The organism is Litoribacter ruber (assembly GCF_018500185.1).
Classification (GTDB): domain Bacteria; phylum Bacteroidota; class Bacteroidia; order Cytophagales; family Cyclobacteriaceae; genus Litoribacter; species Litoribacter ruber.
The window spans coordinates 1-43,782 of the sequence record NZ_JAHBGI010000016.1; the positions used below are offsets into that span (position 1 = coordinate 1).

General features: G+C 41.8%; 29 protein-coding genes and 1 pseudogene. 19 read left to right on the forward strand and 11 right to left on the reverse strand.

What is annotated here, in order from left to right; all coding sequences use genetic code 11:
- Positions 1-518: 518 nt before the first annotated feature.
- From KIH41_RS16395 to KIH41_RS16415, 5 genes are all read left to right on the forward strand, one after another.
- The gene (locus tag KIH41_RS16395) at positions 519-1,241 is read left to right on the forward strand and encodes a fibronectin type III domain-containing protein (protein ID WP_214163078.1); all 723 of its coding nucleotides are present in this window, start codon (positions 519-521) and stop codon (positions 1,239-1,241) included.
- 41 nt (positions 1,242-1,282) lie between these two features.
- Positions 1,283-5,461 (forward strand): T9SS type A sorting domain-containing protein, encoded by a 4,179-nt coding sequence (locus tag KIH41_RS16400; RefSeq protein WP_214163079.1) that lies wholly within the window; start codon positions 1,283-1,285, stop codon positions 5,459-5,461.
- Positions 5,462-5,721: 260 nt separating this feature from the next.
- Positions 5,722-6,261, forward strand: coding sequence for a hypothetical protein (locus tag KIH41_RS16405; RefSeq protein WP_214163080.1), 540 nt, complete (start codon positions 5,722-5,724; stop codon positions 6,259-6,261).
- 8 nt (positions 6,262-6,269) lie between these two features.
- Positions 6,270-7,895 (forward strand): hypothetical protein, encoded by a 1,626-nt coding sequence (locus tag KIH41_RS16410; protein ID WP_214163081.1) that lies wholly within the window; start codon positions 6,270-6,272, stop codon positions 7,893-7,895.
- Positions 7,896-8,291: 396 nt separating this feature from the next.
- Positions 8,292-8,801, forward strand: coding sequence for an MFS transporter (locus KIH41_RS16415; RefSeq protein ID WP_317194967.1), 510 nt, complete (start codon positions 8,292-8,294; stop codon positions 8,799-8,801).
- Positions 8,802-9,205: 404 nt separating this feature from the next.
- Here the strand turns inward: KIH41_RS16415 and agaR are convergent, their stop codons facing one another.
- The 7 genes from agaR to KIH41_RS16450 all read right to left on the reverse strand — a co-directional run bounded on the left by agaR (position 9,206) and on the right by KIH41_RS16450 (position 16,415).
- On the reverse strand, positions 9,206-9,964 hold the full coding sequence (agaR, locus tag KIH41_RS16420) for a transcriptional repressor AgaR (RefSeq protein WP_214163083.1): 759 nt from the start codon (positions 9,962-9,964) through the stop codon (positions 9,206-9,208).
- A gap of 122 nt (positions 9,965-10,086) precedes the next feature.
- A complete protein-coding gene (locus tag KIH41_RS16425) occupies positions 10,087-11,493 on the reverse strand; it encodes a Gfo/Idh/MocA family protein (RefSeq protein WP_214163084.1) in 1,407 nt (468 codons plus the stop codon).
- Positions 11,494-11,538: 45 nt separating this feature from the next.
- A complete protein-coding gene (locus KIH41_RS16430; protein ID WP_214163085.1) occupies positions 11,539-12,534 on the reverse strand; it encodes an amidohydrolase family protein in 996 nt (331 codons plus the stop codon).
- A gap of 1 nt (position 12,535) precedes the next feature.
- Positions 12,536-13,357: a class II fructose-bisphosphate aldolase gene (locus KIH41_RS16435; protein WP_214163086.1), complete on the reverse strand. Its 822-nt coding sequence runs from the start codon at positions 13,355-13,357 to the stop codon at positions 12,536-12,538.
- A gap of 23 nt (positions 13,358-13,380) precedes the next feature.
- A complete protein-coding gene (locus tag KIH41_RS16440) occupies positions 13,381-14,328 on the reverse strand; it encodes a carbohydrate kinase family protein (protein WP_214163087.1) in 948 nt (315 codons plus the stop codon).
- Positions 14,318-15,262, reverse strand: a complete 945-nt coding sequence (locus KIH41_RS16445; RefSeq protein WP_246539192.1) for a 1-phosphofructokinase family hexose kinase — start codon at positions 15,260-15,262, stop codon at positions 14,318-14,320. The genes KIH41_RS16440 and KIH41_RS16445 overlap by 11 nt, the downstream gene beginning before the upstream one ends.
- Positions 15,246-16,415, reverse strand: a complete 1,170-nt coding sequence (locus KIH41_RS16450; RefSeq protein ID WP_214163088.1) for an SIS domain-containing protein — start codon at positions 16,413-16,415, stop codon at positions 15,246-15,248. Before KIH41_RS16450 ends, KIH41_RS16445 begins: the two co-directional genes overlap by 17 nt.
- Before the next feature lie 419 nt (positions 16,416-16,834).
- Between KIH41_RS16450 and KIH41_RS16455 the strand changes: the two genes are divergently transcribed.
- The 8 genes and pseudogenes from KIH41_RS16455 (at position 16,835) to KIH41_RS16495 (ending at position 28,765) form a co-directional block, all read left to right on the forward strand.
- Complete coding sequence (locus tag KIH41_RS16455; protein WP_214163089.1) at positions 16,835-19,756, forward strand: SusC/RagA family TonB-linked outer membrane protein; 2,922 nt, start codon at positions 16,835-16,837, stop codon at positions 19,754-19,756.
- 10 nt (positions 19,757-19,766) lie between these two features.
- Complete coding sequence (locus tag KIH41_RS16460) at positions 19,767-21,401, forward strand: RagB/SusD family nutrient uptake outer membrane protein (RefSeq protein WP_214163090.1); 1,635 nt, start codon at positions 19,767-19,769, stop codon at positions 21,399-21,401.
- Positions 21,402-21,458: 57 nt separating this feature from the next.
- Complete coding sequence (locus tag KIH41_RS16465) at positions 21,459-22,754, forward strand: DUF3472 domain-containing protein (protein WP_214163091.1); 1,296 nt, start codon at positions 21,459-21,461, stop codon at positions 22,752-22,754.
- An 11-nt stretch (positions 22,755-22,765) separates the two neighbouring features.
- On the forward strand, positions 22,766-24,565 hold the full coding sequence (locus KIH41_RS16470) for a sodium:solute symporter family protein (protein WP_214163092.1): 1,800 nt from the start codon (positions 22,766-22,768) through the stop codon (positions 24,563-24,565).
- A gap of 279 nt (positions 24,566-24,844) precedes the next feature.
- Positions 24,845-25,441 carry a DUF6624 domain-containing protein gene (locus tag KIH41_RS16475; protein ID WP_214163093.1) on the forward strand — a complete coding sequence of 199 codons (597 nt, stop codon included), beginning with the start codon at positions 24,845-24,847 and terminating at the stop codon, positions 25,439-25,441.
- Between the two features lie 20 nt (positions 25,442-25,461).
- The gene (locus tag KIH41_RS16480) at positions 25,462-25,944 is read left to right on the forward strand and encodes a GNAT family N-acetyltransferase (RefSeq protein ID WP_214163094.1); all 483 of its coding nucleotides are present in this window, start codon (positions 25,462-25,464) and stop codon (positions 25,942-25,944) included.
- Positions 25,945-27,395: 1,451 nt separating this feature from the next.
- Positions 27,396-28,469: pseudogene (locus tag KIH41_RS16485) on the forward strand (DUF4221 family protein).
- Between the two features lie 107 nt (positions 28,470-28,576).
- Positions 28,577-28,765: a hypothetical protein gene (locus tag KIH41_RS16495; RefSeq protein ID WP_214163097.1), complete on the forward strand. Its 189-nt coding sequence runs from the start codon at positions 28,577-28,579 to the stop codon at positions 28,763-28,765.
- Between the two features lie 257 nt (positions 28,766-29,022).
- On the opposite strand, the gene KIH41_RS16500 is transcribed toward KIH41_RS16495, so the two are convergent.
- The 4 genes from KIH41_RS16500 to KIH41_RS16515 all read right to left on the reverse strand — a co-directional run bounded on the left by KIH41_RS16500 (position 29,023) and on the right by KIH41_RS16515 (position 33,642).
- A complete protein-coding gene (locus tag KIH41_RS16500; RefSeq protein ID WP_214163098.1) occupies positions 29,023-29,628 on the reverse strand; it encodes a zeta toxin family protein in 606 nt (201 codons plus the stop codon).
- Positions 29,621-29,788, reverse strand: coding sequence for a hypothetical protein (locus KIH41_RS16505; protein ID WP_214163099.1), 168 nt, complete (start codon positions 29,786-29,788; stop codon positions 29,621-29,623). Before KIH41_RS16505 ends, KIH41_RS16500 begins: the two co-directional genes overlap by 8 nt.
- Before the next feature lie 175 nt (positions 29,789-29,963).
- Complete coding sequence (locus KIH41_RS16510) at positions 29,964-32,957, reverse strand: DEAD/DEAH box helicase (protein WP_214163100.1); 2,994 nt, start codon at positions 32,955-32,957, stop codon at positions 29,964-29,966.
- 91 nt (positions 32,958-33,048) lie between these two features.
- Positions 33,049-33,642, reverse strand: coding sequence for a CHAP domain-containing protein (locus tag KIH41_RS16515; RefSeq protein ID WP_214163101.1), 594 nt, complete (start codon positions 33,640-33,642; stop codon positions 33,049-33,051).
- 1,232 nt (positions 33,643-34,874) lie between these two features.
- Here KIH41_RS16515 and KIH41_RS16520 point away from each other — a divergent pair.
- The 6 genes from KIH41_RS16520 to KIH41_RS16545 all read left to right on the forward strand — a co-directional run.
- The gene (locus KIH41_RS16520; protein ID WP_214163102.1) at positions 34,875-35,891 is read left to right on the forward strand and encodes a LacI family DNA-binding transcriptional regulator; all 1,017 of its coding nucleotides are present in this window, start codon (positions 34,875-34,877) and stop codon (positions 35,889-35,891) included.
- A 257-nt stretch (positions 35,892-36,148) separates the two neighbouring features.
- Positions 36,149-39,193, forward strand: coding sequence for a SusC/RagA family TonB-linked outer membrane protein (locus KIH41_RS16525; protein ID WP_246539194.1), 3,045 nt, complete (start codon positions 36,149-36,151; stop codon positions 39,191-39,193).
- A gap of 25 nt (positions 39,194-39,218) precedes the next feature.
- The gene (locus tag KIH41_RS16530; protein WP_214163103.1) at positions 39,219-40,706 is read left to right on the forward strand and encodes a RagB/SusD family nutrient uptake outer membrane protein; all 1,488 of its coding nucleotides are present in this window, start codon (positions 39,219-39,221) and stop codon (positions 40,704-40,706) included.
- Positions 40,707-40,823: 117 nt separating this feature from the next.
- On the forward strand, positions 40,824-41,933 hold the full coding sequence (locus KIH41_RS16535; protein WP_246539195.1) for a glycoside hydrolase family 130 protein: 1,110 nt from the start codon (positions 40,824-40,826) through the stop codon (positions 41,931-41,933).
- 35 nt (positions 41,934-41,968) lie between these two features.
- On the forward strand, positions 41,969-42,934 hold the full coding sequence (locus KIH41_RS16540; protein ID WP_246539197.1) for an ROK family protein: 966 nt from the start codon (positions 41,969-41,971) through the stop codon (positions 42,932-42,934).
- A gap of 7 nt (positions 42,935-42,941) precedes the next feature.
- On the forward strand, positions 42,942-43,782 hold an 841-nt coding region (locus KIH41_RS16545; protein ID WP_214163104.1), incomplete at its 3' end, for an MFS transporter.

Below are 43,782 nucleotides of genomic sequence, written 5' to 3' on the forward strand. Positions count from 1 at the left end.
ATAGCTGCGCTATATTCCCTGAAGGACTGATTAATGGATTAGGGAGCGGAAGTACCTTACGTTAATCCATTGATCCATTCAACCCTTCGACCTATTTCATAGATCCCCGCAGGGATGATTGGGAAATAATCTTCTAACCTACGTAGTTTAGAAGGTTATTCGGCCTGCGGCCTGGTTTAGGGGTTTAGAAATCGCGAAGCGGCGAGGAGGATGAGGCGTGGGCTCACGCAAGCCCATAATGTTTATATATTGGCTCCACCAATTGTTTTTTTGAGCGTGGTCCTGAGTGAAGGCGATGGGAAGCCGAAGGGGGCGTCTTCCAAATACAATCTTCTTGAGTTAAAGCAATCGTTAATTTTTTAAATATATCGTTTAAAGACTGTAAAGGGTGATTATGTATAAAAATAAGTAAAAAATTACTTAAAAATTTGATATTAAGTAGTGTAAACGTAATTTAGCGGTAGTTATTGTTTGAAAATTCATATAGCTGCTTAAATTATTGTTTTTACTTGATAGATATGATTGATATTTTGAAATCTAAGAAGGGTGGTTTTATTTTTTTTCTGTCTCTTGCCCTGTGGTCCTGTAAAGAGGATTTTGAATTGCTTAGACCATCAGTTGAAACCCAAGAAGTAACTGATGTTACCCATGAGTCCGCGTTATCTGGTGTCATTATCCTGGATGATGGGGGAGACCCTATTCAGCAAAAGGGATTAGCCTGGGGAATAAGTTCTCCTCCTACCATTGAAGATAACCAAACCCTGTTGGAGGGCGATAACATGGAGGCTAGTCTTACGGGGCTTCAGCCTGGTACCCATTATTTTGTAAGGGCTTTTGCTAGAAACCGTGTGGACATCAGCTATGGTAGGGAGTATGAATTTAAAACTTCATCAACCTATCCTCGAGTAGCGTTACTTCAAATTGAAAACATAACGGTCAATTCGGCCAGGGTCAATGCCGAAATGGAAAGCTATGGAGGATCCGAAGTGGCAGAGAAAGGGTTTTGCTGGGGACGGAGTAGCGAGCCTACCCTAGAGGATGGGCATGTCATTTTTGCTGAAGGGGAAGAATTTAATCAGACCCTCTCAGGACTTGAGCCGGATACTCAGTACTTCGTCAGAGCTTTTGCCAGAAATGAAGTTGGCTTGTCATATAGCGAAGAATATGACTTTTATACTAAAGATAGGCTACCTGAAGCCCCGGCTCTGCCTGGCAAGACGGCGTTCCATTCAAAACGGTAAAGGGACTGATTGTAAACTAGATATTAAATGATTTTTGGAATATGATGAGATTTTTACTTTTCGCTGTAGTTATATTGATCAGTTTGCAGGCAGAAGCCCAACGGATTACCTCAAGGGGAGGGCCTGTTTATTATATTGATGATGAGAATCAACTTTGGGGATGGGGGGGTACAGGCTTGGCGAGTGGGAAAGGGGATGGGGATGTTCCTGAACTTTTAAATTTAGATATAGAAATAGAGAAGATTTATGCCAGCTCGGATGCCACCCTCGCCATTGATGTGAATGGTGATGTTTGGGGCTGGGGGACGAACTATTTTGGAAAATTGGGGATAGGTGAAGAAGCAACAGCTTCTACGCCGACCCAAGTAAAGTTTCCTGCAAAAATTAAGGAAATTAATTTTCTTCAAAATACAGCAATTGCTTTAACTATTGATGGAAAAATTTGGGGTTGGGGAAACAACCAAAATAATAGATTGAATTTGGGGGAAATCAGCATTCAAAGAACACCCGTGGAGATTTTTCCTGAAACAAGTTGGAAATCAGTTAAATTAAGTTCATCTGGCTTCGCTGGAGTTCGAGAAGATGGTACGTTGTGGGCTTTTAACCGGATTATTCAAGAAGACGGAGGGTGGGAACCAGGTCAATCATTAAAAGCTGTTAATCTTGAGAATGATTGGAAGGTGGCTTATGATTTAAGTGCCAGCCTTGCGATGAAAGAAGATGGCAGCATGTGGAGTTGGGATCGCTTAAGAACCGCTTTGGAGGGCTTAGATCCTATCTTACCAGAGAAAAAATTCAGTTCTTTCAACTATTCGGGTAGATACTCATTGATTGACGAGGAAGGAAATCTATTTCTATTTCAGGATGGGGAATGGATGCTTGCTAATGAAATGAAATGGAAAGAGGTAGAAACTGGAAGCGTCAATTTAGGGATAACAAACGATAATGAGGTGTATACTTGGGGTTGGAATCTGAATGGTAATCTTGGAATAGGCACTCATGGAAATAAAGCATTTCCTTTCAGGCTGGAGCTTCCCTTTCCAGTAAGCTCTTTTAGCTCAGGCCTAGATTCATTTATTGCATCTGGTGAAGGAGGTAATCAATATATTTGGGGATCTAGACACCCGGAAAGACATTTTTTACCTGACACCGTAGACTATAGGCTGCCTTTTCCAATAGAAAGAAAAGGACTTACCTCAATTCAAATCAATGACAGGAACGTGACGGGATTTGATACCGACGGTTTCTTGTATGGTTGGGGGAATTTTGTCAGCTGGGATGGCATACTTGGAGAAACCTTACTAGAGAAAACCCGTCTATCTGATTTTAATGACTGGAAAGAATTTAGTTATACAATGGGTCATAGCTTATTTTTAAGAGAAAATGGTGATATATATATCTTAGGCGATTTTTATCCATACGAAAATAATGTGCCATGGAATCTGAGGCTCTTGAAAGAGGATTCTGATTGGTATAAAGTAAGCGTAGCAAACAATTACAGCATTCTTGTAAAAAGAAATGGAGAAGTGTGGGTGGCAGGCCAAAATACATTTGGAAATTTGGGCACAGGGGATAATATTACCAGGGCAGAGTTTGTGTTGATAGACAGTTCGGGTGTGTTTGCTGATATTAGAGAGATAAGAAGCTCAGGTGTACAGACTCTCGTTATCTTAAATGACGGGACCTTATGGCGTTGGGGCCAAAATATTGATAAGCATATGGCCAATACTGAGGAAATAAGACTGACTCCTTTTCAGGTTGGAACTGATAATGATTGGAAAGAAGCTGCGCCTGGACGATATGGAGCTCTTTATATTAAAGAGGATGGGACCCTTTGGGCATCTGGGGAGAATGTTTTTCATTTAGACCATAGAGAACTTTCCGACCCAAGTGAAATAATACAGTTGGGAGAGGATAAGGATTGGAAGCATGTATATACCAACGATTTTGATACTAATTTTGCACTTAAAAATGATGGTTCATTGTGGTCTTGGGGTAACTCCGGGCTGGGCCGAGCAGGTAATTCGGATGCCTTTCGAGATGAATTGCAACTGGTTAAATTTAATGTAGAGAAACCGCTTCCTCCAGTTATAGGTGACCTACAGGTGTCTGAAATGGAACCAGGAAAAGTAACCCTAAGTACATCTGTAGAAAATATCAGCGCTGATTCGATATCGAGTCGTGGGTTTATTTTCGCCCAAACTGATAATCCAGGTTTTGGGGACAATGTAGTTGAAAGCCATGAGGGTTTTATAGCAGAAGTTGAAGCACTTGCCCCCAATACTACCTATTGGTTTAAGGCATTTATCATAATGAACAACTCCGATACGGTGGTGAGTGAAGTTTATTCCCTTACCACAGCCACCGTATTGGCAAGCATAGCCGCCCCTAGCACAGTGAACATTGATATAACCACCGCTAACGTGCAATCGGAAATCGAGTCTGAAGGGGGCGCCAAAGTACTCGAAAGAGGGTTTGCGTGGTCAATTAAACCTGAGCCCTCTATGCAAAACGCAATTCTATTGGAAGATGAAATGAGCTTTGCTGCCACCTTGACCAATCTCAGTCCAGATAGGGCATACCATGTATGGGCTTTTGTACGTACTGAAAAGGGGCTTGCCTGGAGTGAACCTTTGATCTTCAATACTTTGGATGACGATTTGCCGCCCATTATCTCATTTCGACACGAATCAAAAGAATATTTTTATCTCGAAGGTGCGTATGAAATCCAACTTGAATTAGCTGATCACAGTAAAATTTCGGAAGCCATAATTAAATATAAGGGAATCAGGCAAGCTGAGGATGACTTGGAATGGAAAGGTTCTGGGAATTTGGCAGAGATTCCCAGTGACACCTTGAATATAACCTACAGCTTTGAGGAAGTCAATTTTGATGAGTTGGGAATGGTATTTCATGTAGAAACCACTGATGAGTTTGACAATACGTCTATAAGTGAGGAGAAGGTTATCTATAGAACTTACAGTTCTGCCGCTCCTTTATCTTATGCTTTACCACATGCTGGGGTGGCCACCGAGGACTATAGGCTTTTTAGTGTTCCTTTAGACCAGCCAGATGCCACGGTATCCAATACCCTGGGACGTGATTTTGGGGAAGTACATGAGGCACTATGGCGGATAATTTCACTTGCAGACGGAGAACTGAGGGAAATGTCTGGAAATGAGCGATTGGAAATGGGTAAGGCCTATTGGCTCATTTCAGCATTGAACCAGCCCTTGAATTTTGTGGGTAGTGTGGCTAGGGTGACTCCCGGCGATCCATTTCAATTGGAGCTGGAGGAAGGGTGGAATATGATCAGTAATCCTTACCCCTTCGATTTGGATTGGGATTTCGTAGCAGTTACCAACAAGAATTTGGGAGATGTGCCGTCCCCATTAGGGTTTGTCGGGGACTATTATGAAGAGCTTATGTTGAGGCCATTTGAGGGTGTGTTTGTGTTTTCTCCTTCCCCAAAGCAGGTTGTTTTACCGGTTGGATTAGGGGCAGGCTCATCTGCAAGGTTAGCTTCCAGAGAAGATACTGGTTGGAAATTGTCATTTAACCTAGGCACACCATCTGGATTATCAAACAATGTTTCAGCATTGGGTATGTTGGAAGAGGCTGTGGAGGGGTTTGATCGCTACGATTTACCCCTTATGCCGAGAATGGCATCGTATGTAGATATTTCGTTTTTGGATAAAGAAATTGTGGGGCTTCCGTTTACCAGGGATTTTGTCTCAGAGCTGGAGGGATATTCTTGGGAATTTCAAATTAACAGTACTGAAGAGCAGATTGATCTAAGTTGGTCCATCGATAATTTAAAGTCTGGTCAGCTTAAACTGGTAGACTTGACTCATGGTACATCCTACGATATGGCTAAGACCAATAAGATTTCAACTGTCAAGGGGAGTGAGTTTAAGGTTACTTATACATCCCAAGGAGAAATTAGGGGTGCAGCCCGGCTAAAGAATATTTACCCCAACCCCGCGAGTTCTATTGTCCACATCCCTTTTACCCTGCAACACGATGCCCCCTATGAAATCCACATATATGATAGTATGGGCAAGCTGATTGACATAATTGGTCAAGAAATCGGCAAAGCCGGAGAACATGAGGTTTTATATAATGTAAATCAATTAACTCGTGGTCTTTATCAAATCTTGATTAGGACTTATGGCGATAATCAACCTGTTGTGATGAGTAAAAGATTGATTGTTAAGTAATTATTGAGTGGATTTTTTATGTGTAAAACGCAAATTTTTACGTGGTTTTGCGTCCCGCTGGCATAACTGTATTGGATGCCCAACGGGACAAATTAAGGGATTAAAAAATAAACAGGTTTTAAGTTTTAAGTCCAAATATTTGGCATTTTATTCATGTATTAAATTTTTGGTACTTTTTTTGTTTAGTTGCAGCTTTAAATTATTCAGTATTCGTCCCCTTAGGCCGAATTAGATATTCATCTTTTTAAATTCTTATTTCCATGAAAAAACTTTACCTCTTTGCCATCTTATTTTCACTAGGTGGCGTTTTGTCCAATTTAAAAGCTCAAGTCACCTTTTCCCATTCCGCGGGGGTTTTTTCCACTAACTTGACTAGCAACATCCCAGCAGGGCTGGCCTATTCTCCCAGAGTTAATTTCTTGGAATTGACAGATGAATCTACCTTGTCATTTGGAACCCATTTAGGGCTGGGCATTACCGGCGGTTGGGCTTCAGATCTTTTGGTGGATGTTCCTTTAGTGGTAGAATATAATTTTGGACATGCTTCCAGCCCCTATTCTGATGCGCTTTTTGGGGGATTCGTTGGACTTGGTTACGATTACATGCATATTGAAAGCCTAGGCGATGAACCATCCACTCTGCGCCAAAGCATCCATGGCCCTATGGTCAATGCCGGTATCAGGGCGATAGTATTGGAAGTGCCTTTTATGCTTAGGGCAGCCTACACCCTGAACCTCAATGATCACCAAGGCAATCCTACGAATGTGTTGGTTTTAGGACTATTGTTTAACCTTAATTGATAATTATTATGAGAAGTTTCGTCATTGTTTTATTGAGTTTATTTTTTGCTTTTTCGGTGGAGGCCCAAAACCAAACCGGCCAACTGGTCAAAGCCAAAAAGCTGAAAGGAAAAAAGTACAGGACCATACACCGGATAATCGGACAGGATGATCTAGGAGTCTATGCCGTAAAATCCAGTAAGGCTGACCATATCGATGATTTTGTCAAAAAACCTGTGTTGGAGCGGTATGATGAAAACCTGAATCTGGTACACTCCATGAAATTGGACAAAAGGCCTTATGCCGGATTTTTTCTGTTTGAGGAACTGATCCAATTCAACGATGATCTGGTCATGTTCTTCACGACAATGAAGAAAGGTCAGATTGTTTTCTATCAGAAAATAGACAAGCAGACACTACAGCCGATAGGCAGTCCGGAGCAGGTGAGCCAGAGCCAACTGCCCCTGTTGTTCAAACCGCAGATGCTCAAAAAAATCAATATAGAAGTTTCCCCTGATGGAGAGAAGGTGATGGTGTTTTTCCGCCACCCAACGGGAGCCGGGCAGCCGGCGACTTTTGATATGGCAGTATTTGGACCGGGAATGGAAAAAGAATGGGAGTATACAGCCAGGCTTACGGATGAAAACCGGTATGTTCATGTATCAGACGCCAAGATTGATAATGATGGAAGGGTTCATTTTGTAATTAAACAACAAGGTAAAAATAGGGAGGTGAAACAGGGCGGTGAGCCTGAATCAAGATCATTTCTACAATCTTATAGTAGGGATGGCAGATTGGCTTCTACGGAGTTGGTTTCCCAATTTGATCCATTTTCCAACATGATGCTTGGGATTGATGTACAGGGAGGGCTACACTGTGTGAGCATATACTCCAATTATAAAAAACGTAAAGGCTCTGCTGGGCTTTATACGATGAAACTCGCAGCAGACACTCATGAGGTGATTTATCAAGAATATAATGCCTTTACCGAACAGCTAACTTCACAGGGATATCGTGCTGAAGACCCTAAAAGCAAAGTAACCGTCATAGGCAATTTGAATCCCAGTAGGATTCTAGCCTATTCAGATGGAACCATTGGTTTTATTGCCGAAGAGAGAACGGACCATGTGGGGTATGAGTACAGGAACCCTTCGAGTCAATCCAAATATCTTCAGCAAGGGGTTCACCCGCTTCATCAGAATCAGATGAACTCTCAAAAGACAGAACGTTACCGTTTTGGAAGCGTATATGCTTTTAAATTCAATAGCGATGGGACAGAACAATGGAGTAGTAAGGTTTTGAAAAACCAACACTCCAAAGAGGAAAAGGATTTTTACCTGTCTCATGGCCTGGCCTTTCTAAATGACAAAATCTATATGGTGTTCAATGAGAATGTAAAGAATTTTGAAGTTGAATACCTCGAGGACTATAAAGGGCTGAAAGGTAAAAATAATAACCAGGTTGTGATGGTTGGGTTTGATCGCGAGGGTCAAAAAAGCAAAAGCGTCCTTGCCAAAACAAAAGATATCGATGTGTTTGCCCGGCCTATTATCACCAAGCAAGTTGAAAACAATCAGTTGATCCTATTCGGACAGCTGAACAGAAAAGCCTGGATGGGCAGAATTGATATCAATCCGAATTTAGCAACAAATTAAAAGCTGACTAATAGTGGTTTAAAGGTTTAACGTCCCGCTGGCATAATTGTATTAGATGACCAGCGGGACTGACCGCTTCTTCAATTTTATCGGTTGTAAAGTAGCCGACACCCGAGTCGGAGACTCTTTACTCAGAGGTGCGAAGTCTGAAGACATTCGCACAACGGTAGTTCTGAGCGCTGAGCACTGGGCATTTAAAATACGGAAAGGCCAATACGGCTAGAATGGCCACGTTTGATGCTGGATCTGACAACAATGACAATAATGACAACGGCGAATTCCGATGCGTAGCGTCGGAAAAGCGGACAACCAAGACAACCACGTGAACCTCAAGTACGAAGGACGAAGTACGATCGGCATCCGATTAAACATTAAACCATAAACAAATGAACGAAAATATTTGAAATGTCGGGACTGGCTACAGACACTGCTTTCCTGCAGGCTGCATCAGTTGGGTTGATAAATATGGTTTTTACTCTTCTTGCCATGAGTTTGATTGAAAAGATAGGCCGTAAAAAGCTGATGGGTATAGGGTCCATTGGAATGATCGTCAGCTTGATCACCACCGCATATCTTTTCCAGCATGGAAAGGGAGATGTTGGGATATTGATACCCTTGTTGGTTTTTATTGCCAGTTTTGCCTTCTCTCAGGGGGCGGTGATATGGGTATTCATTTCTGAGGTTTTCCCCAATAAAGTACAGGCATCAGGGCAGTCTTTTGGCACATTTGTCCATTGGTTTTGGGCGGCAGTGATGACTTGGTCTTTTCCTATCATCGCTGTAATGCCAGGTGGTGGCACGATAGCATTTGGCTTTTTTGCAGTGGCTATGATACTTCAATTTGGATTTGTATTAAAATATTTGCCTGAAACGAAGGGGAGAGTGCTGGAAGAGGAACTTGCATAACTGACGGGCTACACCTTCTGGATTGGGTATTCGCCCTGCGGCCTGGTTTAGGGGTTTAGAAACCGCGAAGCGACGAGGAGGATGAGACTTGGTTTCACGCGGAGGCGCAAAGAGAAAGCGCAAAGGGCGCGGCGTTGCCTACAGCTCCGTTAGGAGCGGCCGATATAATAACCGCCGGTGGCAACCGGCGGGCAGCAAACACCTACCACATCACAAGTCCCAGAGGGACGCACCATATAAATTCCTGAGTGAAGCCGCAGGATGGGGATGGCGTGGTTTGCTCTAAACTCCTAAACCTCCCTATCCCCGCAGGGTTGATCGGGGAATAAACTTCTAAACTTCGTGGCATAATTGCATAGGATGCCAGCGGTACTGATTAATGGGATGAGAATAAGTGTAAAAGATTATACAACTATCACCTCGACATTATTTTTCTCCAGCATTTTAACATGTTTTTCATCCACATTGCTATCAGTAATGACTTTATGGATCTTGTCAAATGAGCCTATAAAGGCAAGACCAACTTTGGTAAATTTACTTGAATCAGCCACTACGATTACCTCCTCGGAAATATCTATCATGATCTGGTTTAAGTAAGCCTCTTCCATGTGATGGGTGAATACCCCAACATCGGCTTTGAATCCGTCTACACCTAGGAAAAGCTTATTGCAATGAAGCTGACGAAGATTTCTCTCAGCCATCGGCCCGACAAGGGACATGGAAAATTCTTTGAGATAACCTCCGGGCATCATTACATCCAAATTGTTGAACTTTGAGAGGTTGTTGATGATATCAAGGGCATTACTAATGACGGTAAGTTTTTCGAAGCCGCCGAGATTATTTGTTATCTCCATCGTAGTGGTGCCGGAGTCAAGAATTATGGCGTCATTTTCTTCTATTAAGGATGCCGCTTTTTTACCAATTCGCTTTTTAATGTCTAAATTGATTTTTTTCTTTTCGGCAACAGGCAAAGCCAAGTTAGAAACCTTGAATGCTCCACCATGGGCACGAATGAGGAGTTTGTTTTTTTCAAGGTTAGCCAAGTCATTTCTTATGGTGACTTCACTTACGTCTAATTCTTGGCTCAATTGCGATACATTGACTTCGCCAAATTGATCCAAGACCTCTAAAATTCTTGATCTTCTACTTACTGTCTTTTTCATTTATAATCAGTGTAAAAAAAACTGCCAATTTTTTGGACTTGGTAAATATAGCCTAATGTGATTAAAAAATAAAAAAGGGAGCACCGCACCCTTTTTTATTACTGTCAAACCCAAATTTAAAATCACACAATTACTTTAGTATTGCCGCCCCCTTGTAGGGATAAATCAACTGGGGAGTTTTCCTTCCATGCTCCATTTGTAAAATCCGGAACATCAATAGAGTTGGAGCGGTTTGCAACTGACCATTCAGTAAGCGGGGATACTGCGCTCCAAAGAGCGGCATCGTATACGTCCTGATCCAATGGAAGCCCGTTTCTCAGACAATCTACCAGTCTCCACTCCATCATGAAATCCATACCTCCATGTCCTCCAATTTGCTTGGCTAGGTCACCCACCTTTTTGACAATTTCGGGAGTGTACTTATCTTCTAATGCTTTCATTTCATCTTCCTTGTGCCACCTGTGCCCTTTAGCAATTCCAGGTTTAGGATATTTTTGAGCATATCCATCGGTGCCGCTAATTACATGCAGACGTGAATAAGGCCTTGGACTGGTCACGTCATGCTGAATCATCATTGATTTTCCTTTTTTTGTTTTAATGGTAGTGGTGTTCATATTTCCACCATATCGCTTATTAACATAGGAAGCGAAAAACTCATCTTCTTTTGCAAGTTCTTCTGCTTTTTTGGCCATATGGAAATCGGCGGAAGACATGGAATTCAGATAATCCAATTGATCCCCTCTGTTAATATTCATTATTTGACATACCGGTCCTAGCCCATGCGTTGCATAAAGGTTGCCGTCACGATAGTTTTCCTTTAATCTCCACATGTCTTGATAGGCATCTTTATTGAAATTTAGGTCTAATAAATCGTGAATGTAGGCTCCTTCTGTATGAATAATATCACCAAAGAAGCCATCCCGAGCCATGTTTAAGGTTAGGAGTTCAAAAAAATCATAGCAACAGTTTTCCAACATCATACAGTGCTTGCGGGTGCGCTCACTAGTTTCAACGAGTTCCCAACACTCATCGATTGTTTTGGCAGCTGGTACCTCAACCCCAACATGTTTTCCAGCTTCCATTGCGTATACTGCCATTGGTACATGCCAGTCCCAGGGAGTGGCTATATAAATCAGGTCAATATCATCCCTATCGACCATTTTTTTCCAAGCATAGGCACTTCCCGAGTATTCATCGGGGTCGTGTTTTGTTCCCTTAAGTTTTTCCTTTACCTGCGCCACTTTTTCAGCTCTAAGATCACAAAGTGCTTTTATTTCAACACCCTCAATTTTGCTCATTCTATTGACGGCCCCAGGTCCCCGCATACCAAGGCCTATAAATCCAACCCTGACCTTATCTATTTTAGGAGCGGCGTATCCGCTCATATTAAAAATTTGAGAACTGGTTCTTTTACTTTGTCTCAGGATGTCATTTTTGGCCTGCTCGGCCTTGACTGAAACGGTAGAAGCTACCAGTCCTAGACCCGCAAGACCGGAAAGCTTAAGGAAATCTCGTCTATTGTTGCTCATTTTATTAATGGTTAATTGTTAATTTCAGTTGTAGGTTAAGTGGTGTTATGTTGTCAGTGGCTGAAAACCGTAGGTTTTCTGAGCATTTGTATGGAAAATTTTCTCCAAAATGGATTTTTCTAATTCTAAGCCATTAAAGGAATCCTTGAATTCTGGTGCACTTAATGTTTTACCTGAGGAGAAGAAGTCCCAATGGGATTGCCATAGGTTTTCGAATTTTCTTTGTATTTCACTTTCAGATAATGACCCGTCATCAATCACGTCAGTACCATAGATTAATCTATCCTGATGATTCATTATAAATGATTTAACTTTTTTGTGGTCGATAGTAGCTTGATATTGGAGGTGACAGATTCTTTCTGCTAAATCAGTCATCGTATTGGGAAATGTGTCAAGCCAATTGCTTACAGCATCAACGTTCCATTCCAAACTCGCGAGATGCAAGCCAACAAATTTTAAGTTTTTGTGCTTTTTCAACCTTTGATCCCGGGCAAAAATTTGCTTTTCATAAGTTGGATAATTAGGATGCAAATGCATGTGATATTGGGGATGTTTGCTAAAATATTCCCTGTCAGAATCAACCGTCATTTCATCCAATGGTAACCAACAGTTTTTCGGTTCACCCAAATGGCCTATTACCAATATCCCGTTGTCCTCAAGGTATTGAAATATAGAATCAAACTTTGGATGATCTATCATTACAAAATCCCCGTGTTGATCTTTAAGGTCCATTCCGATGTTCTTCCATATTTTTACTCCCGCGGCTCCATCATCCAATCCTTTTTTTATCTCATTTAAAGCCTTGGTTTCCCAGTGTTCGTCTTCCCAACCTTCAACAGAAAATGATGTAATGAACCTGACCCTCCCAGGGTATTCTTCCGCTAGTTGCAGTGCAACTCTTTTTTGATCTGATAATGAAGGGAAAAATGGAATATCGGTGTTGATAGATAAAAAGCTTACCCCTTCGTCCACCGCTTTTTCCATTTTTCCTCTGGAAGGGGTGTTTAAATGAACATGTGCATCTATGGTTGGCTTTATCATACTATTGATTTTGTACGATTTTTAATTTCTCTTTTACTAAGGAAGTCACCTGGCTTGTGGCCGATGGGAACACTTTCCTTAAGTCTATTTCATCGTTCCCTGCAAGTTGCAGTTGGAGGGTCTTCATAAATATATTTTTGATTTCAGTAGCAAGGTTGATCTTGCATATTCCTCCTTCGATTGCTTTTCTCAGCTCGGAGGCAGGAACTCCCGAACCACCATGTAATACTAATGTAGCGGAAGTTGTCGAGGCAATTTCTTTTAATAGCTCAATTTGAAGTTTCGGTTCTTTTTTGTAAAAACCATGAGCTGTACCGATTGCTACCGCTAATGCATCAACTCCCGTTTCATTTACAAATTTTTCGGCTTCCTTTGGCTGGGTAAATCCATTTAATTCGTGGGATTGACCTAGTTTCGCTACATAGCCAAGTTCGGCTTCTACGTGGGCTCCGTAGCTTTTAGCTCTTCTTACCACTTCTTGGGTGATTTTTACATTTTCTTCAAAAGGTAATTCACTGCCATCAATCATTACTGAGTCAAAACCCACGTCAAGGCAAGATTGGACAAGATCTACAGAGCCCCCATGATCGAGATGTATCCATCCCTCTACACCATACTCATCTAGGGCTGATCGCCCAAGGGTTACAGCAGTCTTTAAACCCATGTAGTCGATTGAGCTTTTTGTTAATTGTAAAATAAGGGGTTCATTTAAAGCTGACGCAGCATTTAAAACCCCATGCAAAGTTTCTACATTATAAAAATTTGTTGCCAGAAGTCCACGCTTCTGTTGAGTAAATAAGTTTAATTTATCTTTCAATTTCATTTTTTAGATAGTTTAGGTGCGTTTCAAAATGTATGAGTAAAAGTCTCTTTGACTGTTTTTTCTACAGATTCCATATTTTGAAATGCACCTGTGCCACCTGGTCCAGTAGTATTGATGGCCCCCATTAAATTGGCGTAGTCCATGCATTTTTCCAATGACTTACCTTTGAGATACTGATGGAGAAATCCGGCATTAAAGCTGTCGCCGGCACCGATCGCATCTATAAATCTGTCATGTAGGTAAGGTGCAAAGGATTGCGGGCTTTGGTTTTTAATGTAAAGTATGCTACCCTTTGTACTTTGCTTTAAAGCAATGATATTTCCGTAGTTTCCGATTTCCTTTAAAGCATTCTCAATATTCGAGTCCGCAACTAGGTTTATGAGTTCGAATTCGTTTGGAAGAAAAATATCCACATAAGGAAGACAGGATTTATAATCAAATTCCCACTTTTCATCCGGGTCCACCTGTAGATCTAGGGATGTTGATAGCCCATGGTGTTTGGCTCTTCTGAAAATTTCAACTATATCGTTTTGAAGTCCTTTTTGCAAAAAATAATTAGACAGATGAAGGTGCCCATATTTCGAAAGTGACTCCCACGGGATGTCTTCTATGGTTAGATGTTCCATTGCGCCACAATAGGTCACATTGGCTCTGTCATTATCGTAATTCATGACTACCGTGACTCCCGTTTGGTAGGATGGGTCTACACTTATGTGGTCAACATTAACCTGCTTTAATTTGAGGTCATCGAGCACAAATCGCCCAAAATTATCGTCTCCTATTCTACCTACAAAAGTCGTGTCTGTGCCTAGGGTAGAGATGTTTGCTGCAAATATTGCAGACGAGCTTCCTAAAGTTATATGAAAAGTATCTGCTAATTTTTCTTCCCCAAGAGTTGGTAACCCTTTGATCTTATTAAGGATTAAATCAACATTCAACTCGCCTACAACCAATAATTTTTTATTTTTCATAGCAAATACTATTGACTTCTACATGATTTAAAAGGCTCTTTACGTCAGCACCGTGCAACATGCCCAATTCTTCTCTCAAGCAATTAGCAGCCCCGCATGCAACACTCCATTTAGCGATTTCCTCGAGCGGAAAATCATGGATTATTCCCAGCGATATTCCAGCAGTTAGGCAATCCCCGCTGCCCACTGCGGACTTCACATCCCCAATATCAACTTTCGCATGAACCTGCCTGCCTCTGTACGAAAGATACAGTCCATCCTTTCCTTTGGTAAAGGCAATGAGGTCCACCTTGTCCTGAAGATGTTCGAAAACTTTATCAGGATCATTGCTATGGCATAATGATATTGCTTCATCTGCATTGAGGTGGATGCCAAAAACTTTAGCCTCCAATGCTTGGGTTAAATTGTGGCCCGAGCAGTCGATAATTACCTTTTTGTTTAATGATTTAGCAATAAGGATTAGTTCTTTATTCGAATATCTCGGTGCTCCTATAGGCCATGAGCCAGAAAGGGTTACCAGGTCATATTCGGAAATAATGCTTTTATAAACCGCTATAAAGTTGTCTAAATCATTTTCACTCATTTCAGGTCCTGGCTCCAGTAATTCTGTGTCGTTGGACGCTGTGTCTTGAGATAAAAAGGTATAGCATTTTCTGTTATTCCCCTTCAAATCAATTCCTAAAGTAGGAATTCCTACGGATTCACAATTCCTTTTGATCCAAGCGCCAGCATTGCCTGCCCAGCTTGCCATCAAACTGACTGGAACGGAAAGCTCTGCTAATGCCAAAGCCACATGAACCCCTTTCCCGCCGGGATATTCTTTTAGCTTCTGGATACGATTTGCTTTACCCAAATTGATTTGAGGGACTGTTGCAAATACATCTATGGAAGGATTTGGGCAAATGGCCAAGACACGTTTATTCATCTTTTTCATATATAGTGACACCTTCTACCACCCGGCTGATTACCCCATTTACTGAGGGATTGTCAGGGTTTAAATCAAAATGAAGTGAAAAATAATACCCAAGTAGTTGTCCGATTAATGTTTGGACAAGTGGGTGGAAAACATCCTCTCCATTACCATCCGGTATTGGGAAGTCAATGTGATTCCGATGGCTTTTTTCTAAGGCTTTACCTATTGAAAGAGATAGGATCTTGCGTGGGTCCTGAAGAATAGACTCAGCTAGGTCTTTTTCATACTTATAAATGTGCTCATCTTTTGAAAATAAGAAAACAACAAGCGCTTTATTATTAATAACTACCTTAGGTCCATGTCTAAAACCTAGAAACGAATCATGCTTGCAGATTAATTTACCGTCTGTCAATTCTTGCAGTTTTAAATGGCATTCCCGTGCGATTCCAAGACTAGTACCCGAGCCCAGGAAAACCACTCTTTCAAAATCTTTATCAGATAACTCGGAGATTTTTTCAGGGAAATGTTTAAGAATAAAAATGGCTGATTCAACCGCCTGGTCAAGCTGGTTTTTGATGAATGCCTTGTCCTCGTCTAGGGAAAAAATAAAATAGCCAGCAAGATACATAGAAGTGAAGCTGCCTGTCATTGCCAAGCTCTTATCATTGGACTCTTCAGGGAGAATAACTGTATAAAAATTGCCTGACGCATTTCCATAGTTTGCCAGATCTCCTTCCGCATTGCATGTAATAATTATATGATAGACCTCTTTGCAGTGCTGATTTATTAATTGAACCGCTGCCATGCTTTCGGGGCTATTTCCAGACCTTGCGAATGATACCATTAAAGTAGGAATGTCCTCCACCAGGTAGTTTTTAAAATTGGATACTATATCAGTTGTGGGTATTGCCTGTACCCATTTCTTAAGCTTTGGTAATAGTAGGCATTGAAGAGATTCACCTATAAAGGCCGATGAACCAGCGCCAGTAAGTATGATCCGGAGATTCTCAATTTGAAGTATTGGGGCTAAAAAATCTGTCAGCTCAGCTTGTTGCTCTATTATTTTGTCCAATGTCTTTTGCCATAATATGGGCTGGCCGCTAATTTCCTCTGCGGTATAATAAGTTTCACTACCACTATTTGTAAAAATATTTGCTGAATAGGCTTGTTTCATGGTCGTATTATTCAATGTACAAATGCACTAATTGTCTTTCATTTCCTTTCAAAGTAAGTGAAAAGAATTTTAATAAGAAAGCTTCGTTTCGTTATTTTTTTATTGTTTTGCAGAAATAATACATCCCTTGTAATTATTAAAGTATTGATTTAATGTGTTTTAGGGAAAGATTTTTAGGATGTAAGAAATAAGGTTTACAAAAAAAATATCAGTTTTATTCTTCGTTTCCTTTGCTTTTTATTGAATATTAATTTTATATTAGCACATGGAAAGACAGTTGATATGTGGTTGTTCATGGTTTACATGATACATAAAAATCTGTTATTTTCGTTTTGAATAGAATAAAATTTTATTTTTAATTAAAATGGAGTTCTGTAAAAAGTTTTAATTCTGGATAAATCCTATAACCAAATGATCAAATGAAAACATCTCTATCCTTTATTTTCTTATTTTTCCTTTTCCTTGGGAATGTAAGTGCTCAACAAAGACCTATCGAAGGTCAGATACAAGATCGGGATTCCGGCGAAGGGATCCCTGGTGTGAATATTATGATAAAAGGTACTTCCACAGGTACAATCAGTGAAATTGATGGAAGTTTTTCATTAAATGTGGAGCCTGGGAATGTCCTTCTAATTTCATTTATAGGATATGTCTCTCAGGAAATAGAGATTGCAAACCAATCCCAAATCACTGTCGACCTCGAAGTAGATACTCAGCAGTTGGAAGAAGTTATTGTTACTGGATACGGAACCCAAAGAAGGGAAAATCTTACGGGTTCAATAGGTACTGTAAGTTCAGAGAAATTGCAGGATATTACTTCTCCAAATATTGGCAACATGCTTCAAGGTAAGGTCGCAGGGGTTGATGTGATTACCAATTCCGGCGCTCCAGGTGCAGAACCAACCATTAGAATTCGTGGCCGTAACTCTATCAGGTCTTCAGTGGACCCTATTTGGGTTGTGGATGGTGTAATATGGCATGGAACTCCTAATCTTAACCCTCAGGATGTAGAGAGTATATCTATTTTAAAAGATGCTGCAGCTGCAGCCCTATATGGGTCAAGAGGTGCTAATGGCGTGGTGGTAGTCACCACCAAAGGGGCAAAAGGAGATGGGACAAGTACATTTAATCTAAGTACTAAAACCGGTGTCACTCAGTTTAATACCGGTGGCTTTCAGCTTTACAACTCTCAGCAGCTGTATGATTATTGGGGGAGTTACGGCAACCAGGGAGCTCTTCCGGATTTTTATAATGAATCCTTATTAAATACAGATACGGATTGGATAGATATTGGAACCCAACAGGGGTTGGTGCAGGATTATAACTTATCGTATTCTGGAACTTCAGGCAAAGCGCGTATTTATGCCGCAGGTAACTATTTTCGAGAGGAAGGGACAGTAAGAGGGGATGTGTTTGAAAGGCTTTCCGGTCGATTGAATATTGATTACGATGTGAATGAAAGGTTGACTATAAAACCCAAATTAGCTGCAACTTACACCACCACAGACAATAGGCGTCACAGTATTTATGACATATATAGAAACCTGCCATGGGATCAGCCATTTGACCAAGATGGTAATCTGGTTAACCCTCAGCAAGGGGGAGTGAACTGGCTGGGAAGAGATAACAGGAATTATTTATATGATCTCCAATGGAATTTTGGGGAGTCAGCCACATTTAATATTCTTTCAAACATCGACTTCGAATATAATATTACTGATCATTTATCTTTTATCTCTACCAACAATATAACTTTCTTTAATTCTGAAAATCTAGGATATGTAGACCCAAGATCGAATGCGGGGTTGGCTGATAATGGTAGATTAAATAACCACATGGCTAGAAGGATTACAAGATTCACCAACCAAATGCTTTCATATACCCGCGATTTTGATAGGCATCATATAAATGCATTGGCAGGATATGAATATAATGATTACGTATACAATGATCTTTCTGCTACTGGAAAAGGTATAGTGCCAGGAGCGCAGGTAATAAGTAGTACCTCTGAACCAATGACTATAGGTGGTACTAAAAACGATTATGCTTTTCAGTCCTTCTTGGTAAATGCGAATTATGGGTTTGACAGCCGATACAATATACAAGTGTCAGCAAGAAGAGATGGTGCTTCGAGATTTGGGGCAAATCAGAAGTATGGCAATTTTTATGCAATAAGCGGTTCCTGGAATGTCCATCGTGAAGCATTCTTCAACAGCTCCACATTTAATTATTTAAGAGCGAAGGTTGCACACGGAACAGTAGGGAACACCCCTTCTTCCTTGTACCCGCAGTTTGAGGTTTACTCACTAAATGCGATGTACGCAGGAAGACCTGCAGCAGTTCCTTCCTCCTTGGGCAATGATGATCTCACTTGGGAAAGAACAGTTGATACCAACATAGGAATTGAACTGGGGATAATTAATAGGTTTGATATAACCTTGGAATATTATAATAAAAATACCAATGGCTTATTGCACTTTGTCCCCCTGCCAGATATTTCGGGTTTTACCGGGTTTTTTGATAACATAGGTAGCGTAAGAAATAGTGGTGTTGAATTCTCTATAGGTGCTGATATTGTTCAATCCGGAGGTTTTAATTGGAGGTTAGATGCCAACATTGGCCGCAATGTGAATTCTATTACTGAACTATATGAGGGTAGGAGGCAAATTGATGGGCTTCGCATAATCGAAGAAGGCCAAGATATAGATACATGGTTCATGAGAAATTGGGCAGGTGTGAACTCTGAAAATGGCCGACCGCAATGGGAGATAATGGATGGATCCACTGGCGAGGTTACTATCACAGAAGACTATGCTCAAGCTACTTTGCAGCGTGTAGGAGCTTTGACTCCGGATTTCTTTGGCGGAATTTCTTCTAGCATGGAGTTTAAGGGAATATTCCTTAATGCAACTTTTGCCTATTCCAAAGGAGCAATGGTATATAATGCAGCCCGGGAATTATATGACAGTGATGGGGCCTATCCAACTTATAATCAAATGGTTCTTAGGCCTGAGTGGTCAAGATGGTCACCTACAAACCCTAATGCTACACATCCAGAGCCTATCTATGGAGGTAACAATAATGTTCACAGGCCATCATCGCGTTTTCTAGAAGATGCTAGTTTCTTGAGGCTGAGAAACGTCACATTAGGTTACCGTTTGCCTGCTCCATTAGTTAATTCTTTGAGGCTTGGATCTGTAGATGCGTTTATTGCGGGAGATAACTTGTTGACATTTACCAAGTTTTCAGGCCTTGATCCTGAAGCTGCAATCAATGGAGATGCATCCTCCCCATACCCGCTTCCAAAAAGGATCTCATTTGGTCTAAATCTATCATTCTAATTTGCTAGCCATGAAAAATAATTCCATAAAAATTTTATATGTATTTATAATTGCAAGCCTTTTCTATGCCTGCGATATTGATAGGTCTCCTTATGATGCCATCACTGCGGAAGATCTTAGCAATTCAGAGGGTAGTGCAGAGTCTGCAACCCTCGGTAATTATAGTCGAATGAAGGCATGGACGGAAAACTGGCATAGGTTATATGAATATCCGGGCGACAATGTCTCCCTGAGTGGTACAACTACTGACCCGCTTTTTTTCTCCTATAATTATCAAAGAATTCCAAATGGATCTAGAGCTGCTGGCTTTTGGAGAAGCAGTTACCAAATAATAGTAGGCAATAATAAAGTGATTGAAGCTTTGGAAGAGGGATCCTCTGCTACGAATGATCAACTGTTGGCTGAAAACTACTACATGCGTGCTCTGATGCACTTCTCTTTAGTAAGTATTTTTGGCAGACCTTATAACCAAGGGCGTGATAATCAGGGGGTGCCCATAAAAATTGATGGGGACCATCTCAACCATCCCCCTAGAGCAAGTGTAGGAGAGGTATTTGATCAAATTGAAGCGGATTTGCTTAAAGCAGAAAGTTTGTTTACTGAAACCAAGTCAAACATTTACGCTTCTAAAGAATCTGTATGGGCATTGCTGTCTAGACTTCACCTCTATAAAGAAGAAAATGATTTAGCGATTGAATATGCTGACATGGTAATAAATTCAGGTCGATTCAATTTGGTAAATACCAGTCAGTTACCAGATTATATCAAAATGACTCCCGAGCAAAATTCAGAGACCATCTTCGCTGTTAGATTTGTGAGAGATGCGGATTATCCAGATAATGGTTGGTTTACTGTGGGGTCCCTTTATGCCAATATCCAAGGGACAGGATGGGGAGAAATGTATGCTTCACGTACCCTATTGGAGAAATTGAGAGAATACCCAGAAGATGTGAGAAATGATTTTATCACGCCTGCGGTCGTCAATCAAGATGTTTTATGGGCCATATATGTGGATGACGACTATACTTATAGATGGGAAGTAGTGACTCAGGAAGGTGACGATTATTTTTATACTAGGGATGGGCAGACTTCAGCCTTGGTAAAGGAAGAATCTGCAAGGGGGTATGATTATTATATCAACACATCTGAAGGATTAAAGAAAGTGTTGATCGATAATCAACTAGATGTGAGGAATGGCTTTCCAAAATATTTTATTCTAAAAGCCTCTGGTCAAGAAGATCAAGTTCACCTGTGGTCCCCAGTAGTCTCCAGATTAGCCGAGATGTACTTAAATAGAGCTGAAGCAAATGCCAAACTTGGAAATTTTGACCAAGCTCTAAATGATGTAAATATTATACGCGAAAGAGCAGGGATTCTACCAGATGGGCTTTATACTTTGGGCAACATAGGCGACAGGTCGGTATTAGATGTTGTGATGGATGAGAGACGCCTTGAGTTGGCATATGAAGGCCATCGGAAAATTGATGTGTTTAGAAATAGAATGACTATGGATAGACGCTATCCGGGTACCCATTTGGCCACTAGCAGCCCCATTTTTGAAATTAATTATCAGGACAATGCCATTATCGAATTCATTCCTGAAACGCAATTATTGATACATGAAGGACTGACCCAAAATCCGTGATAATATTTAATATAAACGGAGCACCTAGGGTGCTCCGTTTCAATTTACAGGTAAGCTATGAATAAATATGTTGTTTTAATCTTATTGATATTTTCATTTACTAAATGTCAGCTAAATGATGTAGCGCAGGAAGATGGGGTAGAGGTTGGCGTAAAAATTCCTATGGGAGGGAACACCTATATTACAAAAGAGGCAAATGGTGCAAAAATAACAAATGAAGGAATTCAAGAGTGGGAAAATGAAAAAACCAAATTTGAAACTTTTATACATTTTACCCAACCGGTTAAGGCCGGTATTGCGCTGCACTTCCAAGACTTACCTCAAGAATCTATTGTAATCAGTATGTCGGTGGGTGAGCAAGAGGAGTTAAAAGAAATATCTTCAGCCTCTTCTCGAAATGTACAGTTTGGAGAGTTTGATTTTGCTAAAGGTTATTCTTCTATAAAGATTCAGGGAAAATCAAGTTCTCGATTCCCTTCAATTGAATCTATTTCACTTTTCCCTGAAAGTGAAAATGTCGATATATCCTTTGTAAAGGATAATGAAGATAACAGATTTTACTGGGGTCGCCGAGGTCCTTCAGTTCATATGACCTATTCATTGCCAGAGGAAACAGATTTTGAATGGTTTTATAATGAAATGACTGTGCCCGAAAACCAAGATCCTATTGGATCCTATTTTATGGCAAATGGGTTTGGCGAAGGGTATTTTGGGATGCAGGTGAATTCCGGGGAAGAGCGAAGGATCCTTTTTTCAGTATGGAGTCCGTTTCAAACGGACAACCCCGAAGATATACCTGATGATCAGAAAATATTGCTCTTAAAAAAAGGAGAGGAGGTAAATACAGGCGAATTTGGAAATGAAGGTTCAGGGGGTCAAAGTTACTTGGTGTTTGATTGGAAAGCTGGGCAAACGTACAAGTTTCTAAATTCGGTTAAGCCTGATGGAAATGGGAATACAATTTATACCGCCTATTTCTTTGCTCCCGAGATCGGGAAATGGAAGCTGGTGGCAAGTTTTTTACGACCACAAACTGATACGTGGTATAAAAGGCCCCATTCGTTTTTGGAAAATTTCATCGACCGAAATGGCCATATGGAAAGGAAAGTCCTATATCAAAATCAGTGGGCTAGATCTAGTGATGGGGAATGGAAACCTCTAACTGAAGGAAAATTTACCGGTGATGATATTGCAAGAAGAAAGTACAGGTTAGACTTTGAGGTAGGGACTGAAGGAAAATCTTTTTATTTACGGAATGGAGGCTTTTTCCACCCCAATACTCCGCTAAATTCATCATTTAATCTTTCAACATCAGGCACACCGCCTGAAATAAAATTCATTGAACTTCTATAAAATCTTTAAAAATGCAGGTTGGTTTCTGGGATTGGGCTATTATCGCAAGCTTCTTTATACTTTCACTGTCAATTGGAATTTATACTTCCAAAAAAGCTGGAAAGAATGCAAAAGAGTTTTTTTTATCGGGCAGAAATATGCCCTGGTGGCTTCTTGGGGTATCGATGGTCGCCACTACTTTTTCATCAGATACCCCAAATCTGGTGACAGATATAGTCAGGAAAAATGGGGTGTCAGGAAATTGGGTTTGGTGGGCTTTCTTGTTAACAGGAATGTTGACAGTGTTTGTTTATTCCAAGCTATGGCGAAGATCTAAAATTAACACTGACCTTGAATTTTATGAAATCAGGTATGGAGGAAGACCTGCTGCTTTCCTTCGGGCATTTCGAGCCCTATATTTAGGTTTTTTTTTTAATGTTGTAATAATGGCCACAGTGTCTCTGGCGGCAATTAAAATTGGAGGGGTCATGCTAGGTTTAACACCGATTCAAACCATGTTGATTGCATCCATTATAACAGTCATTTACAGCTCATTGGGTGGCTTGCGTGGCGTATTACTAACGGATTTTTTTCAATTTTTTATTTCAATTGCCGGATCCTTTGGGGCAGCTTGGTATATTTTACAACAACCAGAAATTGGGTCCTTGCACAACCTGTTTTCTCATCCTAATGTGGCAGGTAAGTTACAGCTGCTTCCTGATTTTTCAGACAGCAAAACCCTAATTCCTCTATTGCTAATGCCGATTGCCATTCAGTGGTGGGCTACCTGGTATCCAGGGGCAGAACCGGGTGGGGGAGGTTACATTGCTCAGCGGATGCTATCGGCTAAGGACGAGCAAAATGCCATGGGGGCCACTTTGTTTTTCAATATAGCGCATTATGCTTTAAGGCCTTGGCCATGGATCATTATTGCTTTAGCTTCTTTAATAATATTTCCACAAATTAGCGATCTTCAAAGTGCTTTTCCTCATCTGCCTGAAGATAAGCTAAATGATGATCTGGCCTATCCAGCAATGTTGACTTTTTTGCCGGCAGGATTACTGGGAATAGTATTGGCATCCTTAATTGCCGCCTTTATGTCAACCATATCTACCCATCTAAATTGGGGTAGTTCTTATATAGTTAATGATTTTTACCTGAGGTTTATTAAACCTGAAGCTTCTGACAAAGACCAGGTTTTTGTAGGAAGGGTGTCAACTGTTTTTCTAATGGGGCTAGCGGCTCTTCTAGCTTTGGAATTGTCTAATGCCCTTCAGGCATTTGATATCCTATTACAGATCGGGGCCGGAACCGGCTTAATATTCATTTTGAGATGGTTTTGGTGGCGGATTAATTCTTATACCGAAATAACCGGGATGGTCGTATCATTTTTAGTGGCTATTTACTTTGAACTGATTCATGATAAACTAAGGCTTGCCCCGCTTTTGAGTCATGAAAAATTGGTTATCGGTGTATTGATCACAACCATTTCTTGGTTGACAGTTACCTTTTTAACCCAACCTGAAGACAATTATGTTTTAAGAAGATTTTATAATCTAGTAAGGCCAGCCTCAATTGGATGGAGGAAGTTCTTGATCAGTAATCCCGATATTGAATCTGAGCGAGGCCAGCTTCCATTGGAAATAGGACTGATGGTGCTTGGTTCAGTTGCGGTGTATAGCACCCTTTTCACCACAGGATACTGGTTATATGGTAACAATTTTGCTGGGATTATTACATCCCTTCTGGCCATTGTTTGTTATTGGTTATTGTTTTCCAATTGGAAAAAGGTGCAAGGGGTTAAAATGAAAAATAAAATAAGTGCATCTTAAATAAACATCGGCCAGATAGGTTTTCAAACTGTTAAGTAAATTGGTTATATGGCCTGGTTTAGGGTTTAGAAACCGCAAAGCGCCGAGTAGGATGGGGCGTTGGTTTCTCGTCCGCCTTCCAGAGAGCAAGCGATGGGAGCGTATGGGTAGATGTTAGAAAGTAGATCCCCCGCTGGTGGCCATGGCCGCCAGCGGGGTGGGTTAGGGATGAGGGTGACCTATATGGGTTTATCAATGACTACGGACATAACTTATTAGATTTAATCCAGTATAAACGGTATGGAGTTACCTGATATATCCGCCAAACTGATTGGGCTTAAAAAAGCTGATTTGAAGTTAAGGGAAAAGCTTGTAAAGAGCGGGAAGCTGTTTCAAGGGTACAATGAGGAAATGAGATCCCTTCATAAAATAAATGGAGACATTTTGATGGAAATAATTTCGGAGATTGGCTATCCGACCATTGAAAAAGTGGGAGAAGAGGCAAATGAGGCCACCTGGCTGGTTATTCAACATGCTATAGATCAGCCTCAATTGATTTTGCTATGTGAAAAACTTCTAAAAACTGCCGTAGAAGAAGGTCAGGCAGAACCCATACACTTGGCTTTCCTTACAGACAGAATTGCCGTACTTCAAAATAAGCCTCAACTTTTTGGGACCCAGTTTGATTGGGGGCCAAACGGGGAATTACACCCTAATCATTATGATGATTTGATTCTGGTCAATGAAAGGAGAAAGGCCATCGGGCTCAATACTTTAGAGGAACAAACCGACATTATAAGAAAACGAGCTGCTCAAGAAAATCAAATCCCGCCTGATAATATAGAAGCAAGGAAAAATGAGATGGAGAAATGGAAACGGGAGGTTGGTTGGATATAAATGATATAATTTCTACAATTATGGAGCAGGATAAAATTATTGTTCGAAGGGCTAACCTTGGGGATTTGTCAACCTTGAGAGAACTATTTGTGGAAACCATTATAGCAAGTTGTAAAAATGATTATTCCGAAAAGCAAATCTCTGCTTGGACTTCCTCAGCCTCCAATACCTTACGATGGGAGGAAAAATTTAGCAGCCAAATATTTACCGTAGCAGAATCCGAAAATAGAATAATAGGGTTCGCTTCATTACAACAATATAAAGTTCTTGATCATTTATTTGTCCATAAGGATTGGCAGCGGAAGGGTATTGCTTATGCCTTGGTAAAAGAAATTGAAGTTTTGGCAAAAGAAAGAGAAGTTTCCGAATTGGATGTTGAGGCCAGTTTAACTGCAAAGGGATTTTTTGAGAAAATGGGTTTTAATGTATTATCACACCAATTGGTGACCATAAAGGGAGTTGAGCTGCTAAATTTTAAGATGTGGAAAAGGCTTGACTCTTAAGAGTAGCACGAGGCCTATAAAAGCTGGAGTACCTTACGTTAATCCATTAATCCATTCAACCCTTAAACCTTTTTATTCCCTAACCTCCTAAACCTCCCGATCCGCGAAGCGGTCATCGGGAAATAAACCTCTAAACTACGTAGTTTAGGAGGTTATTCGCCCTGCGGCCTGGTTTAGGGGTTTAGAAACCGCGGAGCGCCGAGGAGGATGAGGCGTTGGTTTCACGCCACGAGCGCAAAGAGAATGCGCAAAAGGCGCGGCGTTAGAGTCGAAGAAATTCCATTCCCCCCACAAATTACGGTCCCTGAGCGAAGCCGAAGGGATCGGCGAAAATGACTCCCAACGTCCAGGGATTGGTTTAAAGGTTTAAGGTCCTTCAGGGAATAGCTGCGCTATATTCCCTGAAGGACTGATTAATGGATTAAGGAGTGGAAGTACCTTACGTTAATCCCTTGATCCGTTAATCCCATCAACCTTTTCACGGGTTGGTTTAATGGTTTAACGTCCAGAAGGGCATAGCTGCGCTGTATTCCCTTCTGGACTGGTTAATGGATTAAGGAGCTGGCGCAGCCGAGGGGGCAGGCTTCGCAGACCCGTTTTCGATCTTTCGAGTCGGAGGCTCTACACTCCATGGGGCTAATCCAGAGATGTTCGCACAGCGGTTTCAATGGAGAAGATTTTTTTATATTTTCTCAAAATTTATTAGCTTATTTGGGCAAGTCGTGCTCTGCTTCTGTACATTCAGGAAGGGAGAGTCATGCATCTTGCGGCTAAAGCCGGAAAGCTGGATGGCCTATTCCCACCGGTTGAAGCAGGTGGATTTATAAATAAAGTTCTTTCAGTCTGTTAATTATGTCTGTCATCATGCGTAAAGTTACCCTTATAACACCCTTTATTTTTGTATTAGGTTATATCCTTTTTTTAATCCTCTCCAACATTGAAAAGCTTAATGGGCTAAAGATTTTTGGCTTATTTCTCGGGGTTTTGATAACCGTGTATTCCATCTTTATCATAGCCACTGAAAAATATATTGACTTTAGGGATGGAATGAAATTGAAGAGGATTAATAGGTAGAGACGGAAGTCCAGGCTGCCCTATGAAGTCCCTAAATCCCCTTCCTTTATCAAAAATCTGGTGAGGGGTAAAGGAAGGTCCGGCTACTTATGGAGCATGCAATCCATCTTCACCTCAAAGCATGAACAGCAAATTAGGTTTGCTGTCGGATGAAGTTTGGTGTTGGGCGTAATGTTACCTACGGTAAGTAAACTAGTAAGTTAATATAAGTTAAAACCGGCGCCAAGTTTTCAGGATTAAGAGGAATAGGGTAAGTTTAGATTAATATTATTTGATATACCCCAACTTACTTGAAAATGATAAAGTGTAAAGTTTTTTTGGTTTCCGTCCTTCTTTTTTCAACTACGGCTCTGATTTCCTCCTGTGGAAGGGTTGAGATGGAGGAGGATGGGTTCCCCATTAAATACAGGACTGATACCGTCCTGATTGATGGTAAAGACGAGATTTTGTTTCTGGAATATGACCTTCATTTTTCAGACTACAATGGGGGAGTTCTGTTGAACTATAACAGAAACGCTCACAGCATTGAATATATTGATTTAAACAAGCAGGAGTGGATAAAGAGTATTGGTTTGGAAAAAGAAGGTCCGGACGGAACAGGGTCTTATGTCTCAAAACTTCAGGCATTGGGGGAAAACGAATTTTTCCTTACCGGGGAAAAAGCTGGTATATATAACATGAACGGCCAACTGACAAGACAGGTGGATTGGTTTGATGTAACCATCGAAAACGGGAGAATTGGCGATGAAGAAACTTTTTACCAACAGGTGACGAATCGCAACTTTAATGATTTGTTTTTTTCCCTCATTGCTAATTACCATGAAAATAGCGTGGCCTTAAAAATATTAGACGCCGGGGAAAAAAGTATATCCACATTCAACATAGATCCAAAGGGATTTTATAAAGGCTATACCTTGGGTGATTTAACCAATTACAATAAATGGGACCCTCGAGTTTTTATAAAAAGTGAGGATGATAAGGTAATTGTCTCCCATGAGTATGTCAATGAATTTTACGTTTACAATCCTGCGGGAAATGAGTTAATTACAGTTACTTATGAGTCAGCCTACACTCCCAATGAGGTGGTGATTTCCAATGAAGGAGATCCGATCAATTCATTCGAAGACCGGATTGAAATCCTTAAATCTTACCTTGGCTAGGTTGCTTTTGGACCTCCTGTTTGGGATTCATACAACAGGCGATATGTTAGACTCTCAGGTTCCTTTAAGTATGAGGGTGAAAAACAGGAGAGGAGGGTCCTCCCTGAAATGACTGAGTCTAAAATTTACCTGACGGTTTTCGATGAGAACTTTGAGCTCATAGGAGAAACCCCCATTCCGGAACTCTCTCCAGTTTCACTTTCCAAATATTTCGTTAAAGATGGAGTGCTCTGGGTATATATCAATGTGGAGGATGAGATGGGGTTTGTAAGAATAACGGTGGATGGATAAGGGGCTTTGAAAAGTAGGTTTACACCGCTATGTGGTTAGCCCAGCTCCAAAGGTGCGACCTCTCCCTTGGGTTGGCCGGTAGGCCAACCTGAAAATGTATTGAACCATTGGAATATCTAAAGCCCACCGGGGCGACATCGGCCATCCCTGCCGAGGAAATCCAACCTGCAGCAATTTCTTCAGATAAGAAATTCGATTGGGACTTAAATGCTTATTTTATAGTAAATAAGATCAATTCTTTGATTTTATTTTTATATGGGCAGCTTTCGGTAGCCCTTTGCCTTGCCATTTGGTGAATAAGGTTTCCCCATTCGGCGCATTGGCAAAATTCCGGGAAAAGCAATCTGGGTGGTGAAGAGCGTAGAATGAGAGCTTCCAACTTTTACTAAGCTGTGGGATTGGTAGAAGGGGAAGCATAGCCAGTGGGCAAAAGCAGGCCACTTCTTTCAGGGATCTAAGGCAGAGTTATGAGACAATCGGAGTCAAAGACCCAAGATCAGTGGTGCACAAACAGGAGATGAACGATCCTTTTGGTGGAGTGATATAACTCAGTTTAACCATCCTCCAATAAATCAAAAATATCCGGCAAGCGATGTCTAAAGTAATCAGGAAGTTGTTCTGCCATCAATACAACTTCTCCTTTTTCAATTTGCAAAAGGTTGGTATATATCTCATTCTGTGTTGAGTTGTCTACAAAAAGGATATTGTCAAAGAACCTGAAATGCAAGTTGGCATTTTTATAACCTGCTTTCCATCTCAAATCTATAGTTGTATTATCGACGAAATGGCCTTTGAACTCGGTGCGTACCTGAATTCTATGTCTTGCGATTTCTTGGTTGTCCAGGCAAAAAAATATCAGGTTAATTTGGTAGCATTTTTCTCTAAATTTTTGGGGCCAGAATAAGGGGTGTGAATCAAAATTTGTCTCATAACAGAAATCGGTGTTATTAGCCCAAGTTTTTTGGATGGATGATTCAAAATTTTCAGTAGTTTTATTTCTGGCTATTTCTTCTCTTAATTCGCTGTCAGGGAGGCTATTGTAATAGTCTAAGAACAATCTGTCATAATCGAAAGAGGTCAACCCTTCAGGTAAAAAAGAGGCAGAGAAGGTAGATTTGCCTGCGCCGTTGCACCCGGCAATAATTGTCAGATCAGGCATTGGACTTTAACTTGTTCAAAAGCTCAGGACTGAGCCTTCCTTCTTTTTTCCTGATCTGAAAGAGTTCCTCTTTTGGAAGGACCTGATTGTTCAGAATGTTTCTGGCCCTGCTCATTTGTTGAGTAATCTCTATTCCTGTTATCAATTTATCCTTTTTCATTATACAAAAATACTACATTATATAAGCTCCACAATACTTCATTTACGGTATTTTTGGGGACGATGTTAAGTTGTTTTCTTTGCTAATTTATCCTTAGCTGTTTTGATAAGTAAATAAATCACCGGTCGGGAGACCGGTGTCCTAGAGGGTCCAAGACTGAAGTCTTGAACCAACCTTAAACCAATCGCTCCTCCAGCAGGGTCTTCCAGGTAATAAACCCCTTCCGATCACCTGTGTATTCATGGGTGATTTTGGAAAAGTTGGAGGGCTGGGTTTCTAGGAAGGATTGCCGGCCGTGGTTCCGGATGAAGGTCAGGTCTTTTTCAATGTGCTCGAGTGCCTGTTCCAATCCCCTTTGCCTATCCAAATGCCAAATGTATGTTGCTTCGGCCGTGTCGAGAGTTTCCAATACAAGATGATATTGTCTTTCCCCCTTGAGTAGGAAAATAAAGGAGAAGGGGAGGAGGGTGAATTTCAGTTTCATCAGTTTTTCCTGATGCTTGGAGGCCAGATATTTCAGTTGGCGGGAGTGGAGTACATTTTGATCTGCAATGGCCTTTTCGAGTAGTTCCGCTTCGGAAGAATATAAACTTTCAACCTTGTCTTCATGCAAATGATCAAGGTCCAAAAGTGTTTTGGTATGAGGTGCTGGGTAAGGCTTTTGTATAAACTGTTTTACAAGATTCAGCTTTACACTCTCAATGACCTCCTGGTTGATTTTTTCCACATCCTTGGAGCCGGCAGATTGGCTTACGAGCACATTGTCTTCAAATTCGGCAAATAGTTCGGCGGTGATGTATTTGGTTTTTAGAATCCTGGAAAAGTACGGCTTGAGTACATTGAATTCCGGTCTCAAATCATCGTTTTCCACTTCGAAATCCAGTTCAACCCCTATTTCGGGTATCTGGTAAATAAAAGAAATTGCCCCAAAATGAAACTCCAAATCCTCAATTTTGACCTTCACTGTTTTCTCAAACTTAAACAGTTTATGATCAGAAATTTCAATTTGATGATCCTCAAACAAGCTGACTTCTCTACCCAGTTTTCTGTAATACGTGTTTCTTTTTAAAAACATCCTATCCAGATACTGGATGTTCTGGTCCCGGAAATCATACACTACTGGGGTGATGGAGGACCGCTGAACCCTTCCTATGTATTGGACTAACTTTGTCCTGGAAGAAAATGGGTAGGCAAAAAATAAAGCTGATATATTGTCAAGATCAGACCCTTCGCCAAAATACTGACCTGTAGTGATGAGTACCTGAAAATTTCCTTCTTTTAAGGTCGTCCATTTTAATTTTTTGGTTGTATCAGAATCCTCACCACTAAGGGTTATGGTTTCAAATTGTGACTTTAACAATTGGTTTAGGGTGTGGATATGGGCTGTCCGCTCAGTGATAATCAGGGCTCTATGGCCATTGGTGATTTCCTTGATGACATCACGCACAATCAGCTCGTTTCTTTGAAGGTTGTGGATCAGGATATTGGAAAGGATTTCAAACTCATCAGTTTTGGGGTTGTAGGGCAGTTTCAATTGGGTGTTTCTGATGACCACTTTTGGATGCTTGTAATTGGAAATTTCCGTGGCTGGAATTTCAGAGATGATTTCCCCAAGCTGCACCATGATGATCTTTCCTTCATTGCCTTTTCTGAAAGGGGTAGCGGTCAGTCCATATTGGAAATAAGGTTTTAGGCGGGAGAAGATTTCCCTGAATGTGTCGGCCGGCAAATGGTGGCACTCATCTACAATCAAGGTACCGACGGAATTGGAAAAGGCAATGGTTTTTTCCTTGTCCATGATCTTTCCCAGGCTTTGGATCATTGCCACTGTAACCTGTTTCCCCAGCTTTGTACGCCCGTTACCGATCCTGCCGATTTCGGAGGAAGGAATCCCTAGAAAAGAAGATATTCCCTCTGTCCATTGATCAAAAAGTTGCCTTCTATGGACTAGGATCAGGGCGGGCTGTCTTTTTTCTGCAATGATTTTTAAGCCCACTACGGTCTTTCCAGATCCCGGTGGGGCAACGATGATCCCGAAGTCTTTCTTTCTGCTAGCCTCAATGGCCTGGTGCTGGTGGGGCCGCAATTCAATGCTTTCCTCCCAGGCCACCTCTTTTTGTTTCACCCTTCCATCATAGAATTTATGACTAACTGACACTTTTTGACAAAACCTTATCAACCTTCCAATATATCCCCTAGGAATATGAATGCAATCCTGGTCCTCCTCGATCAAATTAAAATGAGGCGGTGTCTTGTAGGTGTTTCTCCCGCTTTTCTTTTTGACGAAGAACTCCGTATTGGTAAAAATCAGCTCATCCATCAGATGCTTTCTCAGCAATACAGGCAGTAGGTTTTTCTTCATGCTTATGGAGTTTGTCAGCCTGATTTCAAGTTTAACAGGATCGTTTGTCTGGGGAGCAGGGGCGGTTTGTTCCTGAAGAGAGTTGAAGAGAATGTCCAAGGCGGAAGTTTCCGCTTTTTGTATAGAGGCCAAAAACTCACCTTGATTGGGATAAGGTTCCAGGTCCTGTGATGATGGATTCACAAAGCAGCTGTTCCCTTTCAGCAGGGCATCATGGTGAAAGGGCAGGGCAATAAGGTTTCCAAAACCTTTTCCCGACAGAAAATCCTGGTTGGGGAACAAGCGGTCAAAGCTGGAGTTTTTTTCAAAAATGGAGATACCTCCAGCCTGTTCGAGGAAGTGCCGGAAGATTTTTCTGCTCTTAGCGGCAGGATAGGCCCTGTCAAAGAAAATCCAGCCATGTGCGCCGTTGCCTGACCTTGACCGCTCCAGATAAGCAGGGATGTTGTGTTTTTTGCAGACTTCCATAAAAGCCAGTGATTCGCTGACCCAATCCTTTTTGTCAAAATCCGCTGTCAGGAAAAATGAGGTGTTGTCGGTCAGCAGGGGATAGATCCCAATCAACTGTTGACCAGACAGATGCCCCAAAATTTGCTCATCCGTCAAAGCCTTGTAAGACTTTTCCTGAAAATTCTGGAAGGTCCCGCCTTTCATTTTATGCAGTCTATAGCGGTAAGGATCAATGTGGTATGCCGGTGAATATCCCTCCCTGCTGCCTTTTTTCCAGTGGACAGCAAATATGTCCTCACGGCATCTGAATAAGTGTTTTATGAGATGGATAGGGATGGACGGTTTGGGAGGCTGCATAAAAGGGTCTGTCTATTGACCCAAATTTAAGAAAATAAACGAATTGAGGCCAAGGTAGGCGTTATGGCTGGTATTGCTGTTTAATTTCCCACTACTTCCTCAACCACCCCATGATCCTCTTATTCCCGATCACCCATTTACCGTCTTTTTGTTTTAGCGAAATTCTTTCCCTGGTGCCTTTGAGAACCCCGGGGTTCTGGGAAATGGTTTCGATGTGGTTTTCGGAGACCGCGCTTACGATGGCTACGTGGCCGTAAGGATTGAAGCGGGTGGGGGCGAAGACTAGGAGGTCGTCTACTGCAGGCTTATGGGAGCTGGGGTTGGTGAATTGCTTTAGGTTTCTCTCCTTGTTGAGATGCCCATCGGGAAGGCCTGTCTGGAAAAAGCTCTTTGCATGGCCCCAGGGGTTAGACATCCGGTGCCCAAGGTTCAGGAAGTAATAGCGTTTGACAAATTCCACACACTGGAATTCGAGCCCAGTGTTATAACCATTAACAATTCTCCTTTTGTCACTGGGTTTGCCCCATTCATGGTGGTAAACAGGTATGCCATTCAAACTGTCCACCTCTATGCCCTGGGTATAGGAAAGGCTCCTAATATCCAGATTCAAGTACCTGTAAACCCCAATGCTGCCGAAAACCGATAGGATTGCAAGAAGGATTAAGGTGTTTTTTCTTTTCATCATTTCCAGCATTTAGTTTATTTACAAAAATTTCACACTTTCTTGAATCCAGGAAAAATAATGCTCATAGAGGTCTCTGTGAAACTCCTTTAAAACTCAGTGCTACTCAGTGTCCCTTTTGACTGCAGGTATAAATGCTTACTTCTTCCTTTTTGTATAATAACCGCGATTCCCATGGGTGATCCAGCGGGCCAATCTGCCGGTAAGGACCAGGAATACCAGTAGGAGGGGAAGGAGGAGGATGGGAATCAGGGCATCCATGCCTAGTGTCAGAAAAAGGAGCAGGCAAAAGCCCAGTCCGCCGAGGATCATGTGTTTGGGTCTATCACTTCAAGCTTCCTCGGTGGCCGAGCGAAGCCGAGGCCAAGACTAAGTAGGAAACACGAAGTTGGGTTAAAGGTTTAAGGTCCAGAAGGGAATAGCTGCGCTGGATTCCCTTCTGGACTGATTAATGGATTAAGGAGCGGAAGTAGCTTACGTTAATCCGTTAATCCATTCAGCCCATCACCTTTTTATTCCCTAACCTCCTAAACCTCCCGATCCCCGCAGGGATGATCGGGGAATAAACTTCTAACCTACGTAGTTTAGGAGGTTATTCGGCCTACGGCCTGGTTTAGGGGTTTAGAAACCGCGAAGCGACGAGGAGGATGAGGCGTTGGTTTCACGCCACGAGCGCAAAGAGATTGCGCAAAGGGCGCGGCGTTGCCTACAGCTCCGTTAGGACCGGCCGATATAATAACCGCCGGTCAGGGTGGGGATGGCGTATACCCTAACCTCCTAAACCTCCCGATCCCCGCAGGGATGATCGGGGAATAAACTTCTAACCTACGTAGTTTAGAAGGTTATTCAGCCTGCGGCCTGGTTTAGGGGTTTAGAAACCGCGAAGCGGCGAGGAGAGCTTCTTCCCAGGACAACCGACTTATTTACTTTTCACTCACTTCTTTTTACCTAATTNAAGGTTATTCAGCCTGCGGCCTGGTTTAGGGGTTTAGAAACCGCGAAGCGGCGAGGAGAGCTTCTTCCCAGGACAACCGACTTATTTACTTTTCACTCACTTCTTTTTACCTAATTCCCTTTGCGCTTCTTCAACTCTTTGCGGTGGTACATTATCTCTCCACTCAGGGATGTGAAGTCAGAACACATTCGCACAAGGGGGTAGAAAAATTTTTTGTGTTATCTTTACTTCAAGTAGCCTGGGCATTGGGCAGGTTAATTTTTAAATTTTGGATCGGCGCATGAAAAGCGAAAAGCAGAAAGTCTCTATCAAGGATATTGCAAAGGAACTGGGGATTTCTATTACTACGGTTTCCTTTGTGATCAATGGTAAAGCCAAAAACAGGATCAGTGATAAGGTGATCAAAAAAGTGGAAGATTACATTGAGAAGGTAGGTTATAGACCCAACTCTTCTGCACAAAGCCTGCGAACTGGCAAATCCCAAACCATTGTTTTCATGGCAGAAGATATTTCTGATCCGTTTTTTTCCACTGTGGCCAAAGAGATGGAAGGGTTGGCTTTTAAGCATGGATATAGAATTATCTATTGCAGTACAGAAAATAAAAAAGAAAGGGCGTTGGAGCTGTTACAGTTTTTTAAAGATAAAGATGTGGATGCCTTTATCATTACCCCTCCAGAAAATTTTGAATCAGAAACCAAAAAACTGATAGAGGAGGAGAAAGTGGTAGTCCTTTTCGATAGGCACTTTCACAACCTGGATCACCATTATGTAGTCCTGGATAATGTCAACAGCACCAAAAATGCCGTGGAATTTTTGAAGGAAAAAGGATTTAAGAATATTGGCTTTGTAGGTTTGAAGTCTAACCTTTCCCCCATGCAGGAAAGGCATCAGGGGTATCTGGAAGCGGTGCCGCACCCAATGAGTTTGCTTATTAAATTCAATGCAGTCGGAAAAAAACAGGGGAATGACCAATTGGAAAAATTTCTCGATGACCATCCAGCTATTGATGCCATTTTGTTTGCGACAAACAGCCTGGCCATTGCAGGGCTTAGGGTTTTACGGAAAAAATCAATTCAGGTGCCAGAGCAATTGGGGGTGGCCACCTTTGATGATAGAGAACTTTTTGAACTGCATACCCCTTCCATTAGTGTCGTTTCCCAGCCAGTGGCTGATCTTGCCAAAGAACTGATCAAGGGTACATTAAAATTACTGGGACACCCGGAAGATAACACGATTAGAATCCGGAAGTCTCTTAGTGGAACCGTGATACCCCGGAAATCAACCGAAAGAAATTAGGATAAAAAAATACTGTCTTTCAAATTAATTTCTGATAAAAGGTTTTGTAATTTAAAAATAATCGAGTAGGTTTGGGTTAGTAAATCGTTTTACTAAAGAATTAAATGCCTTTACTGACAATAGTGGAAGGCATTTATTTGGAAGAGTTAGTAAATCGTTTTACTAATTTACAATTTAACCCAAAATCATATGAGCCTATGAATCTCTACAGGTCTGGCATTTTGCGAAAATGTCTTTATTTGTCCTCTATAAGCCTAATGGGGATATTTATTCAAGAGCCTTTGCTGGCAGCATCATTTCAGCAAGAGCAAGTACAGCAGTTTACAGTTACCGGAAGGGTGGTAAGCGAATCGGACCAGGAGCCTTTGCCTGGAGTGGCCATATTGGAAAAAGGAACCAACAATGGTACCATCACAGATTTGGACGGTAATTATTCAATAGATCTTCGCAACCCGGAAGCTATTTTAGTTTACTCATTTGTTGGGTTTGCAACCAGAGAAGTTCAGGTGGCTAACAGGCAGGTGATGGATGTTACGCTCACCGAGAGCGTATCGGAGTTGGGAGAAACTATTGTAATGGGATATAAATCCCAAAAAGGTGCCACAATCTCAGGTGCCGTGGCTTCAGTAGACGTAGAAGCTCTGGAGGCCAGAAGAGTCCCCATATTGACACAAGCCCTGCAAGGCCAGGTAGCGGGTGTGCAGGTGACCCAGAGTACAGGTGCGCCAGGCGATGAGATAGAAATCAGAATCAGGGGAGCCGGAACAATTGGAAACAACAACCCACTGTATATTGTGGACGGGATCCCTACAAGAGAGATTGCATTTCTCAATCCCGCAGATATTGAATCCATGACCGTGTTGAAAGATGCTGCCGCAACATCTATATATGGCTCAAGAGCCTCAGCTGGGGTAGTTGTACTAACGACCAAAAGCGGGAAAGTCAATGAAGGACTCAACGTGAATTATTTTGGGGGCATACAGCAAGTGGCCAATTTACCAAGAATGCTGAATGCAAACCAGTATATGAATACTGTGGAGCGGGCATGGAACAATGCCGGGTATTCTGGGACCAATCCCTACACCGCAGATCTTAATAGGCAAGACTTTGGTGACACAGATTGGCTTGATGAACTTTTTGAATTGGGTAGAACCCACAATCTTCAACTTTCCAGTCAAGGAGGCAATGACAAGACCAGATACCTGATATCGGCAGGTTATTATTCACAAGATGGGATAGTAGTATCTGACAACGATAGATTTCAACGTATCAACTTGAGAACCAACATATCCTCTGACGTTCACGATAGAATTACCATAGGTACGAATTTACAGCTTTCCTATACCAACCAGGATAGGATATCTTCTAGCGGTGATGCACCGGGAATTATCAGGCATGCATTTCTCAGACCTCCGATTATACCGGTATATAAAGATCCTTCGGATCCGACTTATACTCCTGGAAATCCCTACACTGATCTACCCTTTTATAGAGGACCCAATGATTTTGAAAGCAGCAAGTATGAGTTTAGTCAAAACCCTATTGCCCTTGCCCATTTGACAGATGACAAGCTTACGAATTTCAAGACGTTTGGAAATGTATTTGGGGAATATAATATTCTCCAAGATGGAAGCTTGAGGTTTAGATCCAACTTTGGAGCAGATGTTAACTTTTTTCACAACAAGGCTTTCTCACCCAATTTTGGAGATGATGATGGGGGAGGAGCAGAAGTGGATAGAGGCATGGGCCGCTTAAACAGACCTGATGGACTTACCGAATCTCGAGGCCAGCAATTTACTTTCACTTGGAACAACACGGTTAATTATGACAAAACCATAGGGAACCACTATATCAATGCAGTAGCGGGCACCGAATTTATTACCCACAATTCTTCATTCATGAACGCTTCCAGAATGCGCTTTGACTTCAGCTCTCCTAATTTCAGGCATTTGGATTTTGGGGGTACAGAAAGAGATTTATGGAATGGCGGCTTGGCAGAAGAATGGGCTTTATTTTCCTATTTTGGTTCGGCTACCTATGTCAATAGAGACAGGTATATGGTATCGGCTACACTCCGAGCTGATGCATCTTCCAGATTTGCTGAGAACAATAAATGGGGCTACTTTCCGGCAGTTTCTGCAGGTTGGATGATATCAGAAGAAAGCTTCTTGAATACAAGTGATGTGGTCTCGGAACTTAAGCTGCGTGGTAGCTGGGGTCAGCAGGGGAATCAAGAAATTCCTAATTATGCCTACCTGACATTGTTTACAAGAGATGCCGACCGCTATTTAATATCCCGATATGGAAACCAGGATCTGAGGTGGGAAACTACCACACAATCCAATATTGGGTTTGATCTAGGCCTATTCAGAAACAAGCTCTTTGTCAGCATGGATTATTTTGAAAAAGTAACTTCTGATATTCTTCTGCCGATCTCTCTTCCTCAAGTGGTGGGAGATGTTTCCCCTACATTTGTAAATGCCGGACAGGTTTCCAATAGAGGTCTGGAACTGGCAGTTGCTTACAGAAACAACGATCATGCCTTCAAGTATTTTGTAAATGGTAACGTGGCAACCTTAAATAATAGGGTGGATCACCTTCATCCCAATCTACCTTACATTACCGGCCCTGTGAGTAGAATTCAGGGAGGCTTTCCGCTGAATTCCTACTTTGGATTTATACAGGAAGGAATCTATCAAAATCAAGAAGAAATCAACGATCACCTGCACGGCACACCTAATCCACCACAGCAACCCGGAGATATCAGGTTTGTCGATGTGGATGGCAATGGGGTAATAAATGATAATGATCGAGATTTTATTGGCAACCCAAATCCCAGGATTTCCTATGGATTAAATTTTGGAGGAAACTACGGGAGATTTGATTTCAATGTGCTATTTCAAGGGGTAGAGGGTGTGGAGAGATACAATGAGCTGAAAAAAATCATTGACTATGATACACGACCTTTCAATTACACCGAAAGGGTACTGGATAGCTGGAACGGCGAAGGATCGACCAACACCATTCCCAGAGTGAGTTTCACAGATAATGGAAGTAGCAGGGTGTCGGACATTTTCGTGGAAGATGCCTCTTATTTACGCCTGAAGAATCTTGAAATAGGCTACTCTTTGGGACCCAATAGGGTTACGGGAAATGGCAATGTCAGATTCTATTTATCTGGTCAAAACCTGTTGACTTTCACCCAATATACGGGATTGGATCCAGAGTCTACGGCACTCATGGACATGGGTACTTACCCACAGGCCAGAACCTATCTGATGGGTGTGAATGTGACTTTTTAAATGTTGTAAATCTAAAGATGAATCCATGAGAAATTATATAAAAATCGGAATAGTGTCTGGGTTGCTTGGCTTGGGGGCTTGTGATCATTACCTGGACAAAGAGCCTATAGGGCTGATCACGCAAGACCAGATCAGTACTGATCCTACTGAACAATCCATCACCTCTTCGGTCAACTCAGTGTATCAGCTATACTCACAAACCCTAAATATCATTGGGGACTGGGATTGGACTGGTGGCAAGGTAGTGAGAAATGATTTTATCGTTTATGATATGGCAGCAGGGGATATGATCAAAAAATGGAATCCGGATGGGGATCAAGCCTGGATGGATGAAGTGGCAGCCTTCAATTTTACTTCAATCAATGGGGCATTTAATGGTGTTTGGAGCTATAACTATGAAGCAATCTCCCGTGCCAATATAGCAATTGAAATCCTGGAAAACCAGGAGGTAATGAATGACCTGAACTTGGAACCAGGTCTTAGGGACAGGTTATTGGGAGAAGTGCTTTTTTTGAGAGCATTTAGCTACTTTGATTTGGTAAATAACTTTGGGGATGTGCCTTTAATCACCGCTCCTTTGGAGAGTTTTGAGGACGCCTATGAAGTATCTGTTCGCACCTCCCAGGCTGAGGTTTGGGCTTTTCTCAAGCAGGATCTTGAAAGAGCTGTAGAGTTGCTTCCCGAGACCAAATATTCCCAACCTACCGAGCCTTGGAGGGTTTCAATCGGAGCCGCCAAAGCCATGCAGGCTAAGGTAGCTTTGTTTGAGGAAGATTATAATGCCGTATTACTTCACCTGAATGAACTGGATGGTTATGGTTTTTATTCCCTTAATACCCATTACTTTGACGCATTCGATGTATCCCAGCAGTTTAATGAAAACGAGGTAATATTTGCCTATGACCACCAGGAAGCAAGAAATCCGGGCAGAGGTAATGGCCTTGCAGCTTTAATGGGTTGGGGGTTTGTGGCGCCTTCCGAGGATTTCTTGGGGGCATTTGAGCCAGGGGATCCCCGCTTGTTTTATACTGTGGATGTGGAGGGGCGCAACCCCAACAAGCTGCTAGGTACGACCAATGGACAGTATAAAGGCAATGATGACTCCCCGGGCAATAAGATTTATATCAGGTATGCCGATGCATTGCTATGGAGAGCGGAGGCCTTGATCCGTACAGGTAATATTGAAGGTGGCCTACAAGTGATAGATGAGGTTAGGGCCAGGGCGAGAAATACACCCCATGCTCAAGCTGATTTCCCGGGAGAGGGGTTACTAGCTCCTTATAGTGGAAGAGGATTTGGGGAAGCGGAAGCATTCCAGGCTCTAATAAATGAGCGGAGAGTGGAGCTTGGTTTTGAATCCCAAAGGTTTAATGATTTGAAGAGATGGAATATAGCGGATGATGTTCTGTCAGCAATGGGGAAGAATTTTCAGGATCACCATTACTTGTATCCTATTCCTCAAGAGGAGGTTGATCGTTCGGGAGGTCAAATCACTCAAAATCCCGGCTACTAAAATTTACACCTAGACCTAAATTGTGCATGCCCAAAGGGGGAGCTCCCCTGTGGTTTTACTACCAAATTAAGAGTTGCAACCACGGTTTGCAGCTTTAGACTAATTAAGAAGAACGACATGAATATCAAAACAACTTTAATGGCCTGCCTGGTAACGGCATTTATTGCTGTTCCGGGATTTTCTCAGGAAAAATTGTGGATGATGGGGCCATTTGAAAGGGCCGAGAACCAACAGCCGATTATTGAACCAAGAGCGGATACCTCCTTTGAGGATCCTATGACCGGACGAAATGTCAACTGGGAGTCCATGGCTACTTTCAATCCTGCGGCAATCGTAAAAGATGGTAGCATCCAGGTTTTATACCGGGCTGAGGAAAAGTTGGGGGAAAAGGAGATTGGAGGGCATACCTCTAGGATAGGTTTGGCCACTTCAGAAGATGGATTAAACTACACCCGAGAGCCGCAACCCATATTTTATCCTACTGATGATAACCAGAGAGAGTTTGAATGGACAGGGGGAACAGAAGACCCTCGCATAGTCGAGACCGAGGATGGGACCTATGTGTTGACCTATACCCAGTGGAACAGGGAATACCCCCGCCTGGCTGTGGCTACTTCCAAGGATCTGAAAACCTGGGATAAGCATGGGCCAATCTTCAGGGATTATAAAGAAGGGAAATACCATGATATGGAAACCAAATCGGGAGCAATTGTAACAGAGGTAAAGGATGGGAAACTCGTTGCTGCCAAAAGAAACGGGAAGTATTGGATGTATTACGGTGTGCCTCACATTTGGTTGGCCAGTTCGGAGGATTTAATCAATTGGCAGCCTGTAGAGAACCATGAAGGCAACCTTGTACCTGTGCTTAGTCCACGCCCCGGATACTTTGACTCGTGGTTAGTGGAGGCCGGCCCACCGCCAGTGATCACTGAAGATGGAATCGTGGTAATTTACAATGCTGGCAATTCAAATGAAATCGGAGTGTCCGAACTTGGAAACCGGGTATACACTGGGGGGCAAGCTCTGTACGATATAGATGAGCCTTGGAAACTTCTCGATAGGACTGCTGACCCATTCATAAAACCTGAAAAAGATTTCGAAAAATCCGGGCAATACATAGACGGTACGACTTTTCTAGAGGGGTTGGTTCTTTTTCAAAACACATGGTATCTATACTACGGCACTGCTGATAGTATGGTAGGAGTGGTTACTTGGGATAAAAAGTAAGCAGGTTTTTTTCAACAAATATTTTATTGGACTTAATGGAAGCAGAAATGGGTATTTTCGGTGCGGAAAATCTTTGGGGAATAGACCTAGGCGGGACAAAAATTGAGGGTGTAGTATTGAAGTCATTTGAACAGCCGGATGAGTTATTGAGAATTCGTGTGCCTACCGAGGCCCATTTGGGCTATGAGCATATTTTGAATCAATTTCAACTTCTATTTAGCAAGTTGCAGGCAAAGACTGGAAGGAAACCTGATGTCATTGGGTTGGCTTCTCCAGGAACCTATATTGCCAAAATTGGAGAGATGAAAAACTGTAATGCAACGGTGATCAATGGAAGAAATCTAAAAAAAGATCTAGAAGACACCTTGGAGGTGGACATTGTCCTAGCCAATGATGCCAACTGTTTTGCTTTGGCAGAGACCAAATTGGGCATAGTTAAATCTCACTATTCTGAAGCCAAAGTAGTCTTTGGGGTAATATTGGGTACTGGAGTTGGTGGCGGTTTGGTGGTAAATGGACATGTAATTCAGGGTAAGCATGGGATAGGAGGAGAGTGGGGACACAATTACTTGTATCCAGGAGAGGGAAAGCTATGCTACTGTGGCAAACAGGGATGTAATGAGCAGATTATTTCAGGTCCGGCTTTGGAAGAGTTTTATAAACAAAAAAGTGGGCACTATAAACCACTGAAGGAAATATACCATCTTCACCTGCAAGGGGTAGATAAATTTGCAGAATTGACTATTAAAAGGTTACTGGATGGATTTGCAAAGGCGTTAAGTGTGGTAATCAATATTGTGGATCCTGATGTGATCGTATTGGGTGGTGGTGTGAGCCACATTGACGCCCTTTATACCGACACGTCAGAAGTATTGAAGGATATGATTTTCAACCATGAGTTTGATACCCCGATCTTAAAAGCCCAACTGGGGGACAGTGCTGGGGTGTTTGGTGCGGCATTATTAATCGCGGACACCAGCCTATTACCTTTAGATAAATAATTTAATCATGAAGCTTTCTAAATTTCTACTGCTGGGGGCACTTGCCTCCAGTCTGGGAGGATTATTGTTTGGTTTTGACACCGCTGTTATATCCGGAGCAGAGCAGGGGCTAAAGAAATATTTTGATTTAAGCCCTTTTGCCCATGGCTTTACCAATTCAATTGCTTTAATAGGTACGGTGGTTGGTGCTATTTTAGCCTTCCTACCAGCTCAGCATTTTGGAAGGAAAAAGTCACTGATAGCGATTGGGTTTCTGTATGCTATTTCGGCCTTGGGCTGTGCACTTACAGGTGTGTGGGAATGGTTTATTCTGTTTAGATTTATTGGTGGAGTTGGTGTGGGGGCATCGTCGGTGATCGGCCCATTATACATTTCTGAGATCTCTCCATCTGCTTATAGAGGCCGATTGGTTGGGTTGTTTCAGTTTAATATAGTCTTGGGAATCTTATTGGCTTTTGTCTCCAATTATTTCATTAACATGTATATCCAAGTGGAAAGTTGGCGGTGGATGTTGGGAATTGAAATGATCCCCGCGATTTTATTTCTAGGATTAACTTTCAAGATTCCGAAAAGCCCAAGATGGTTGATCGAAAACAACATGTTGGAAGAGGGAGTGCTTGTTCTCAGGTTGCTAGGCGATGTCTCCCCTCAAACAACTTTGGAAAGAATCCGACGGTCGCTGAAGGGTAAAACTAAAAAGGAGAATCTTTTCCAGGGAAAATATCTAAAGCCGATTTTGTTGGTCTTTTTGATGGCAACTTTCAATCAATTTTCCGGTATAAATGCCATCATGTATTATGCTCCCAGAATATTTGAAATGTCGGGACTGGCTACAGACACTGCTTTCC

Coding starts and splice junctions, on each gene's coding strand:
- KIH41_RS16395 (WP_214163078.1), top strand. CDS start 519: ATGATTGATATTTTGAAATCTAAGAAGGGTGGTTTTATTTTTTTTCTG.
- KIH41_RS16400 (WP_214163079.1), top strand. CDS start 1,283: ATGATGAGATTTTTACTTTTCGCTGTAGTTATATTGATCAGTTTGCAG.
- KIH41_RS16405 (WP_214163080.1), top strand. CDS start 5,722: ATGAAAAAACTTTACCTCTTTGCCATCTTATTTTCACTAGGTGGCGTT.
- KIH41_RS16410 (WP_214163081.1), top strand. CDS start 6,270: ATGAGAAGTTTCGTCATTGTTTTATTGAGTTTATTTTTTGCTTTTTCG.
- agaR (WP_214163083.1), bottom strand. CDS start 9,964: ATGAAAAAGACAGTAAGTAGAAGATCAAGAATTTTAGAGGTCTTGGAT.
- KIH41_RS16425 (WP_214163084.1), bottom strand. CDS start 11,493: ATGAGCAACAATAGACGAGATTTCCTTAAGCTTTCCGGTCTTGCGGGT.
- KIH41_RS16430 (WP_214163085.1), bottom strand. CDS start 12,534: ATGATAAAGCCAACCATAGATGCACATGTTCATTTAAACACCCCTTCC.
- KIH41_RS16435 (WP_214163086.1), bottom strand. CDS start 13,357: ATGAAATTGAAAGATAAATTAAACTTATTTACTCAACAGAAGCGTGGA.
- KIH41_RS16440 (WP_214163087.1), bottom strand. CDS start 14,328: ATGAAAAATAAAAAATTATTGGTTGTAGGCGAGTTGAATGTTGATTTA.
- KIH41_RS16445 (WP_246539192.1), bottom strand. CDS start 15,262: ATGAAAAAGATGAATAAACGTGTCTTGGCCATTTGCCCAAATCCTTCC.
- KIH41_RS16450 (WP_214163088.1), bottom strand. CDS start 16,415: ATGAAACAAGCCTATTCAGCAAATATTTTTACAAATAGTGGTAGTGAA.
- KIH41_RS16455 (WP_214163089.1), top strand. CDS start 16,835: ATGAAAACATCTCTATCCTTTATTTTCTTATTTTTCCTTTTCCTTGGG.
- KIH41_RS16460 (WP_214163090.1), top strand. CDS start 19,767: ATGAAAAATAATTCCATAAAAATTTTATATGTATTTATAATTGCAAGC.
- KIH41_RS16465 (WP_214163091.1), top strand. CDS start 21,459: ATGAATAAATATGTTGTTTTAATCTTATTGATATTTTCATTTACTAAA.
- KIH41_RS16470 (WP_214163092.1), top strand. CDS start 22,766: ATGCAGGTTGGTTTCTGGGATTGGGCTATTATCGCAAGCTTCTTTATA.
- KIH41_RS16475 (WP_214163093.1), top strand. CDS start 24,845: ATGGAGTTACCTGATATATCCGCCAAACTGATTGGGCTTAAAAAAGCT.
- KIH41_RS16480 (WP_214163094.1), top strand. CDS start 25,462: ATGGAGCAGGATAAAATTATTGTTCGAAGGGCTAACCTTGGGGATTTG.
- KIH41_RS16500 (WP_214163098.1), bottom strand. CDS start 29,628: ATGCCTGATCTGACAATTATTGCCGGGTGCAACGGCGCAGGCAAATCT.
- KIH41_RS16505 (WP_214163099.1), bottom strand. CDS start 29,788: ATGAAAAAGGATAAATTGATAACAGGAATAGAGATTACTCAACAAATG.
- KIH41_RS16510 (WP_214163100.1), bottom strand. CDS start 32,957: ATGCAGCCTCCCAAACCGTCCATCCCTATCCATCTCATAAAACACTTA.
- KIH41_RS16515 (WP_214163101.1), bottom strand. CDS start 33,642: ATGATGAAAAGAAAAAACACCTTAATCCTTCTTGCAATCCTATCGGTT.
- KIH41_RS16520 (WP_214163102.1), top strand. CDS start 34,875: ATGAAAAGCGAAAAGCAGAAAGTCTCTATCAAGGATATTGCAAAGGAA.
- KIH41_RS16525 (WP_246539194.1), top strand. CDS start 36,149: ATGGGGATATTTATTCAAGAGCCTTTGCTGGCAGCATCATTTCAGCAA.
- KIH41_RS16530 (WP_214163103.1), top strand. CDS start 39,219: ATGAGAAATTATATAAAAATCGGAATAGTGTCTGGGTTGCTTGGCTTG.
- KIH41_RS16535 (WP_246539195.1), top strand. CDS start 40,824: ATGAATATCAAAACAACTTTAATGGCCTGCCTGGTAACGGCATTTATT.
- KIH41_RS16540 (WP_246539197.1), top strand. CDS start 41,969: ATGGAAGCAGAAATGGGTATTTTCGGTGCGGAAAATCTTTGGGGAATA.